Below are 57,671 nucleotides of genomic sequence, written 5' to 3'. Positions count from 1 at the left end.
TTATATTTGTTAAAATTGAAATCATAGCCGAAGATTAAAGTAAAAAAACTATAAGATGTTGGAGGAAGTTATGGAAAATTACAATGTATATGACGTTTTAAAGGAACGTGGATTTTTAAAGCAATTAACACATGAAGAAGAAATGAAAGAAATATTTGCAAAGGAAAAGGTAACTTTTTATATAGGATTTGATCCCACAGCAGATAGTCTTCATATAGGACATTTTATTGCTATGATGTTTATGTCTCATATGCAAAAGGCAGGGCATAGACCAATAGCTTTAGTTGGTGGTGGTACTGCAATGATAGGTGATCCATCAGGTAGAACAGATATGAGAAAAATGCTAACTAAAGAGGAAATTGATCACAATATATCTTGTATAAAGGGTCAACTTTCAAGGCTAATAGACTTTAGTGATGATAAAGCAATCCTAGAAAATAATGCAGACTGGCTTTTAGATTTAAATTATGTGGATTTTATAAGAGGTATAGGTTCACACTTCTCAGTTAATAGAATGCTTACTGCTGAATGTTTTAAACAAAGATTAGAAAAAGGATTATCCTTCTTAGAGTTTAACTACATGTTAATGCAAGGATATGATTTCTACGTATTGAATAAAAAATATGATTGCACAATGGAATTAGGTGGAGATGACCAGTGGTCAAATATCTTAGCAGGAATGGAACTTATCAGAAGAAAAGAAGGTAAATCAGCTTATGGTATGACATGTTCACTACTTACCAATAGTGAAGGAAATAAGATGGGTAAAACAGCCAATGGAGCAGTATGGCTTGATCCTAATAAAACATCACCATTTGAATTCTACCAATACTGGAGAAACATTGATGATGCAGATGTAGAGAAGTGTCTATGCCTACTAACATTTGTTCCAATGGATGAAGTAAGAAGACTTTCAGCTTTAGAAGGAGCAGAAATTAACGAAGCTAAAAAGGTTCTTGCTTATGAGGTTACAAAACTTATCCATGGAGAAGAAGAAGCAGAAGGAGCTAAAAAGGCTGCAGAAGCTCTATTTAGTGGTGGAGTAGACATGAGCAATGTACCTACAGTAGAAATTGCTGAAGATATGAAATCTGCTTTAATTCTTGATATAATAGCACAAACAGGTATTGTTCCATCTAAGAAAGAAGGAAGAAGACTTATAGAGCAAGGTGGACTTACTATAAATGATATAAAAATAGAAGATGTTAATGAAACATTTAATGAAAGCTACCTAGAAAAGGATGGATATGCCTTAATAAAAAGAGGAAAGAAGAAATTCTATAAATTAGTGATAGCTTAGTAAAAAAATTTATGAGTATGCCTAATGGTATACTCATTGTTTTTGCAATATACTTCACTAAACTGAAAATGATACGATTAGTTTAATAGGGGGTGAAGTCTATGTCAAATGTATGGAAAATTAATATGGTACAAAACTATACAACCAGAGATGATTTTAATAAGCTCACCTTTAAAAAAGGAGATTCATTTTCTGCTAGAATTTTAAGGTTAGAGGGAAATTCAACTGATGTTATAATAAAGTTACTTGATGGAAGAGTATTTCCGGCAAGGGTAGATGGAGAAATACTTCAAGAAAATTTAGATGATTATATGTTTAAATTTCAACTAGATGGATTTGAAGGAGGAAAATTCCTTCTTAGAATATTAGAATCAAATGTTATAGATAGCCTTGGGAACAATGGTGACTCAGCTATTAAAGATCCATTAATGGAAGAATTACTTAAGAATTTAGATTTTCCAGTAGGCAAAGAGGATGTGCCTATATTAAAATCTATGCTTAAGAACAATATTCCAATTACAGAAGAAAATCTTTTAGAAATTAAGGGACTTAAGGAATTTATAGATCAAAGCAATAATTCTCCTAAGGAGTTAAATAAATTCATTGATAAATTTATAGAAGCTAGAGGATTACAAAATAATAGTTTTGAAGCTAAACAAATAAAAGAAACTTTAGGTAAAGTTTTAAATGAAATTAAAAATTTAAAGATAGATGATGTATTTGTTATGAAAGCTCTAGATATAAAGCTAAATGAACATAATATCAAAGCTTTTTCAAAGGTTATCTCTAATGAATACAGTATTTTACCAGAGATAAAGGAAACTACCAATGTTATTAAAGAGCAGATTATTGGCAATATTAATAAAGGTACACAGGGAGAAGGTATTGTTAATAGGAATTCAACTATTAGTAAAGGCGATAAATTAATCTATTCTAAAAAAGATAGTTCTCAACCTATGGTATCAATAAAGGAAAGCTTAGAAAATAAAGAAGCTATATTATCTTCAGAAAAGATGGTAAACAAAGAAGGAAAGCATTCTAATGATATTATAAATGAAAGAACAATAGGAATAGTCAATGATGAAGATGAGCTACTGGGGAAAATGGCATCTCGCAGCAAGGACGAAGTAGATAGCACTAATAAACTCTTTAAGCAGCTTAAATCAGATATCATGGTAGATAGAAGTATAACTAGCAATATGGTAAAGAATGAATTAAGAGAAAAAATATCCTTTATAAAAAATGATTTAATGGAATTAATTAAGTTATCCCAGAAAGAAACTAGTACTTTTAATAATGTGATTCAAAACTTAGAAACCAAGTTTCAAGAGTTTAAAATGTTTAATACAATAAATAATAATTATTACTTTCTCAATGTTCCACTGGATATGAAAGATAAGGAATATGATTGTAAGCTGATTATTAAGGATGAAAGAAGTAAGGGAAAAAAGTTAGATACTGAAAATATTAAAATAGCGGCTAGTGTAGCCACTGTAAATATGGAGAAGGTAGATGCTTATTTAACCGTTAATAAAAATTCAGCTACTATTGAAATAGAAAGTGAAGCCACATATGTAAAGATATTAGAAAGATTTAAGGGAAAGTTAATTAATGACTTAATAGATAGTAAGTATTTGTTTAATATTTTTATAAAAGAGAAAAAACATGATTTTTCTTTTTCAAATTGCAGAAGTTTCTTTGAAGATGATGATTTTACTACAATTAATACTAGAGTTTAGCTAGGAGTGTGCTTATATGGAAGATAGAAAGAGAAAAAAAGCAGCAGCTTTAAAATATGAATATGGGCAGAATGCTCCAAAGGTTACAGCAGCAGGTATGGGTAATGTAGCTGATAAAATCCTTGAAGAAGCAGAAAAAAGTGATGTACCTATTATATATAATGATGAACTTGCAGATATGCTTACTAAAGTTGATATAGATAGTGAAATTCCTTATGAGCTTTATGATGTAGTGGCAAAGGTTATAGCCTATGTTATGGAGATAGATAATAAGTACAAATAAATTTAAATAAAAGATTATGAAATAGATAGTAGGTGGTTAAGTGGCATTATATGCAATTTCAGATCTTCATCTAGCCTCCACAGGAGAAAAGCCTATGGATATATTTGGGGAAAAATGGAGCAATCATGATGAAAAAATAAAAGAAAATTGGATTAGAATTGTGAAAGATGAAGATACAGTATTAGTAGCAGGGGATATTTCATGGTCTATGAATATGGAAAATGGCAAGGCTGATTTAGAATTTATAAATAATCTTCCGGGGAGAAAAATATTTGTTAGGGGAAACCATGACTATTGGTGGACTGGAATTACTAAGCTTAATTCTATGTTTCAGAGGATGGAGTTTATCCAAAATAATTTTTTCGTATATGAGGATTATGCTATATGTGGAAGTCGTGGATGGATTTTAAAGAATAATCCCAAATTTAATTCTCACGATAAAAAAATCTATGATAGAGAACTTATAAGATTAAGATTTTCCATAGATGCAGCAATAAAAAGTGGTTATAAAAAAATAATATGTATGATCCATTATCCACCTATATTTCCTAATATGCAGGAAAATGAATTTTTAGAAATGTTTAAGGAATATAAAGTGGATAAGGTAATCTATGGACATCTTCATGGTGGAGGACTTTTAAATGTTTTTGAAGGAGAAAAAGATGGGGTTGAGTATATTTTAACATCCTGTGATTATATAGATTTTACTCCTATTAAGATTTTAGATTAATAAAAAATTCAATAAAAGTCATATAAAATACCATAAAAAATACCATTATATGATATAATTAAATACGGATTAATAGAATTGGTTAGTAAAGGAATGACATATATGGCAGTTATTGAGTGGAAGAGTTTTTTAATTCCATACGACCAAGCAGTAGAGGAATTAAAAGTAAAGTTTAGAAGTATAAGAAGAGAATTAAGAAAGAAAAATGAATACTCACCTATTGAATTTGTAACGGGTAGGGTTAAAGAGGTATCCAGTATACTAGAGAAAGCTAATAAATTTGATATACCTTTAGATAGAATCCAGTATGAAATGGAAGATATTGCTGGACTGAGAATCATGTGCCAATTTGTAGATGATATAGATAAAGTAGTAAATATAATACGAGAAAGAAAAGACATGCATATAATTTATGAAAAAGATTATGTTACTAATGTAAAATCTAGTGGTTATAGAAGTTATCATATGATTATAAAGTATCCAGTAAATATGGCATCTGGAATGTGTGAAGTGCTTGCTGAATTTCAAATAAGAACTTTGGCAATGAACTTCTGGGCTACAGTGGAACATTCTTTAAACTATAAATATAAGCATGCTATACCAATAGACATTAAAGGAAAGCTTAAAAGTGCAGCAGATGCAGCCTTTAACTTAGATACAGAAATGTTAGCAATAAAAGATGAAATAAAGGATGCTCAAAAGCTATTTGAGGTAAAATCTTCTTTAGTAAGTAATATAGTGGAAAATATATTAACTATATCATCCCTAGGGAAAACTGGAGAAGCATCAAGGTTTACAGAAGAGCTTAATAAGTTATTAGAAGTAGGAGATGTATTTGAACTTACAAGCCTATTAGAAGAAACTAAAAAGGTTCTTGAAAGGTACAAATAATTCATTGGTACAAAAGTTTTATATTCCTCATATGATGATATAAGCAATATTTCATGAGGTATAAAATGAGTGAACAATTAATTAAATTTCAATCAACTACTTATGGAGATAAGTATGTAGATGCTAAAGTTGAAACTGGTGATGATAACAGAGGTGTTATCTATGGTAGAGTAATTGATAAAAATAATAAACCAATTAGTGATGCAGTAGTAAAGTTAATCATACTTGAAGATCCAAATGACCCATTAAGTATATTACCTATAACCCATACTTTTACAGATGAATATGGTCAATTTTTATTTGGTCCATTACCACCAAATAAGACTTATCTAATAAAAATATGGCATGATGATATTTATGTTAGACCCATTACCATAAAAGATAAAGAAGCAAGACATAGTTGCATAACCATAAGAGAAGGTAAAAATTCTGATAATAGTGAAAGAAAATTACCGATAAATCATAGTGAAAAATAAAACAGAGGAGATTTTCCTCTGTTTTTTAACTTTATGTCCTAACTTATTCACAAAATACTCTTTTTGCTAAAACTTTTTAATGTTCTTTGTAAGAATATTAAAAAACGAAATAGATTTTATAACATAAATGCATAAGTGAGAATTAATGCATTTATGTTATATAATTATATATAAATTAATTACATACATATATATAATATTTTACAATTAGTTTAAATATATGTAAAATATATTGTGAGAGATGAAATAAGGGAGGAAGCATATGAATAGAATATTACGAAACAGAAGTATTATGATTTTATGGATATCAAGAGCTTTATCTAGATTTGGTGATGCTATTGAAAGCTTAGCACTTATGTATTTAGTGTATGAATTAACAGGGTCTGGACTTGCTATGGGAACAGTTATGTTATTTAGTGGAATTCCTAATATAGTTATAGGACCAATTGCAGGAGTAATTGTAGATAGATACAATAAAAAAGCAATAATGTTTATATGTGAATTAGTGAGGGCAGTAGCCTTAATATTGATTCCAGTATTTATGTATTTTAATATAATAAGTTTATGGCATATTTATATTTTAGCAAGTGTAGCATCAATAGCTGAGAGTTTTTATGAGCCATGCTATGGAGTAGCAAGTATTCAAGTAACACCTAAAGAGGATTTACCACTTTTAAATAGTTTAACTACCACTACTAATTCTATAATGAGGTCTATAGGTTATGCAGTAGCAGGGGTTATTATGGTAGCCTTAAATAAAGAAATATTATTTGTTATAGATGCAATAACATTTTTCATATCAGCTATTGCAGCACTAATTATATCCCTACCTAAGGTTGAAAATAAAAATATTACCAATCCAAAGGAAATATTATTTGATTTAAGTGATGCTGGAAAGTATATAGCTTCAAATAAACACATAACTATAATGCTTATAGTTATATTTATAATAAATTGTGGAATAATCCCTTTAACATCATTTTTACCTATTTTTAGTGATGTTCATTTAAGTCTTGGAGAAGCTTGGTCTGGATATTTTATGACAACATTCTCCATTGGAACTGTATTGGGGGCAGTAATGTATCCTATGTTAGTGAAGAAAAATTTAAAATTGAGAAGTGCATACTTATATAGTTTTACTATAATGGGAACTTGGGTATTATTAGTATGTCTATTTAGTAATAGGTATATAGCATTAGCCATGTTTTTATTAGTGGGCATTATTGGTTCTATAATAATGATGTGGGCATCTACAGACATCCAAAAGACTTGTGATGTTAGCTACTATGGTAGGGTAGGAGCCCTTTTATCAACAGTTATATTAGCATCTTCACCTATAATGTCTTCAATTTGTGGATGGACTATAGATTCCATTTCAATAGTAAATGTATTTATAATAACAGGAGTAGTATTCCTTCTTTGTGGTTTAGTAATATACAAACTTTTTTCAAATAGTGATAAGAGTAATAGCTATGAACAAAATATTAATAACGTAGGTTAAGGTTAAAAACTTTATACTTAATTTTATTAAAAATAAGGAATAGATTAGCAGGAAGCAATCTATTCCTTATTTCTGTGATTAATTAGCTACTATATTTACAAGTCTACCTTTAATAACTATAACTTTTCTTACAGTTTTTCCTTCAAGGTTAGATTTTATCGTTTCATCATTTAAAGATGCTTCTTTTATTTCATCCTCAGAAGAAGAAGTTGCAACATTTATTTTTGCTTTAATTTTACCATTAATTTGAATAGCAATTTCTACTTCATCTTTAACTAAAGCAGCTGGATTAAATTCTGGCCATTTTTTATTAAATACTGAGTAGCCCATTCCAAGGTTTTCCCATTGTTCTTCACTGAAGTGAGGAGCAAAAGGAGCTAAAAGCTTGATATAATCAACTAATACTTCTTTTAAGAAATCAGTATTTTTAACAGCTTCATTTAGATACTTATTAAGAGCATTGGTAAACTCCATAAGTCTTGCAATGGCAGTGTTGAATTGAAGTTTTTCAGCATCCTCACTAACACCTCTAATTGCAAAGTGTCTCCAATAGTTAAGCTCTTTTTCAGGTGCTTCTATTACATTTTTAGAAGACTTGTTACAGTTAATTTCTGAAATTGATGTTTCAAGAATTCTTTCTATTCTATCTACAAATCTACCAATAGATTTTAATCCATCATCACTCCAAGCTCCGCCATCGGTGTATCCAAATCCAAACATTAGGTACATTCTAAATACGTCAGAGCCATATTCTTTAATGTAGTCATCAGGAGATATTGTATTACCTTTAGACTTACTCATTTTCTGTCCATCTGGTCCTAGAATTAAGCCTTGGTGAGTTAATGATAGGAATGGTTCATCAAAGTTTAGAAGTCCCATATCTCTAAGAGCCTTAGTGATAAATCTTGCATATAGAAGGTGCATACAAGCATGTTCAGGACCACCTACATATTTATCTACTGGAAGCATCTTATTTATTATTTCACTATCAAATGCTTTTTCACTATTTTTATTATCTGCATATCTCAAATAATAGAAAGATGAACATACAAAGGTATCTAAAGTATCTTCATCACGGTGTGCAGCACCTCCACACTTAGGACAAGTTACATTTATAAAGTCTTCAGATTTTGCAAGAGGAGATTTTCCATCTGGTGCAAATTCTACATTGTATGGAAGTTCTACAGGTAATTGAGCTTCTGGCACTGGAACAGTTCCACACTTATCACAATGAATCATTGGAATTGGAGCACCCCAATATCTCTGTCTAGATACTAGCCAGTCACGTAGTCTGTAGTTAACTTGTTTTTTACCTAGACCTAACTTTTCAAGCTCTGCAACCACTGCATCCTTAGCTTCTTCTCCCTTAAGACCATCAAATTTTCCACTATTTATCATTGGGCCATATTCAGTAAATGGAAGAGCATCTCCACCTTCTATAACTCTCTCTATTGGAAGATTATATTTTTGTGCAAAAGTATAGTCACGGTCATCATGAGCTGGAACTGCCATTACTGCACCTGTACCATAAGTATTAAGTACATAGTCTCCAACCCATATTGGAATCTCACGGCCATTTATAGGATTTATAGCATAGGAACCGGTGAATACTCCTGTTTTTTCTCTAGAGATAGACTGTCTTTCTATATCGCTTTGCTTTGCAGATGTTTCTTTATAAGCTTCAATAGCAGCCTTATTTTCTTCTGTAGTAAGCTTTTCAACTAATTCATTTTCAGGAGCAAGAACAACGTAGCTAACTCCAAATAAAGTATCAACTCTTGTGGTAAATGTGTTGAATTCAATGTTGGAATCCTTAACTTTAAAAGTTACTTCTGAACCAGTTGATCTTCCAATCCAGTGTTTTTGCATAGCTTTAGTTTTTTCTGGCCAATCAAGACCATCAAGTTTTTCTAAAAGTTCATCTGCATAGTCTGTGATTTTAAGGAACCATTGAGTTAAGTTTTTCTTTGTTACTTCACTTTCACATCTTTCACAATGACCTTCTACAACTTGCTCATTTGCAAGTACTGTGTTACAGCTAGGGCACCAGTTTACTGGAGCATTTTTTCTGTAAGCAAGACCTTTTTCATACAATTTTAGGAATAACCATTGGGTCCACTTATAATAATCTGGTCTACAAGTAACAACTTCATTTTCCCAGTTGAACATTGCACCCATTGCTTTAAGTTGTTTTTCCATAGTTTCAATATTTTTATCTGTGGAATCTTTAGGATGTATTCCAGTTTTAATTGCAAAGTTTTCTGCTGGAAGACCAAAAGCATCAAAGCCCATTGGTTGGAATACGTTATATCCTTGCATTCTCTTCATTCTAGCCCACGAATCTACTGGTCCGTAGTTAAACCAGTGTCCTGCATGTAATTGGCTTCCTGAAGGGTATGAGAACATTTCAAGTACGTATAATTTTTTATCCATATTGTTTTCATCGAATTTATATAGGTTTGTTTCTTCCCATTTATCCTGCCATTTTTTATCTGTAGCAGTTCCATATTTAGCCATAGTAATCCTCCTTGTTTGATAAATATCAAATATTATTTTAAATAAAAAAAAGCTTTCATCTCTTATGAAAGAGACGAAAACTATAATTCCGCGGTACCACTCTATTTAGACCATAAAGGTCTCCCTTGATAATATAACGGTTAAATCCGTACTTGCTTTTAACAAGTAAGCTCCCAGGCAAGTTCATATAAGCTTATTACTACATTACACCAAGCTGTAGCTCTCTTCAAATAAGTAATTATATTACTACTCCTTATCACTGCAATAAATAATTAAGTTTTTAAAAATTATACATTAAGAGTGAAGTGAATGTCAAGGGATTTGAATATAATATCCCTAAAACTTGAATTTTTTAGTTCTCACACTATTTATGAATACCGTAAGAACATAGTCAAATATAAAGAAGGCTACATTACCACCTATAAATATAATTATTAAAGGGTATTGCATTTGAATAGTAGCCATAAATAATTGTTTATATAAAAGAAATGCTATAAAGGTTATCACGTTAAAATAAACTAGTTTTAATATGATTTCTATAGGTGTATTTCTTTTTTGTTCTATAAAAAATTTTACTATGCCATAGGGACCAAAGATTAGCACATAAAAAAGACAAAGAGTTTTGTCTGGGATTATGAAATAAGCTAATACGGAGGAGCCTAAATATACTAATAAAGTAGTTTTCATATCAGCAATAAGTATTCCCAGGGGAATAAGTGCTGAAGTTAAGCCTAATAAGAATAAAGTGTTAAAGGTAATAAAATTAGCGGCATACAAGATAATAAGAGTCAAAGCAATAAGCATACCACCCTTTGCTACATTAGAAGCCTTATTTTCTTTCATAGTAACCTCCTTTTAGCAACAACTAATACAATCTCCACCCATACATTCACAACATGTATCTAACATCCAAATATTTAAGCAAGTACTACACATATCATTAGAGCTATTTCTTTGTCCATAATAGTTACTTCTATAGGTATTCTGTGTATGGTTTAATTGATTAAGCATTTGTCTATATTCAAAGTTATTAGGATCCATTCTGCAAGCTGTATTTATTAAATTATTTGCGCTGTCATACCAGCCTTTTCTAAGGTGAACAACCCCCATTAAAAAGTTCCATTCTGCAGTTCTATTAGTTATGGCATTAAGTTTTGCTTCTGCACCACCAATATTTCCTCTATTAATATCCAATCTAACAGATTGAAGATTGGGATCATTATAGCTATTAGAACTTCCACCGTAGTTTGAAGAAGTATTTCCATAGTTAGAGGAGCTATTGTTAAAATTACTTTTTTTGCTTAATGTATCATAAGCTTCGTTTATTTCTCTAAGTTTTTCCTCTGCTAAATCTTTTAGTGGATTATCAACATACTTGTCTGGATGATACTGTTTTACTAGCTCTCTATAGGCTCTTTTGATTTCATCTTGAGAGGCATTTTCTTTAACTCCAAGTACTTCATAAGGATTTTTCATGTTTCTTGTCACTCCTTGATTTTATAGTTTCGATTTTATTCATAAGTCCTAGTTGTAATATATTAAATAGTAATTCTTTATTTTTATTTATCGGAAGTTTATCTAAAGCTTCAGAAGTAGAATTTGCACTCATTATTAAGTTAAATGCTATTCTATTGCCCTCTTTAATAATTAAGTCTTCATAGGATAGGTTTTCAATATTGAAGGCTTTGTTAATGGCGTTAAATTTATGTTTTTCCATATCTTCCTTTAAGTCATCAAAGGCATCTATTATATAAATCCATCTCCCTAGATTATAACCTAAATTATATAGTTCATCATAAAAGTTCTCATCTTTATAATAGTAAGACACTATAAAAGCTGTTAAAGATGCAAAAGGGTCGCTGAGTTCATCAATAGATATGATTTCTTCGGACTTCTCAAGGAAGCTTAACTTCTTTATATTTTCTTCTATATTAACTAAAATTGGAGATAAGTCCTCTTTAGATTTATTTATGAATTTTTTTATGTACATAGAAATAAATTTTTTGTTTAGAGAATTATCATCATTATAATCATCTAATAATTTGTAGTATACTAGGGACACGTTACAAAAGGCAGCATAATCTAAAGCTCTATTATCTATAACTTTAGGCCTTTTTTTTATAGGATGAGCTATACATTTAGTAACTACATACTTATGTTTACTGTATTCTAAACTATCCAAAAGTATACCTAAAAAAGTCATATCATAATTTAAAGTCATTCTGCATAAATTAGAAAAATTATTTTTTATAGATATACATAACCCACAATAGTAAGCTTTGAACATTTCATAGTCTTTAATTTTTAATTCCATTTTATAGGGTGTTACATAACCAAACATTATACTCCTTTTACTGATCCTTCTCCATTTAATATTTCAAAGATTGTTTTAGAGGTGGTATCCTCCATAGTATATCCAAGTAAAGCTACAATTTCTTTTATTTCTTCCTCATCTGTTGATTCTATTTCTAAATAAGGAAAGGGACAAAAGCTCTTATCATTTATATCAATTTCAATAAGAGAATTCTTATATTTATAACTTTCTCTATGTTTTTTTATTGATGCTACTAGCTCAAGACCAAGGGAGGTGAAGATTTGACTTCCAATGGTGCTATTGTCTATAACAATTTCATTTTCTTCCATAACCTTATACTTTTCTTGGCTTAGAAGTTTTTTTGTAGTCATATAATTTATTATTACATTATTTAAATTATCTTCCACTATTCTAATTCTAGCATAACCTTTTTTACTTAGCAGTCTTCTATCTGAAAAATCATAGAGGTTATTAGCTTGATTTTCATCCTTAACTTTTTCACAGCCTAGACTGTTAAGTTTAGATTTTATTTCATCTACATCTATCTTTAAGATTCTTGTTTCCATTTCTTCCAAGGATAGCACCCCTTTTTCTTTAATGATGACATTATACCTTATGTTTAAGATTATAACAAATTTTATTGATATTGTTAAAAAAAAATATATAATTATTCTTATACTGTTAAAAATCTATAGTAAATATACTAGAATAGTAAATATACATAAAGATATGTATACTAAAATTTATGGAGGTAAGATATGGAGTATATAAATGAAATTAATATAAATGAAGCTATTATTCATATTTTAGATAACAATTCCGATGAGCCAGTTTTAAATGAGTATCCCTTAGAATTAACAGAAGAGGTGTATACTTTTATTTTTAAACACATTCAAAGATGTTTAAAGGATGAGGAACTTAAATATGCTATTTTTAATAAGGAGAGAAATATTGTAAAGGAAGTATGTCAAGAATATTTGAATGGAGAAAATAATCTAACAAATGTATCTAAGGAGTTAGCTAGTCAGATGTTTATCTTGATGAGATCAAAGGGGAGCATACCTTCCTGTGATTTGCTTACTGTATCCTTTACTACAGAGTATGGAGCATTTATAGGTATATTTAAGATGGATTATATTAAAAATTATATGCACAATGTAGAGTTTGTAGATGGAAAGATTGGAATAGATATAATACCTCAATTTACAGGACTGCCTTCAAGTAGTTCAAGGATACAAAAGTGTGCATTTATTAAGGTTATGGCTAGTGATAATCCTTATGATTTATTAGTAATTGATAAGCAAAGTAAAAGCAATAAAGAAAATAAAGAATATGGAGCTAATTATTTTATAGATAATTATTTAGGCTGTACTATAGTAGAAAATGAAAGAGATAAGACAAAGCAGTTTTTGAAAGTAGCAGAAAAATGGACTCAAAATGCCCTTAGTGAAAATGCAGAAGGACAAGAAATAGTACGTAGAGAAGTTAAGAAGAGGCTCAGAGAAGAAGATTCTATAGACTTGAATAATTTTGCAGAAGAAGTTTTTAAAGAAAATCAGTCTCTAAAAGAAAACTTTAGAACCTTTGCAATTGAAAGTGGAGTAAGTGAAACTGTAGATTTAGATAAGCAGTGGGTAGAAAAGAAATTGAAGAGAGTTAGGCTAAAAATAGATAAAGATATAGATTTATATATATCAGAAGAAGCGTATAATGATATTAATAGATTCGAAATTGAAAGAGTCGGGGATGGTAGTATTAATATGAAAATAAAACATATTATCAATTATACTGAAAAGTAGATAAAATAAAAAAACATGGAATAAAAGTTCCATGTTTTTTTAGCTTATTTCATTGAGTCTATTGAACCTAAAACCGTTGTAATTTTATCTTCTACTAATTGCTCCAGATTAGTTCTTGCTACTCCAAGATATTTTCTTGGGTCAAACTCACTTGGTTTATCTGCAAATACCTTTCTACAAGAACCTGTAACACAAAGTCTTAGGTCTGTATCCATGTTAATTTTGCAAACAGCCATAGATGAAGCTTTTCTTAGCATTTCTACAGGTACTCCCTTAGCACCTTTTATGTCTCCACCATTTTCATTACACATTTCAACATATTTTGGATCTACAGCAGAAGCACCGTGAAGAACTATTGGATATTTTTCAAAACCAACTTCTTCTAATTTTCTTGTTATTGTTTCAAGTCTTTCAAAGTCAAGTTTAGCTTCGCCTTTAAATTTGTATGCACCGTGGCTTGTTCCAATAGCTATTGCTAATGAATCAACACCAGTTCTCTTAACAAAGTCAACTGCTTGGTCTGGATCAGTGTAAGTAGCATCTTTAGCAGATACATTTACATCATCTTCAACTCCAGCAAGTTTACCTAGTTCAGCTTCTACCACAACTCCATGAGCATGAGCATATTCTACAACTTCTTTTGTAAGTCTTACGTTTTCTTCATAATCATAGTGAGAACCATCAAACATAACAGAGGTAAATCCATTGTCTATACAATCTTTACAAAGTTCAAAAGAATCGCCGTGGTCTAGGTGAAGAGCTACATCAACTCCACTTTCTTCAACAGCAGCAAGTACCATATGTCTTAAATAAGCTGGTCTCATATATTTTATAGCTCCACTAGAGCATTGAAGTATTACAGCAGAGTTTTGAGCTTTAGCTCCATCTACAATTCCCTGAATTATCTCCATATTGTTAATATTAAAAGCTCCTATAGCATATTTGCCTTCAAAAGCCTTTTTAAACATTTCTTTAGTAGTTACTAATGCCATAACATTATTCCACCCTTCTATTTATAAGATTAAGTCTATAATTTTATTATAGTTCAATCTTTAGTTAAATGCTATATAGAAAACCACATTTTGAAATCGTAACCAAAAACTTATCAAAAAATGTTTCCTATTGATATAGATTCTAATTCTTTTACTTGGTTAATTAAAGTTTTTACCACGTGAATAGATGAAAGAGCTTCATCTTTATTTTTGCATTTAGAATATTGACTAAGCTTTATAACTTCACTATAAATGTTATCAAAGTCTGTATGATTTAAAAATAAAGTTAAGTTTGCCACGTGTCCTTCATAGATGTTTAACAATTCAAAAGACAACATATAGCTTTCATCCCAATTATCATTTACTATGTTTTCTTCTATTTCTGATGAAACATCTAAAAGCTTATCACAAGTTAATACTATATATTTGCTGGCAAAAAAAAGAATGAATATCATTAGAAAGAAGATGATGCATGTTGCTATCATGTTTTTCATTGTATAAGAACTCCTCCTTAACTCTCTTTTTCATTAGCACTAGCATTAGTAGTTTGATTTTTAAGTTGAAAGTAGAACTTTTGGTTATTTGAATAAACTATTGCAATGAGTACATCTTTATAGCTTTTAATATTATTTTTAGCTAGTTTTTCTTCTAACCAATAATTATCTTTTTTAATAGACTTAAGATTGGACTTGTTTATAACACCATCTAATATTACGGGAATGGGAAGAGGCTCATCTTCTATTTTTATATTAAAATCTTCCCTTGTGGGTGGTTCATAGTCTTTGTAAGGAACAATAGATAGAGAACCATCAGTTTCTAAAATTGCATAATGTATTTCTTGTAAATTAAAATAACCATTTTGTCTGAGCTCACCTAAAAGGTCATCAAGATTATATCTAACTTGCTTTAATTCCTTCACATTTACTAGTCCGTCTTTTATAAGTATACTAGGTTGACCGTTTAGAATAGAGCGAATGTGTTCACTTTTAAGTTCTAAAAAGGAAGTCATTACTTGAAGAAAAACTAAAGTAGTTATAGGAACTATAGCATATATTAGCGGAATTCGGTTATCACCCATAGGGAGAGTTGCAAGTTCAGAAATCATTAGTGCAACTACAAAATCTACAGGTTCTAACTGTCCAAGCTGTCTTTTACCCATAACTCGCATAATGAAAATTAAATAAACATATAGTATAACTGTTCTAATTATAAGTATAAACATAAATATCACCTATATTTCTAATATAATGCTAAATATAGTATGCACAGAATATAATAAATTATTTGTGGTTTGTTGGTTTCATATTTACAATTATGTAATATAATAAGTAATACAAATATATAATATAATTTAAGTTTAAATTTTATTAGGATTATGATTTTATTAGTTAATTAAGGGATTAGGAAATAATATATGATAACTAAATAATTATAATAGAGGTGAGGGTATGGATAAAATTAAGATAAGAATAGAAGAAAGAATCATAGAAGTTCATAGAGGAATAACATGTTATAATTTGATAAAAAGATATGGCCATGACAATAAAGCACCTATAGTTTTGGTTAAAGTGAACGGTAAACTTAGGGAGTTATCAACTGTTCTTGAGAAGGATTGTGATATAGAGTTTGTTGATATTACAGATAAACAAGGAATGCTGTGCTATATAAGAAGTTTACAATTTGTTTTAATAAAAGCTACCAAAGATTTATTTCCAGATAGTAAAATAACCATAGAACATTCTTTAAGTAAAGGATTATTTGGTGAAATATATAAAGACATACATCTAAGCATAGATGATGTATATGCCATAAAAAAGAGAATGCTTGAGATAGTAGATGCTAATATGGAAATTGAAAAGAAAAATTATAGCAAGGAAGATGCTATAGATTTATTTAGAGAAGCTGGCATGAATGATAAGGTTAGTGTTTTTAAAAATGTAAATGAGAGCAGTATAATAATTTATAAGTTGGGTGAAGAAATTGGTTATTTTTATGGACCAATGATACCTAATACAGATATACTAAAATGTTTTGATTTAATTTACTATGATCCAGGGTTTATTCTAAGATTTCCAACTCAAGAAGAGCCAACCCAAATTCCACGATTTGAAAAACATAAGAAGTTAGCAAAGATATTCTATGAAGCTGAGAAATGGGGAGATATACTAAATATAGCCCATGTAGGTGCTTTAAATGATGAGATAGAACATGGTGATATTGTGACTTTAGTACGAGTTGCAGAAGCTTTGCACGAAAAGAAAATAGCTAATATTGCTGATAAAATAAAGAAAAATCGTGATATAAAGTTAATATTAATAGCTGGACCATCATCTTCAGGAAAAACCACATTTTGTAAGAGGTTGGGAATTCAAATGAGAGTTAATGGATTAATTCCAGTACCAATATCACTAGATGACTATTTTATAGATAGAGAGCTTACTCCAAAGGATGAATTTGGAGAATATGATTTTGAAAGTATAACTGCATTGGATTTAGAGTTATTTAATGAACAACTAAAAATCCTTTTAAATGGAGAAGAAGTTGAGCTTCCAACCTTTAATTTTATAACAGGTAAAAGAGAGTGGTTAGGAAACAAAGTGAAGCTTCCAGATAGGGGAGTAATAGTAATTGAGGGAATACATGGCTTAAATGAAGTCCTAACAGCTTCAATTCCTCATAATCATAAATTTAAAGTATATATTAGTCCATTAACTCAAATAAATATGGATGCTCACAATAGAATAGCAACAACGGATGTAAGGATGATTAGAAGAATAGTTAGAGATTATTTGTCAAGAGGATATGATGTAGAATATACACTGAAAATGTGGTCTTCTATAAGACGAGGAGAAGATAAGAATATATTTCCGTATCAAGAAGATGCAGATGTAATGTTTAATTCAGCACTTATATATGAGTTAGCAGTTTTAAAGAAATATGCATTAGAAGAGCTATATAAAGTGAAACCAGAAAGTTCAGTCTACAATGAAGCAAGAAGACTTATAGAATTTTTACATTTTTTTAAAGAAGTAGATAAGGATGTTGTTCCAACAAATTCTTTAATTACAGAATTTATAGGGGGAAGTTGTTTTTATCAATATTAAATTTAAAATGAATATTAATTAAATAGAGCTAGGTAATAATGGTATACAAAAAAACACTATTACCGAGCTCTATTTATATCGAAAAAATATATATATTGTCAATAAGTTTTATGGTATAAATATTATAGATATATTTTTACATAATTCTTATTTAAAAGTTACATATTTTTAATCTTTAACTAATGGTATTATATAAAATGGATATACTAAGTAATAACTATTAATTCAGGAGTCAATGAAATAATAAATTTTAGTATATTCTATAGTGGTATTTTATAGGAGGAAATTATGAAAAGTTATAGCGTGTTTGACATTCTTGGTCCTATAATGATTGGACCTTCAAGCTCACATACAGCAGGAGCTGCAAGACTTGCAAAATTAGCTGCAAAGATTGCAGAAGATGATGTTAGGGAAGTTAAATTTTTACTTCATGGCTCCTTTGGAAAAACTTATAAAGGACATGGTACAGATAGGGCACTAGTAGCTGGAATTTTAGGAATGGATCCCTGGGATTATAGATTAAAAGAGTCTTTTACTATAGCAGAAGAAAGAGGAGTAAAATTTACCTTTGAAGAAACGGATCTAGGTGATGTACATCCTAATACAGTTAAATTTGTAATGAAGGATTCCAAAGGAATAGAAACCACTGTTACAGGTTCATCCATAGGCGGAGGAAATATTGTTATATTCGAATTAGATGGACAAAGCATCCATTTTACAGGAGAATATCCAACTATTATAATTACTCATCTCGATGTGCCAGGAATGATATATAATGTTAGCAATCTTTTATTTAATGAAAATATAAATATAGCTTCAATGAATGTATATAGAAAAGCTAAGGGATTAGAAGCTTCAACGGTGGTTGAAACTGATGGGATAGTGAATCATCAAGTGGTAGATAAAATAAGAAAGATAGAAAATGTGAAAAATGTAGAGGAAATATTACCACCAATGAAAGGAGAGTAGCTTTAATGTTTTTATCAAAGGCAACAGAAATAATTGAATTATGTAATAAAGAGAACATAACCATTGCAGAATATACTATAAGAGAGGAACTGGAATCTTCAGAAACTTCTAGGGAAAAATTAATTGAAATGATGAGAGAAAATCTAAAAGTTATGAAGTCTGCAACTCAAGAAGCTATGGATAAAGAGATTATATCTATAAGCGGTCTTATAGGTGGTGATGCAACTAAGATTAGAAAGTACTTCCAAGAAAAAGAAACCTTATGTGGTGATTTTATAGTTAAAGCTATGGCAAGAGCATTATCTTGTTCTGAGGTTAATGCAGCCATGGGAAGAATAGTAGCAGCACCTACTGCAGGGAGCTGTGGTATTATACCTGCAGCTATTATTACAGCAGGGGAGAAATTAAATAAAACTGATGATGAAATGATAACTGCTTTATTTACAGCTTCGGGGGTTGGGATTTTAATTGCTAAAAATGCAACTCTAGCAGGTGCTGAAGGTGGATGTCAAGCAGAATGTGGTAGTGCAGCTGCTATGGCTGCAGCTGCCATTGTAGAAATGATGGGAGGAACTCCTAAAATGGCCTTTGATGCAGGGGCTATGGTAATAAAAAATGTGGAAGGCTTAGTTTGTGATCCAATAGCGGGATTAGTTGAGATACCATGCGCTAAAAGAAATGTAGCAGGAGCGGTAAGTGCCCTTACCATGGCAGATGTGGCAATGGCAGGTGTTGAGAGTAAGATTCCTTTTGATGATACAGTCATATCTATGTACAAAATAGGAAGAGCCTTGCCTAGTGAATTAAGAGAAACTGCCTTAGGTGGTCTTGCAGTAACTCCATGTGGTCAAAAGTTAAAAGAAAAAGTATTTTCTAATAAATAAAAAACTAAAATAAAGTATTTCATTACAGTTACACCTTTAGCAAAAAATATAGGTGTAACTGTTTCTTTATGAAATGAATAGAGTAAATATATATCTATGTTATATTGTGGAGGAAAATATGAAAGGCTTTAAGAAAAAAGATTTTATTGGAAAAGAAGAAGTAGTAACATTAACCATAGTATTAATCTCTATTGTACTGCTTTTTATAAATATAGATTCTAACATAATTAATGTTATAATGTATTCATTAGTAATGATCCCTTTAGCCATTTTATTAGGAAGAGGAACTGCAAAAATATCAGATTATATAGGTGAAAAAAGAGGCGGCTTGATTTCAGCTACAGCAGGTAATGTGCCAGAACTTATGATGGGACTTTGGTCTATAAAGTATGGTATGATTTCCATGGCAAAGGCAGGGCTATTAGGGGCTGTTATTACAAATATGCTACTTGGCTTAGGAATTGCAGTGTTTTGTGGTGGTATAAAATATAGGGAACAAAAATTTAATAAAATAATTGCACGTACAAATTTAAATATGTTATTTTTAGTTATGTTTACTATAATAATTGTATCCGCTTTAAATAGATACTCTATTGTTGATAATGGTAGTTTTCAAAAAATAAGTTTAATCATAGGTGTTGTATTGATATGCGTATATATATTAGGGCTAATATTTTCCTTATATACCCATAGTAATTTATTTATATTAGATGAAAAAAAAATGTTACCTAAGAATGGTGATAAGAATGACACTAGAAAAGTATTTGGGTTAATTATTATTGTAACTATACTTTTATATTTTATAAGTGAAAGATTAGTTGGTGGTGTAAATGCCATTGTTGAAGAATATAAAATTTCACAAGAATTTTTAGGAATAATATTGATTCCACTTTTAGGCTCCTTTGGTGAAAATGCATCAAGCATAGTATGTGCTTTAGAAAATAAAATAGATGCTAGTCTAGAAACTGCCATAGGTTCTAGTATACAAATTACTATGTTTGTGATTCCTATATTAGTTATTTGCTCTTCCTTTATGGGGTTCCAAGTAAACCTATTGTTTTCAACTTTTCAAATAGTAACCATGTCTATAGCTATGGGAATGTCTTATTTTGTGTTTCAAGATGGTAAGACTTATTGGTTTGAAGGGGCGTTACTTATAGCAGTATATTTAGTGGTTACTCTTTCATACTATTATGTGGTTTAGAATATATTCATGAGTAATATTAAAAGCGACTATTAAAAATAGTCGCTTTTAATATTACTATTTTATTTTTTCTTAATTTGAAAATGACTAACCATAAGGTATGAAAGCAATGTCATAAATACCATTGGAATTATTGATGGTATGGGTCTTACCGTAGAAAAAATCTCAAGTACAGCTAGTAAACTACCAGCTATAGTTATAGGTATGCCAGTAAAAACATTATTAAAATCTGTACAATTATATCTAGCTAAACGAAAAGCTCCTGCCACAGGGAATAATACTAATAAAATTTTACCTAAAAGTCCAAAATTACTAAATCCATATAGGGAAAAGGCTAAAATTGATGGAGCTACGCCAAAGGAAACTAAGTCCGCTAGAGAATCAAGTTCTTTTCCCAGTTCACTATGAGTGTTTAAAAAACGTGCTACAGTACCATCGTATCTATCAAGGATTCCTCCTAATAAGATTAAAATTCCAGCTGTAGTAAAATCATTATTTATAGTAAATTGTATTGATAAAACTCCACAAATTAAGTTACCCAAAGTCATAGAATTTGGGATAATAGATTTATTCATACTATCACCTCTATTTTATTATATACATTTTGGTTACCATTGTAAAATATATATGCAGTGAAAGTAAAAATTAATTGTTAAATATAAAAAAGTATGAATAAATTTTAAAATTTGAAAAAAGGTTTTTAAAATGGTAATATGATATAGATTAAGGTAAATAAAGTATTATATATAATTATAAATAATATTCATGGGCATAATTAAGTTATATTGTTTATAAATGATATAGGAGGAAATTATGAAAAGAGTTAAATTTATTTATAATCCTTACTCGGGAGAAAATTCAATAATAAACAACATAGATAAGGTAATCAAAATTCATCAACAGTATGGATATACTATAGAACCTTTTAGAATTAGTAATGATTCTGATATTAGAGATGCGCTCATTGAAATAGATGAAAGCTATAAGTATATACTAATAGCAGGCGGAGATGGGACTATTGATTCAGTAATAAATAAGATGAAGCAAAATAATGTGGATATTCCTGTAGGTTTTTTACCAGTAGGTACAGCTAATGATTTTGCTAAATACTTAGGAGTTCCTAATGATATATCTGCTGCTTGCAAGCAAATTTTGGATGGGAAAGTCAAGCGTTTTGATCTTGGTAGAATAAATGATAAATACTTTGTAAATGTGGCTAGTGCAGGACTGTTTACAGATATATCTCAAAAAACTGATAATAGTCTTAAAAACACAATGGGAAAGCTAGCTTATTATGTAAAAGCTGCAGAAGAGGTTAAAAATCTAAAAAAAATAGATGTTAAGATTACTTCTCCAGTAGTAAATTTTGAAGGTAAAATATACACTATACTAGTATTTAATGGTCAAACAGCAGGAAATATTAAATTTGCAGATTACTCAGAAGCAGATGATGGATTATTAGATGTGGTTGTTATAAAAAAGGAAATTTTGAAAAATGCTTTTAATAATTTAATTATTATGATGAAAAAGGGTCAAGTTGCTGATATGGATGGAATACTTTATTTCAAATGTAAAGAGCTAACCATAGATTGTGATGAGAATATAGCTACAGATATTGATGGAGAAAAAGGCCCTGATTTTCCACTTGAAATCACCTGCGAACGTAGGTCTATTAAAATAATAGGATACAAAGAGGAGTAATGTTTTCATAAAACATATAAAAAAGTAATATATATAAATATAATTATTATTTTGGAGTGTGGATATTGAATATTTATATATATTTGTTTTTAATTTTAGCCATGATATTTTTGAGTTATGAGTCTATAACCTCAAGCATAAGGTATTGCCCTGTTAAAATAAAAGAAGTACTTACCATATCTTTTATCCTAATTATATTAAGAATAGTTAGCCTACTAGTGCTTCTTCTAGCAGATAACATGAAAAGTGTATACTTAATGAAGAATTTAGTGTTTTTAAACATTATATATATTCCTATAATTATATATACTTGTTTATATGTTTTTTATAGAAATACAAGGATGGATATAAAATGGTTTTATGGAATTTTTATTATGAACATAGTTATTTATTTGATATGTATGTTTAAAGTGCCTATGGAGTATTATATATCATTATCCTATGGATATAATGTTATTCTAAGTAATCTATTACCATATAAAATATTATTGTGTATTAATGGATTATCATTTTTTATGGGGATAAAAAGCTTTAGGTATAAGCATAGTGTAAAGTGGGGGGCAGCATTAATTGGTATAGCTTCTCTAGTATTTGTAGGAACCACTGCAGTAACATTGCAAAGCAGTGAGAATATAGGTTATTTGTTGTTAGGTGATTTATCATGGATGATAGTACTTTATGGAAGTATTAGAACTTTTAAACATAGAATAGTAAAAGGCATAAGATAGATATAAAATAAAAGGCTATTTGAGATTTATGTTTAATTAAAATCTTAAATAGCCTTTATGAGTTAGATGAATGATAATAAGTTATTTTCTATAAGAAGTTTTCTTAGCTCTTTTATTTGGGGTAGTATTTTTAGATGATTTTTTTAAATTAGTGTTATTTACATTATTTTTTTCCTTATTATTAGGAGTTTGAGAAGACTTTCTTTTTATAATAGGATTAGTTGGAATTAGACAATTCTTACCGTTGCCTATTAAATCTTCTCTATGACAACTAGTTAAAGCTGATTTAACTAGATTGTGATTTTCAGGGTTCCCAAATTGTAAAAGAGCTCTTTGCATATTTTTTTCCTTTTGACTTTTGGTTACATAAACTTTTTTATTAGTAAAAGGATTTATACCAGTATAGTATATGGTAGTTGATAAACTACCTGGTGTAGGATAAAAGTCTTGAACTTGTTCTGGCATATGTCCCATAGATTTTATATATTGTCCTAGCTCTATGGCAGCATTTAAATCACTACCAGGATGACTAGACATAAGATAGGGTACCACAAACTGTTTCTTTCCTAACTTTTTATTAATGGCATGATATTTTGTTATAAACCTTTCGTAAACATTTTTAGAAGGTTTACCCATTTCACAAAGTACCTTATCGCTTATATGTTCAGGAGCTACTTTTAGTTGACCACTTATATGGTGTTCACATAGTTCATTAAAAAAATTTGGATTTTTATCGTATATTAGGTAATCATATCTGATACCAGAACGAATAAAAACTTTTTTTACCTTAGGTAAGGTTCTAACTTTTTTTAGAAGACTTAAATATTCAGTATGATCTACTATTAAGTTTTTACAAGGTGTAGGAAACATACACTGCCTATCCTTACAAACTCCATGTTCTATTTGTTTTTTACAAGCCCTCTGTCTAAAATTAGCTGTTGGACCACCAATATCATGTATATATCCTTTAAAATCTTTATCTTCAGTTAAAAGTTTAGCTTCCGATACTATAGAATCTTGACTCCTATTTTGAATAACTCTACCTTGATGGTAAGTTAGAGCACAAAAGGAACAACTTCCATAACAACCTCTATGACTAGTTATAGAAAACTTAACTTCTTTAAGAGCAGGTATACCACCAGCTTCTTCATAAATAGGATGATAAGTTCTAGTATAAGGTAAATTATAAACCCTATCCATTTCCCTAGTACTTAAAGGTTTCTGAGGTGGATTCTGAACTACAAATCTATCACCATAAGGCTCTACTAAGGGCTTACCCCATACGGAGTCTTGTTCTCTAGAAGAAAGAAAATAGCTGTTAGCATAATCTTTTTTATCAGAAGTAATTTCGTCAAATGAAGGCAACAATATATAGTCTTTAATGTTATCTAATTTATTGGTCACGTAGGAAGTTCCTCTAACTGAAGTAATATGATTAATTGGTTTTCCATATCTTAATAAATTGGCAATTTCAACTATAGGTTTTTCACCCATACCATATATTAAAAGATCGGCCTTGGAATCAAGAATTATACTTTTTCTAATTTTATCATCCCAATAGTCATAGTGAGCAAATCTTCTAAGACTAGCTTCTATACCACCAATAATTATAGGTGTATTTTTATATGCTTCTCTAGCTCTGTTTGAATACACTATAACAGCTCTATTTGGTCTATAACCACCCTTACCACCAGGAGAATAAAGATCATCATGTCTTTTCTTTTTAGCAACAGTATAGTGGTTTACCATAGAATCTATATTTCCGGAGTTTATAAGAAATCCATATTTAGGTTCACCAAGTTTTTTAAAGTCTTCACAAGAGTCCCAACTAGGTTGAGCTATAATTCCCACAGAAAAACCTTCGCTTTCCAAAAGTCTTCCAATTATTGCAGTTCCAAAGGAGGGATGATCTATATATGCATCTCCAGTTATTATTATAAAATCAAGTTGAGAAATATGATTTTTTTTCATATCTTCTCTAGAAATAGGTAAAAATTGTGTATTACTTTTCATCGGTTTTCTTATATAAACTTACTTCGAGTAATTAAATTCTTAAAGAGAATACTAATGACAATATTAATTTCAATAATATCAGCAAGTTTATAATAAGATACCTCCTTTCTCGCACTAATTTGTACATTAAACTATATTATCATAATAAGAGACAAATATGAATAGGACTATCATAGGAAAATTTTATATAAAAGTTAGAGTGACTTAGAATAAGATAGTAAATTGAATAAAAATAGAGAAAAGTCATGATATTAAATAAATATGAAGAAATTTAACCAAATTTGAATAATATAGTTACAAAATTAAAGATGTAGACTATAATAAGTAATATAAATATATTTAATTAGGTGGTGAGAAATTAATGGACGGTGGGCCTTTGTTATGTAAGGACTGTGATGACATTTATAAATCGAATAGAAATAGAGGAGTACTGTTTATTAAGTTATAGACACTTATATACATATTCCTCTATTGAAGGAGGAATAACATGGATAGACTATCAGAATTTTATCTAAGTAGTATTTTAAACAGATGGGTTTATGATGAATTAAATTATTGTATAGGAAAGTTAGAAGATATTTATGTAACTACAGATTATGGATATCCAAGGGCTATTGGATACAAGATTAAAAATGGAAGAGAAATTGAAAACTTTGAATTTAGAAATATTGATGTGTATAAAGAAAATGATAAATTCATTATAAAGGTTGTACAAGTTAAAGATATAATTCCAAGGAAATATTCATATCTTTTATCTCAACATTTATTAGATAAAGATATAGTAGATGTAAATGGTAAAAAAATAGTTAGAGTTGTTGATTTGAAAATGGTTAAAAGAAATGGCTATTTAACTGTGATTGGAGTAGAGTCGGGTACTTTAGCAATTGCTAGAAAAATGAAAATTGAGAATCCAATAAAACATATATATGCTCTATTTAATAAAGAGCCAAAAGAAAATCTAATAAGTTGGGAGAGTGTTCAATCTTTAGAGATGGTAGATTCTTCTTTAAAGCTAACAACTCCATACAATAAGTTAAGTAAGTTACATCCAGCAGATATTGCTAAAATTCTTGAAGATTTATCATTAGAAGACAGAGTTAAAGTAATAGATGGACTAGATATAGATTTAGCTTCAGATACCTTAGAAGAAGTTGACCATGATATGGTAAAGGATATTTTAAAAAATTTGAGTGAAGATAAGGCAAGGGAAATATTGGATATTATGCCCAATGATGAAATTGCTAATATGCTAGATGATATGGACGAAGAAACTACCAATCGTGTATTAGTGAATTTAGATGATGATGATGAAATTGAAATTAGAGATCTTATGAAATATGAGGATGAAGTAGTTGGCAATATAATGAATACTGATTTTATATCCTTTAATATAGATATAACTGTAAAAGAAACTATTAATATACTAAAAGAGCTTAGGCCAGATGAAGAAATAGCTCATTATATATATATTGTTGACAAAGAAGAAAGGCTACAAGGAGCTGTTCCTCTAATTGATTTAGTGATATATGATTCAGATGCTAAACTAAAGTCAATAATGAATACACAACCATTTAAAGTGGTAGACACAGACGAAATCGATGTTGCTATAGCTATAGCTGTAAAGTATGATTTATACTCTGTACCTGTTGTGGATGAAGAAGATAGGTTATGTGGGATTGCGGTGATGGGAGATATTATAGATGAAATTTTATCTCCAAGCTGGAAGCGAAGAATAAAAAGAATGTCATAGTACAATATAATATATCTTAAATAATTTTAATAGGCACTTGGATTAAGGATTTAATCTAAGTGCCTATTTTTGAAAATTTATAACTACATATTATAATGACTTACTTAGACTCATATATTTTATATATGGAGGTGAATGGTTTGAAAAAAAAGTTTATGAAAATAACTTTCCTATTACTAACAATATTGTTTATTGTTAGTTCTTTCATATTAATAAAGGTACAAATTATTATTAGAAATCATGAAAATCTAATATATAAAGGAATTAGTATTAATAAAATAGATGTTTCACTTTTAAGTAAAGAAGAAGCTATTTTTAAAATAGATAAAGATATAACAGATATAAATGTAAATAGAAATATAAAAGTTCAAATTGATGAAAAGAGTTATGAAATATCATTTAGTGAACTAGGTGTTAGTGAGAATGTAAAAGATGTTGTTGATAAGGCATTGCTTTGGGGAAAGGAAAGTGGTTTTATAGGTAAATATAAAAATATTAAGAACGGTATAGACGGTGAGTTTTATACGGAAACAAGTCTAAAGGATGATAGTTTTAACAAGTTTTTAAAGGTTATAGAAAAAGAACAAAATAAGTCACCAGTAAATGCAACAGTAGATCATGATTGGAGTGGATTTCTTATAACGCCTCATGAAATAGGTAGAAAAATAAATGGAGATGCATTAAATAAAAGTATTATAGAAGCTATAGATAATAGTGTGGATGATGGTGATATTATTATAAATGCGGATTTTGATAAGGTTTTTCCTAAGATTATGGAAGATGACTTAAAAAGTATAAATACTAAGATAGCATCCTATACAACTAGTTTTATAAATTCTAGTTTTGGAAGGTGTAGGAATATTGAAATGGCAGCTAAGTATATAGATAATACAATAATTATGCCAGGAGATGAATTTAGTTTCAATAAAGTTGTAGGAGCAACTACCCCAGGAAAAGGTTTTGAATATGCAAAGGTAATTAAAAACGGAGCTTTTATAGATGAAATTGGAGGAGGGGTATGTCAAGTTTCTTCAACTTTATATAATGCCGTACTAAAAAGCAATTTATATATAACGGAAAGAAAAAATCATAGTAAGATAATATCATATGTGCCCATGGGACAGGATGCCATGATAGCTTATGGAGCTTCAGATTTTAAGTTTAAAAATAATTATAGCTATCCTATTTTACTTGAAGTTATTGTCAAAAATAAAGAAATAACTTTTAATATATTTTCTAATGAAGAAGAACAGGATCCCCACTATGAAATAAGAAGTGAAATTGTAAAGAATATCAAGCCTAAAAAAGAAATTATTTATGATTATGGCTTAGAAGAGGGCAAAATAGTGATAGAAAAAAGTGGTGTAAATGGATATATAGTAAATACCTATAGAATTAGATATGAAAATGGTGAAATAGTAGAAAAGATTTTAGTTGGTGAGAGTATATATGCTAGTAAAAATACTGTTGTTAGAATAGGAAAAGATTAAAATTATTACCCAGATATAGGCATAGAATGTCTATATCTGGGTAAAATTTTTAAAAAATTCAAAAAATTAAAAGGTTTTTTTGGTGATATTACCGAAATAGTAAGAATAAAATAATGGACAAAATTGGGAGGATTAAAATGAGAAACAATGTAGAACTTATTGAAAATATTGTTACTAATATAGAAAAAGTTATAGTTGGAAAACAGAAGGAGATTTATGATATCATGAAAGGTATGATTTCAGGAGGTCATATTTTAATAGAAGATGTACCAGGAGTTGGAAAGACAACTTTGATAAAAGCCATAAAAGAAAGTTTGAACTTAACATATAGTAGAATTCAATTTACACCTGACTTACTTCCGTCAGATATTACTGGTATCTCAATTTACAATGCTGGTACAGGGAAGTTTACTTTTAATAAGGGGCCTATATTTTCCAATATAGTGTTAGCAGATGAGATTAATAGAACATCACCAAAAACACAGTCTGCACTATTAGAAGTCATGGAAGAAATGCAAGTTTCAGAAGGAGGAACAACCTATGAGGTAGAGAAGCCATTTTTTATAATGGCTACAGAAAATCCTATCGAATATGAGGGAACTTTTTCTTTACCTGAGGCTCAATTGGATAGATTTATGATAAAAGTACATCTTGGTTATCCAAGCAAAATGGATGAAGCTTATATTTTAAATTTGTATAGACAAGAAAATCCATTAGATGAATTAATGCCAGTAGCTTCAAAAGAAGATATAATAAATATTCAAAAACAGGTTAAGGAGATAAAGGTTAATGATGAGATTAACAAGTATATAGTAAATATTATTGATGCCACAAGAAACCATAAAGAGATAGTATTAGGTGGAAGTACAAGAGCTTCATTAGCATTACTTAGGGTTGCACAGGCTACAGCCTTAATAAAGAATAGAAATTATGTAATACCAGAAGATGTTAAAGAAAATGTTAAGTTAGTTCTTTCTCATAGGATAATATTAACCAATGGCTCTATTGCAAGGGGAATAAAGGCTGAAAATGTTTTAGAAGAAATTTTAAATGTGGTAATAGCTCCAAAGGTGAGAGTATATGTTGAAGATTAAAAAGTCCTATTTTATTTTAACTATTCTGTCTTATATATTTGCTCTGTTTTCAGGAGGAAATTTACCATATTCTATTTTTTATTGCCTTCTCTTAGTGTTAATCATTACAAGGATATATATTTATTTTGTAAGTAAAAATTTAAATATTGACGTAGTTAGTGATAAAAAGGAAATAATTGCTGGTGAAAATAATAATATAATTATAAAAGTATACAATGATTCAATATTTCCAATATCATATATGGAAATTGAAAATTCTCTTTTAAAAAGAATTATGAATAAATATAGAGGAGATATTATTTCTATAAAAATAAATGGTAATAAATTTATAAAGAAAGATATAAAAATACCAATTAGAGGTGACTATAGGTTAGGTAGCACAACGAGTATAGTTAGTGATATATTTGGAGTTTTTACTTGGAAATGTTCCTATAGCCATAAAGAAACTATAAAAGTATATCCTAGCATATACCCTTTGAAGAGCATTAAAATTAAAGGAGCTAATTTAAGAGAGTTTAATACTAAAACAATAATGCAGGAGCTAAACAAAGGACCAGAAAGTTTAGAAACTATAAAAAATATTAGAGAATATAGAATTGGAGATAGTTATAGAAGGGTAAACTGGAAGGTTACTGCAAAACATGGAAAATTATTTGTAAAGGAATATGAAAGTAGTGAAAGTCCTCGTATACATGTGTTTTTAGACTTAAGAAAAGATTCTTTTAGTATGGATAAAGATGGAGTAAGAGAGGAAGAACTTGTAGAGTTTTTCTTATCTCTAATAAAATATATGCAGGAGAAAAGCGCTAATTCACAAGCTATAATTATAGGAGAAAATACTGAAGTTTTTAATATCAGCAATAAAGAGCATTTAGAAGGGTTAAAAACTCATATGGTAAGTAAGTACAGTGAGGGAAGAGGTAAGTTGCCTCTTTTTATGAAGAAGTTTATGTATAATGTGAATAAGAAAAGTGCTGTTGTCATAGTAACCTATGATATGAGTAAAGAAAATATAGATTACTTTATAAATTTATCTACAGAGGGATATGAGGTTACATTATTTTATTTAGATAAAATACCGAAGGTTAGTGATGATGCTATTTCACATATGTTAAATAAAGGTATAAATTGTTATAGCATAGAAGAAATAAGGTGATGCCATGAGAGTGATTGAAGAAAAAATATTAAAATCTTTTTTAGTTATTATAAATTTTACATTAGTAATAAAGCTTATAGTAGATTGTTTTAAAATAGAGGAAGTAAATTTTGTATTTTTACTTCTACTATTTGCCATGGGTATACTAATTTACCTGTTTTTTTCTAAAGTACTTAATAGTATAAGAAAAAAAATAATCTTTTTTATTATTGTTTTTATTTTAATAGGGATAATTAGCTATAAAACTTCTGGAATATTTGTATTGAAGGAAATTGAAGTAATATCACTTAATTTAAAAAATATAAATAATGCAGCCCTCAAAGCTAAAAATATTAACTTTGAGGAGTTTATTCATATATTTTCAATAGGAATTCCTTTACTTATAGCTGTGCTTATATCTATAACTCAGAAATTCGTATATACTCCTTTGTTTTTTTCAATAGGTGTTTTTGTGATTTTCTGGTATCAAATATTCTATAAAAATGTTATTCCTAACATTCCTTATTTTTTAGCAGCTGTTATTATAACATTAGGAACAGGAGAATATATTAAAAAATGCAGAGAATATAGAGGAAGAGAAGTTAAAATAGATATTAATATAACATATATGATTACGTTAATACTAATACTTGCCTTACTAATTCCTGGATTAGTATTTATGCTACCACAGGAATACAAAGGGAAAACTGTAGACAGTGTTACTACTTTTTTTAGAAATGAATTTGCAAGAAAAAAAGAAAAGGAAAAAAATCCTTCTTTAGAAGCTTTGAAGGGAAGCTTTTCAATGAAGCAAAGTGGATATAGTGATTCATCTACAATTTTAGGAGGATCAATAGCATTAAATCGTAGAGAGGTGTTTAAAGTAATATCAGATAACCCTTTTTATTTAAGAGGAAAGGCTATGGATTATTATACAGGAAGATCATGGATAAAATCTGAAGATAAAGTAATGAGAAAGGTTGAGATTAGTGAAGCTTCCAATATGCCCATGCATAAACTTATGCAACCAACAAAAGATGAAAGTTTTCAGACTCAAGAAAAAACATTAACTATAATTCCAGGAAAAAACTTTAAAACTACTTCTTATTTTACTCCTAATAATAGTAATAATATTATTAATGATAGTAAGGATCTGTTTGTAGATTTAATTCCGATATTTATGAGTGATGTAGAGATAAAAGAACCTTACAAGGTTAGTTATATATCTTATGGTGATTTTGATAATTATCTTGAAGGAATTCAAAATTCTATGTATAAAAAAACTCCATTGAATGAAAATTATATAATGCCTCAAAGGGAGTTTGGTGTTGATGATTATTCTTATAGAGAAAATTTAATGTCATCAATAGATACATCTAAAGGTATGGAGTATGTAAACAAAGAAAGTTCCTTTTTAAATAACTTTATGCTACATTACATGAATTATCTTCAGCTTGATGCTCCGATTAATGATGAAGTATATAAAATAGTTGATGGTATATTAATTGTTGAAGCACAAGCAAAAAAAAAGACTGTGGAGGAACTAACCACTCACGAAAAAGCTTTAGCTATAAGAAGTTATTTGATGAAAAATTATAAGTATGTTACTAATGTTGGGGATAATGATGAATATAACGATTTTGTAAGTAATTTTATACTGTTAGATAAGAAAGGATATTGTACTTATTTTGCGTCTGCAACAGTAATGATGTGTAGAATTGCAGGGGTTCCAGCTAGATATGTAGAAGGATTTAAGATGTCAGATGATAAAGGAGAAGATGGTAGCTATAAGGTAACTAATGCTGACGCTCATGCATGGGCAGAAATACTTATAAACCCTTATAGGAATCAATGGGGCATAGTAGATTCGGCACCAACTCCCACAGAATACGAAGAATCTCAAGAAGAAATCCAATTAGAAAATACAGAAGCAGAAAGTAATTCCAATAATGAAACCAATAATAATAAAATTAGTAAAAATAAGCCAGGGTTTAATGAAGAGGAAAGTGAAATAGGAGAAGATGATAAATTAAATAGATATATAGGAATATATGTAACTACAGGAGCATTAGCTGTAATGATAGCTATATTTGCTGGACTGTATGAGATTAATAAGATGAGAATAGTTAATAATAAAAGCATGATACCTTTATATAATTATTATTTAAAAAGACTAAGAACTCAAGGTATAGTAAAAAGTAAAAGTAGTGGAGATTTAGAATTTGTAGATTCTATAAGGGATAGAGAACTACAAAATAGATTAAGAGATATTGTAAATTTGGTCTATGATGAGTTTTATGGAGAAATATTATCAAGTACCTTTGAAAAAAAAGAATATTTCATGTATATTGAGAATTATATTAAGGAAAGAGAAAAATGGTATAAATACATTATTAATAAGTATTTTGTATTTAATCGATGGAGGGACTAATGAAGTATAAATTAATTTGTGTTGATATGGATGGCACATTATTAAATAGTAAAAAGAAAATATCTGAAAGAAATTTAAATGCAATCAATGAAGCTCATAATAAAGGGGTTAAATTTGTAGTTGCCACAGGAAGAATATTTGTGTCAGCCAATTATTATGGGGATATAATAGGGGTAAAAACCCCTATTATAGCTTCAAATGGAGCTTATATTAGAGAAAAAGATTTAGATAAAGCTATATATGAAGAGTATCTAAATAAGGAAGAGTGTAGGGTCATTTTAAAATTATTAAAAAAGTATGATATTATGCCTCAATTTTATAGCCCTGACACAATATATACAGAAGAGATAAAGCATTCAGCATTAATATATAATAAAGCAAATGCAACCTTACCTAAAAATAGACAGGTAGCCATAAGAATTATAAATGAATGGGAAAACCTATTGGAAGAAAACGTAAATTTGATTAAGGTTATGGTAGTACATGAGGACAAAGAGAGAGTTATAGCTGCAAAGGAAGAATTTTTAAATCTAAAAACCTTTGAAGTAGTAAGTTCTATGGAGAGTAGCTTTGAGATTATGAAAAAGGGGACATCCAAGGGAGAAGCGGTAAAGAAAATATGCCAGTATTATGGAATTCATAGCGAGGAAGTAATTTGTATGGGAGACAACGAAAATGACATTTCTATGATTAAATTTGCTGGGGTAGGTGTAGCTATGGGAAATGCTGAAGAATTTGTAAAAAAACAAGCAGATTATGTAACTCTTAGTAATGAAGATGATGGAGTTGCCCATGTCATTGAAGAGTTTATATTAAAATAGAATGTTAAACATAGTTTTTAAAGTTATAAACTTTACATAGAAATAGAAATGAAGTATTATATCTTTATCAAGCCTGAACAGGCTTATTTTTAGGAGGACGTAATAGTGAACTTAAACATAGTATTATTTCAACCAGAAATTCCTCAAAATACTGGGAATATAGGGAGAACTTGTGTACTTACTAACTGTAAGCTGCATTTAATAAAACCTTTAGGATTTAGCTTGGATGAAAAAGCAGTAAGAAGGGCTGGACTTGATTATTGGCCACAGTTAGAGTTAGAAATTCATGAAAGTTATGAAGCTTTAAGGGAAAAATATAAGAATGGAACATTTTATTTTTGTACTACTAAAGGAACTAAATATTATAATGAACCCAATTTTAAAGAAGGTGATTTTTTAGTATTTGGTAGAGAATCTAAAGGATTACCTGATTATATAAGAGAAAAAAATAAAGATAATCTTATAAAGGTGCCTATGGTAGATACTACAACTAGATCTCTTAACCTTTCCAACACAGTTGCTATAATTGCTTATGAGGGATTGAGACAAATAGGATTTAAAAATATGAAGTAGTGTATTAAAAGGATATGATTTAAGGTCATATCCTTTCACATTATTACAAATAGAATAAAAGTTTATATTTTAAATTAAAATATATAAATAAATTTATTGTATATTGGGTGGTTCAAATATTTTATAATAACAATAAAGTACAAAAATTAATTTGTAGAAAAAATAATAACCAAATTTAAAAAGTTAAAAAAATATCAATATGTATTTGCGTTTATACTCAGAGCAATTTGAATATATCATAAGTAAATTCATTTAAAAATTTTTTCTAAAAATAAAAGAATAGGTATATGAGTATGCTTTAAGTGTTGGTATGCAACGGATTTCTCCATATTAATAAAGGATATATATGTAGGATGTAATGATATATATAATTGACAGAATATTTTAATTAAAAAAAACTTTATAGAAACTATAGAAAAATCAAATAACAAAACAATAAAAATATGTAGAATATTAGACAAATATATTATATACTAATATTAAAGATAAAAAGCAAAGAAAATAATAATTTTGGATGATATTTTCGGGAGAGAATCTATTAAATTAGGTAGCCGAAGAAGCAAGTATTTATTTTGCCAAATAAATATGAAACTCTCAGGCAAAAGGACCGAAAACGGACAAAACTCTGGAAAGCGTATATGCACCGAAGGAGCAAAACTCTCAGGTTAAAATACAGAGGCATAGGGCAAAATATATTAATATTTTGCGCTATGCTTTTTTATATGCACCTAATAGGAGGAATTTAAATGATAGAACCATTATTTATTGTAACTAACAATCCTATGTCAAAAGAAAAATTTGAAGAAAAGTTTAAAGTTGAGTTTATAGATGTGCCGCAGTTGGATATACTAAAAAAAGTAAGAAATTATATTCATAAAGGTAATAGGATACTTACTCATCCATTGATGGGAAGCGTAAAGCCCAATGAAACTCCTTACAGAACTGTTTGTGTTTCAACAGAAGTTGTCAATGGAGTTGATTTACAGTCTTTAGAAATTATAGAAAATGCTATAGTTACAACAGAAAAGTTTTTAAGAGATTTTAACACTCCAAAATGGAGTGAAAAAATATTAACAGATTTTCAAGTAATAGATTCAGACTTAATAGATCATGCTATTAACTAAGGGAGGTATATTGATATGTCACAAATTTATGACACTATAATAATTGGAGGAGGACCTGCAGGATTATCAGCAGGACTATATGCTTCAAGATCACGAATGAAAACGTTAATCATTGAGAGAGCGAAATATGGTGGTCAGGCAACAACGACTGACGAATTAGAGAATTATCCAGGTTCAATTGAAGAATGTACTGGAACAACATTAAGTCAAAGAATGAGACAACAAGCAGAAGAGTTTGGTACTGAGTTTGTTAAAGACGAAGTAGTTGAAACTGTTTTAGAAGGTGATATTAAAGTTATTAAATGTAGAAAAAGTGAATATCAAGCTAAAACAATAATAATTGCAACTGGAGCAACTCCAAGACTTGGTGGATTTAAAAATGAGATAGAGTTAAGAGGTAGAGGAGTTTCTTATTGTGCTACATGTGATGCAGATTTCTTTACTGAACTTGATATTGCTGTAATTGGCGGTGGTGACTCAGCTATTACTGAAGCTATATATCTTGCTAAATTTGGTGAAACTGTTACCGTAATTCATAGAAGAGATTCATTAAGAGCAGCTAAATCACTACAAGAAAAAGCTTTTGCAAATCCTAAAATCAAATTTATTTGGGACTCTGTTGTAGAAGAAGCTAACGGAGATGAAATTCTAGAAAGTTTGACTATAAAAAATAGAAAAACTGGTGAAGTTAGCACTTTAGAAGTTAATGGTTGCTTTGTATTTGTTGGATATTTACCAATATCAGAACTGTTTAAAGGTAAAGTAAACATGACTGAAAGAGGAGATATAATAACTGATGAAGAAATGAGAACTAACATACCAGGAGTATTTGCAGCTGGAGATGTTAGAGAAAAATCATTAAGACAAGTTATTACAGCGGCAGCTGATGGGGCTATTGCTGCTACTAATGCAGAGCATTATATAGAAAATTCACATTAGAATATAATTTATTTACTTTAGGTAAATTATATATTAATAAATATTTATAATCTGAAAGGTAGGTAAAATACAATGATAGAATTAAACAAAGATAATTTTGAGTCAGAAGTTTTAAACAGTGATAAACCAGTTTTCGTAGATTTTTGGGGAGATAAATGTGAAATATGTATAGCTTTAATGCCAGGTGTTCACGATTTAGAACCTAAGTATGAAGATAAAATAAAATTTGCTAGCTTAAACATAGGTGGAGCAAGAAGAGTTGCTATAGGACAAAAAGTTCTAGGACTTCCAACTATGAAAATTTACAATGGTGGAGCTTGTGTAGCTACAATAACTCCAGATAAAATTGCTACACTAGATGATATCGAAGGATTCATTAAAGAATACTACGAAACATTATAATTTCAATTTTCAAGGTTTAAAAGGTTATTAGATGAGGAGGATTACCTCCCATCTTCTAATAAATAAAAAGTGACCTATATATTTTTAGGAGGTGAAGGTTTTGCGTCTAGAGATTGGAAAGATATTTATTAAGGATCTTCAATTTGGACCAGAAACAAAAGTTGAGAACGGAGTTCTTTATGTAAACAAAGAGGAGTTATTAAACGAGGTATCTGGTGACGAAAGAATTGCAAGTATCGATTTTGATATTGCAAGACCAGGTGAGGAAGTTAGAATAATACCTGTAAAAGACGTAGTTGAACCAAGAGTTAAAGTAGAAGGAAATGGTGGAATATTTCCAGGTTTCATTAGTAAGGTAGATACAGTAGGTTCTGGAAGAACACATGTTTTAAAAGGAGCCGCAGTTGTAACTACTGGTAAAATAGTTGGGTTCCAAGAAGGTATAGTTGATATGAGTGGAGAAGGTGCTAAATATACACCGTTCTCAAAAACAAATAACCTTGTGATTATATGTGAACCAAAAGAAGGAATTTTACAACACGATCATGAAGAAGCAGTAAGAACTATAGGATTTAAAGCAGCTACATACCTTGGAAAAGCAGGTAAGAATGTGGAACCTGATGAAGTGAAATCTTATGAGACATTACCACTTTTACAACAAGTTCAACAATATCCAGAGTTACCTAAGGTAGTATATGTATATATGCTTCAAACACAAGGATTATTACATGATACTTATGTATACGGTGTAGATGCTAAGAAAATAATTCCTACATTTATTTATCCGACAGAAGTGTTTGACGGAGCTATCGTAAGTGGAAACTGTGTATCTGCTTGTGATAAGAACCCTTCTTATGTTCATATGAATCATCCAATAATAGAAGATTTATATGAGAGACATGGTAAGGACTTTAACTTCTTAGGTTGCGTTATAACAAATGAAAACGTATATCTAGCTGATAAAGAGAGATCATCAAATATGGTTGCTAAGTTAGTAGAATTTTTAGGAGCAGATGCTGCTATAATTTCTGAAGAAGGATTTGGAAACCCAGATGCAGATTTAGTTATGAACTGTAATAAGGTTACAGCTAAAGGCGTTAAAACTGTTCTAGTTACAGATGAGTATGCTGGTCAAGATGGCATGTCTCAATCGTTAGCAGACTCAACTCCAAAGGGTGATGCTGTAGTAACTGGAGGTAATGCTAACGAAGTTGTTATTTTACCACCTATGAAAAGAGTAATTGGTCATGTAGATGCTGCAAATACTATTGCTGGTGGACACATGGGAAGCTTAAGAGAAGATGGATCAATTGAAGCTGAAATCCAAGTTATTACTGGAGCAACTAGCGAAGTAGGATTTAACTACTTAACAGCAAAAGGATATTAATTTTAAAATATAACTAAAAAGTTTAGTTTAATGATTATGAGTACATTGAAAAGGAGATAGATACTATGTTACAAGGAAAAAAAGCTATCTGTATAGGAGATAGAGACGGAATACCAGGACCAGCCATAGAGGCTTGTGTTAAATCAGCAGGAGCAGAAGTTGTTTTTGCATCAACAGAATGCTTTGTCTGAACAGCTGCAGGTGCAATGGATCTGGAGATCCAACAAAGAGTTAAAGATTTAACTGAAAAATATGGTGCAGAGAACATGGTGGTAGTAATCGGGGGAGCAGAAGCAGAAGCATCTGGATTATCTGCTGAAACAGTTGCTGCTGGAGACCCAACATTTGCAGGTCCTTTAGCAGGAGTTGATCTTGGATTATCTGTTTTCCACGTTGTAGAGCCAGAAATGAAAGCAGAATGTGATGAAGCTATTTATGACGAACAATGCGGAATGATGGAAATGGTTCTTGATGTTGATGCTATTATAGAAGAAGTTAAAAATGTAAGAGACCAATTCTGTAAATATCTTTAATAAATAATTTTAATAGAAAATGTTAAATTAATTGACCTAAGAAATGGAATTTCTAGAGGGCAAGTCCCATGAAAGGGGGAAAACCTATGTTAAAAGTTGTTCATTATATAAACCAATTCTACGCAGGAATAGGCGGAGAAGAAAAAGCTGATATTAAACCTGAGGTTCGTGAAGGGTTTGTAGGACCTGGACTTGGATTAAATGGGTTATTAAAGAAAGAAGACGTTGAGATAGTTGCTACAGTTATTTGTGGAGATTCTTATTATGCTGAGAATACAAAAGAAGCACAAGCTGAAATTATCGAAATGGTTAAAAAATATAATCCAGATTTATTTATAGCTGGACCTGCATTTAACGCTGGAAGATATGGTGTTGCATGTGGAGATGTATGTAAGGCGGTTAAAGAAGAGTTAAATATACCTGTATTATCTGGAATGTACATTGAAAATCCAGGTGCAGACATGTATAAAAAAGATTTATATCTTATCTCTACAAGAAATAGTGCTGTAGGTATGAGAGATGCATTACCTAAAATGGCTAAATTAGCTATTAAATTAGCTAAGGGAGAAGAAATAGGTTCTCCAGTAGAAGAGAATTACATTGAAAGAGGCATAAGAAAGAACTATTTTGCAACTGAAAGAGGATCTAAGAGAGCAGTTGATATGCTTGTTAAAAAATTGAAAGGTGAAGAATTCGTTACAGAATTTAAAATGCCTGACTTTGATAGAGTTGATCCAATGCCGGCAATAAAAGATATAACTAAAGCTAAAATTGCTATAGTTACATCTGGTGGTATAGTTCCAAAAGGAAACCCAGATCACATAGAGTCATCTTCAGCTTCTAAAATTGGTAAATATGATATAGAAGGAATTAATGATTTAACTGGAGAAACTTTTGAAACAGCACACGGTGGTCATGATCCAGTGTATGCTAATGAAGATCCAGATAGAGTTATCCCAGTAGATGTTCTAAGAGATCTTGAAAAAGAAGGGAAAATAGGAGCATTACACAGATACTTCTATTCTACAGTTGGAAATGGTACAGCTGTTGCATCTTCTAAAAAATATGGTGAGTTTGCAGCTAAAGAATTAATAGCTGACGGCGTAGATGCAGTTGTATTAACTTCTACGTGAGGAACTTGTACACGTTGCGGTGCAACGCTTGTTAAAGAAATAGAAAGAGCTGGACTTCCGGTAGTTCACATGTGTACTATTACTCCAGTTTCTTTAACTGTTGGAGCTAACAGAATAATTCCTACAGTAGCTATTCCTCATCCACTTGGAAATCCAAACTTAACAAAAGAGGATGAATATACATTAAGAAGAAAACTTGTTGAAAAGGCTTTAAAAGCTCTTGAAACAGAAGTTGATGGACAAAAAATATTTGAATAATTAAAATTAATGATTTAGTAATTAGGGGTAATCCCCTAATTACTAAATATATTAATAAGAAATTGCCTAGTTTGCACAATGTACAATGAATAGTTTGCACCTATTTATTATAGATTGTGCAAATTACAAAATAAATTATTATAAACGCACATTATTAAGGGAGGTTGAATTAAAAATGAATTTTCCAGTTATAAAGAAAGCATCTTATATTTTAGTGAATACTCCAGATATGGTAATACATAATGGAACTACACAAACATTAGAAAAACAAACAAATCCAGATTCAGAATATTTAAAGGCTATAAAAAATAATTTAAGAAGTTTTGAGGATGTTGTAGCTTATGCACCAAATCAAACTTATATAGGAAACATTACACCAGAAGAGTTAGGCGAAATGCCAAGACCATGGGTTGGAAAGAATGTAGAAAATGCTAATAGATTTGGTAAATACGGCGAAATAATGCCACAAGATGAATTCTATGGATTAATGAAGATATCTGATGTATTTGACTTAGTTTTATTAGAAGAGTCTTTTGTTGACACTATAAAAGAAAAATTAGCTAAGCATCCATTACTAAAAGAAAAAGCAGAAAAAATTACTGGGGATGAAATGGCTAAAATTGAAGAGTTAGTTAATAATGCTGGAGCAGAAGGATTATATATAGATGGGAAACTTGTTGGTTGTGTAAGAAGAGCACATGAGTTTGATCCAAACCTTTCAGCACACTATATGCTTGAAAATTTAGCAGTTAAATCATCAGGAGTACTTGCTGGAATGCATCTAGTTGACAATTTAGATATTCCTGTAGAAGAAATAGGTTATATAATAGAGTGTTCAGAAGAAGCGATAGGAGATATGAACCAAAGAGGTGGCGGAAACGTTGCTAAATCAATAGGTGAGGTTGTAGGTCTTTCTGGAGCTACTGGTTCAGATATGAGAGGATTCTGTGCAGGACCTACTCATGCATTAATAAATGCAGCATCACTTGTTAAGAGTGGAATATTCAAAAATGTATTAGTTATTGCAGGTGGAGCTACGGCAAAGCTTGGAATGAATGGTAAGGATCACATAAAAAAAGAATTACCAGTACTTGAAGATTGTTTAGGAGGATTTGCTATTCTTGTTTCAGAAAATGATGGGGTAAGTCCGATTTTAAGAACTGACATAATAGGAAGACATACAATTGGTCATGGTGCTTCTCCACAAGCTGTGCTTGAAGCATTAGTACTTGATCCATTAACAGCTGCTGGATTAAAAGTAACAGATGTAGATAAGTATGCACCAGAAATGCAAACTCCAGATATAACTGAACCTGCAGGAGCTGGAGATGTACCAACTCAAAACTATAAAATGATTGGAGCTTTAGCTGTTAAGAAGGGGCAATTAGATAGAAAAGAATTACCAGGATTTATAAAAGAACATGGATATCAAGGTTATGCTCCAACTCAAGGACATATCCCATCTGGAGTGCCAATAGTCGGACATGGAATAGATCACATAAAAGATGGCATTTTAAATAACTTTATGATCGTAGGAAAAGGAAGTTTATTCTTAGGAAGAATGACTAACTTATTTGATGGAGTTTCTATACTAGTTGAAAAGAATACTGGAAAACTAGACAATGAGTCAGGCGTTAGTAAAGAAGAAGTTAAATCAATGGTAGCAGATGCCATGAAGGATTTTGCAAGCTTTTTAATGAACTCTGATAAATAGAGCCTTAAAACTCAGAAGGATAATTGCTCCTACTGAAGCTTAACAATTACTAATTTATCTCTTTAAATATAAGAGGTTATTAAAGAAACGGGGTGTAGAAATGAGTCAAAATGCTACTAAAGCAATGATTGCTGAAGTATTTAATGATATAGCAACAGGAATAAAAAGCGGACAATTCAAGAAAAAAGTTAGAATAGGTTTAACTATACTAGGTTCTGAACATGGAGTCGAAGAGATGGTTAAAGCTGCTGAACTTGCAAAAGTAAAATATGGCGATTTTGATATAGTTTTAATTGGACCTAAAGTAGATGCTGATTTTGAAATAATAGAAGTAGAATCAGCTGAGGAAGGTCATAAAAAAATGACATCTATGTTGGAATGTGGAGAATTAGATGGTTGTGTTACACAACACTTTGATTTTCCAATAGGAGTTTCTACAGTAGGTAAAGTAATGACTCCTGGAAAAGGAAAAGAAATGATAATTGCTACAACTACAGGAACTACTTCTACAAATAGAGTTGAGGGTATGGTTAAAAATGCTATATCTGGGATATCTGTAGCTAAAGCTAGTGGTATTAAAAATCCAAAAGTTGGAATACTAAATCTTGATGGTGCTAGACAAGTAGAAAGAATTCTAAGAGAAACTCAAGAAGGGGGATATGACATATCCTTTACTGAATCATTAAGAGCTGATGGTGGAGCTGTAATGAGAGGAAATGACCTTTTAGCAGGAACACCGGACGTTATGGTTTGTGATTCATTAACAGGAAATCTTTTAATTAAGATATTCTCTTCATTTACTACAGGTGGAAATTATGAAACTGTAGGAGCTGGATATGGTCCTGGAATTGGAGAAAACTATGATAAGTTAGTTAATATAGTTTCTAGAGCTTCAGGAGCACCGCTTATTGCAGAAGCATTAAGATTCTGTGCAACTTGTGCAGAAAACAAGGTTTTGGATATAGCTAGGGATGAGTTTAAGTCAGCTAATGTAGCTGGATTAAAAGAATTTATAGATAAGACTATAAAAAAAGCTAACAAACCTCAAGAAGAGGAAGAGGTAAAAATGCCACCTAAAAAGGTAGTAACTTTCTCTATAGCAGGCATAGATATACTAGAGCTTGAAAATGCATGTAAAGCGCTTTGGAAAGAGGGTATATACTCAGAGAGTGGAATGGGTTGTACTGGGCCAATAGTACTTGTAGCTGATGAAGACGGTGAAAAAGCTCAACAGGTATTAAAGAATGCAGAGTTTGTATCTTAAAATATAAATAATAAAAATAAAATTGACTGTAGTCTTACAGTCAATTTTATTTGATTTTTACGGATAATTATGGTATATTCAGCATATAAATATATGAAATTAAATAATACTGAATATATTTATTTACATGATAAAAATTTTTTATTAGGTTATAATACATACTATAATAAAAAATTTTATATATTTATATTACTTATTTATTTCAGGAGGGTTTAAGATGAAAATGAAAAAAATAGTTGCTCTTATGGCAACGGTTGCTATGACTGCATCCCTACTTGTAGGTTGCGCTGGTAACGGAAACGATGACAAAGGCACAGCAAGTGAAGGCAAAGATACTCCTAAATCAGAAGTATCAGTAGGTCTTTCAACAGATGAAGGTGGATTAAATGACAAATCATTTAACCAATCAGCTGATGAAGGAGTTAAAAAAGCAGTAGAAGAGTTTGGAGTTAAATACACTTCAGTTGAAGCTCAAAAGAAAGAAGATTATGAACCAAACCTACAAGCTTTAATAGATGGTGGTTCTGATTTAACCCTAGCTATTGGTTTCCAATTAGCAGATGCAGTTACTAATGTAGCTAAAAACAACCAAGATTCAAAACTTTGTATTATAGACTCTGTAGTTGAAGCTAATAACGTAATGTCAGTAACTTTTAAAGAAGAAGAGGGTTCTTTTTTAATGGGAGTTATAGCTGGGTTAACTACTAAAACTAACAAAGTTGGATTTATAGGTGGAAAAGACTTCGATACAATTAACAAATTTGAAGCTGGTTTTGCTGCTGGTGTTAAAGCTGTTAACCCAAAAGCTGCTGAAGGTCTTTTAAGTGCAGATGGTAAAAATCCAGGAACAACTGTTAAATATGCAGATTCTTTTGCTGATACAAATAAAGGTAAGGAACTTGCTACATCATTATATGGAGCTGGATGTGACGTAATTTATCATGCAGCTGGTGGATGTGGTATTGGTTTATTCCAAAGAGCACAAGAATTAAAGAAAGAAGGAAAAGAAGTTTGGGCTATTGGTGTTGATATGGACCAAGCGGTTTCTCTTCCAGACTTTAAAGATGTTATCCTTTCTTCTATGATGAAGAGAGTTGATAATGCTACTTACGATGCAACAAAAGCAGTTATAGATGGAACCTTCAAAGCAGGTCATGTTGAGTTAGGTATTGCTGAAGGCGGAGTAGGTATGGCTGCAACAACTAAAGACAATACTGCTGCTGATGTAATTAAGAAAGCAGAAGAGTTTGAAGCTAAAATTAAAGAAGGTAAAATTAAAGTACCTGCTACAAGACAAGAAGCTATTGATTATAAATAAGCAAGAAGAGAGTAAGAAAAAAGCTAGATTTTACATCTAGCTTTTTTTTATTAGTTTTGTTAATATATTTTTATTAGAATGAAGTTGTATGAAAAAAAAATATTCAATAAAATATTTTTGTGGTATAATGGGAGATGGATTCTATAAAGTACATATAGATATTTTAACTAATATTAAGCATTTTAATGTAGTATGTAAACGTAGGTAATATTATAAGGAGGAAGGGAAATGGAAAAAGTAATTGAAATGAAAGGTATAACTAAAGTTTTCCCTGGTACCATTGCAAACGACAGTGTGGACTTTGATTTATTACAAGGAGAAACACACGTATTGTTGGGTGAAAATGGTGCAGGGAAAACTACCTTAATGAATATACTTTATGGCTTGTATCAGCAAGAAAAAGGTGATATTTATGTTAATGGAAATTTAGTTAAAATTAACAACCCTAGTGAAGCGATAAAGCTTGGAATAGGAATGGTTCACCAACACTTTATGTTAGTTCACAACCTTACAGTAGCTGAAAATATTGTACTTGGATGTGAACCCAATAAAGGGTTATGCCTAGACAGAAAAAAAGCCTATAATGATGTGAAAGAATTGTCAGATAAGTATGGATTTTCCATAGATCCAAATGCTGTGATTGAAGATATATCTGTAGGGCAACAGCAAAAGGTGGAAATTCTTAAGGCTCTTTATAGAGGGGCAAAGATATTAATTCTTGATGAACCAACAGCGGTTTTAACTCCACAAGAAATTGAGGAATTAGGCAAAATATTAGATAATTTGAAAAAAGAAGGAAAATCTGTTATTCTTATAACTCATAAATTAAAAGAAGTTATGAGTATGAGTGATAGGGTTACTATAATTAGAAGAGGTAAGGTTACTGGTATCGTTAATACTGCTGATACTAGTATTGATGAATTAGCTGAGTTGATGGTTGGAAGAAAGGTAAATTTAGTAGTAGAAAAAAGAGAATCTGAATTAACAGGAGAAGTTCTTAAGGTTGAAAATGTATCTGCAAATGATCAAAGAGGAATTCCTGCTGTGAAAAATGTTTCATTTACTGTTAATGGAGGCGAAATTTTAGGAGTTGCAGGAGTAGATGGGAATGGACAAACAGAACTACTAGAAGTACTTACAGGTCTTAGAAAAGGTCATAATGGAAAAATATTATTAAATGGAAAAGATTTATATGGAAAATCTCCTAGAGAAATTATTGACGCAGGTATTGGACATATTCCTGAAGATAGACATAAAAGAGGACTTATACTAAAATATTCATTATTTGAAAACTCTATTCTTGGGATTCATAAAAACAAAGAATTTAATAAAGGTATTATGATGGATTATAAGGCTATCAAAAAACATTGTGACATACTTATAGAAGAGTTTGATGTAAGAACACCGAGTAATGAAGTAAATGCATCTGCTTTATCTGGAGGTAACCAACAAAAGTTAATTGCAGCTAGAGAAATTTCTAAAGACCCAACATTATTAATTGCAGCTCAACCTACAAGAGGTATAGATGTAGGTGCTATTGAATATATTCATAGTAGACTTGTGGATGAGAGAGATAAAGGAAAAGCAGTACTTTTAGTATCTTTAGAATTAGATGAAATTTTAGCTCTTTCAGATAGAATTGCTGTTATGTATGATGGTGAAATAGTAGATATTTTAGACAGAAAAGATGCAGATGAGCAAAAACTGGGTATATTAATGGCTGGTGGAAGCTTAGATAAGAAAGGGGAAGAGAAATAAAATGAGTAGTAAAGTTAAGGATACAATAAAGACTATACTCTTTCCTGTAGCAGCAGTTATACTTTCTTTATTTATATCAGTATTTTTTGTTATGTGGGCAAAAGGGTATTCAATAACTCAATATTTTACAGCTTTCACTGATTTAGTTTCAACTATATGGACTGGTAGTTTTGGAACACAAAGAAATACCATGGCTACACTAGCGGAAGTGACACCTTTAATTTTTACTGGTGTAGCTAATGCTATAGCTTTTAGATGTGGACTATTTAATATTGGTGTAGGTGGTCAATTTGTACTAGGTATGGTTGCAGCTGCTATAGTAGGAACCATACCAGGATTAAGTCCTATAGTACACATTCCATTAATAATTGTAAGTGGTATAGTTGCTGGAGGAATTTGGGGAGGAATACCAGGATTTCTTAAAGCGAAATTTGGAACAAGTGAAGTTATAAATACAATTATGATGAACTATATTTCTATTGCTTTAGCCAACTATATTATACTTAGAACGGCCTTCGGAGTTCCAGGAAAAGCTGCAACTCCAATGATACAAGAAAGTGCAAAACTTGCAAGGTTTGTTCAAGGAAGCTCAGCTAATATAAGTTTATTTATAGGTATTATAACAGCTATTATTATGGCATTTATATTATGGAAAACTACCATTGGATATGAGATAAGAGCTGTTGGTATAAATCCTCATGGTGCAGAATATGGTGGAGTAAATGTTGCTAAGAATGCAGTTTTAGCTATGGTTTTATCAGGAGCTATAGCTGGACTTGGTGGAGCTACACATGTAGCTGGTGTGAAACATTTAATTCAAGATTTTATGGTAGTTCCTAGCTATGGGTTTGATGGTATAGCAGTAGCATTGTTAGCTAAGAAAAATCCAGTAGCATGTATTTTATCAGCCATATTGTTCGGAGCTTTAAATAGTAGTTCAAGAGCTCTTCAAATTAGTGGAATACCAAAAGAAATAGTATTTTTAATTCAATCAGTAATTATTATATTCGTAGCAACAGATTACATTGTGACTTACTTTGGAAATAAGAAAAAGAAAGGGGAGATAATGAATGGATAATATAATTGTTGTTAGTATCATTTCATTAATAACAGCTACTTTAAGAATAGCTACACCTCTTATCTTCACATCCTTAGGCGGGGTGTTTTCTGAGCGTTCAGGAGTAGTAAATATAGGTCTTGAAGGTATGATGACCATAGGAGCATTTTTTGCTGTATATGGAACATATATAACAGGCAGTCCTGTAGTAGGAATAGTGTTTGCTTTAGTAGCGGGTGGATTACTTGCATTAATTCATGCAGTTCTTAGTATCCACTTAAAATCAGACCAGGTTATTTCTGGTACAGCTATTAACTTGTTTGCTACAGCTCTAGCTAGTTTCTTGATATATATATTATTCAATGGAAAGGGAGGTCAAACAGACTTGGTAACCCTTCTTCCTTACAACTTACCAAAATTCATTGTTAATATTCCTATTATTGGTGATATTTTATCTGGATTAAACTGGTTTGTAATAATAGCAATAGTATTGGTATTTGTAGCCCATTTTGTACTTTACAAAACTTCTATTGGACTTAGAATTAGATCTGTAGGAGAACATCCAAAAGCTGCAGATACACTAGGAATAAATGTATACCTAGTAAGATACATTTGTGTAATATTATCAGGAATGTTAGCTGGTCTTGGTGGAGCTGCTTTATCAATTGGTATTACACCAATATATAGAGAGGGGATGATAGCAGGTAGAGGATTCATTGCTTTAGCAGCCGTAATCTTTGGTAACTGGACACCTATCGGTTCCTTTGGAGCATGTTTGTTATTTGCTTTTGGTGAATCATTCCAAATATTTGCCCAAGGGCTTGGATGGTCATTACCATCTGAAGTGTTTACAATTATACCATATCTATTAACTATGTTAGCACTTGCTGGCTTTGTAGGGAAAACAAATGCACCAGCTGCTTCAGGAGAAGCATATGAAAAGAATGGTAGATAATATTTAAATTAATTTAAATTGTAATATAGTTTAGAGAGTTAGTTTGTTATAGGCTAACTCTCTTTTTATAAATTATTGTCAGGGAAATATGGATTGTCTCTATTTAGTTAGAAATATCATATAATTTATGATATGATTAGTTAAGATGAGTAGGAGGGATATTTATGAATTTAAGCTTTGATTTAAGGATATCACAGGAACAAAAATTGATTATGACAATGCAGATGCAACAATCAATAAAGTTATTACAAATGTCATCCTATGAACTTTTACAACATATTGATAAGGAATTACAAGAAAATGTAGTTTTGGAAGTAGAAAATAATTTAGAAATAGCTAAAGAAGAAATAGTTGATAATGAGTTGAGAGAGTATAGAGAATTAATTAGAGACATGGCCATGGATAATTATAATGATAGATCATACTACAAACATGAAGAAGATGATTTGGTATCACCTTTCAATTTTATAAGTAGCAAATCTACTATTAAGGATTATTTAAGAGAACAAGTTATGCATAGTAATTTAGATAGACAAGATGAGTGTATTTGTAGATATATTGTAGATAATATTGATCATAGAGGATATTTAGATGAAAAGATTATAGATAATTTAATGGAAGAACTCAGTATTTCAAAGGATTCTGCTATGAGATGTGTAGATATAGTTCAGGGACTTGAACCGCCTGGAATATGTGCTAGGTCACTGAGTGAATGTTTAATACTTCAACTACATAGGAAAAATATAATTAATAATTATGTTGAGGAAATAATAAATAATTATTTAGATGAGTTATCAAAAGGAAAATATCAATTAATAGGTAAAAAACTTGGAGTTTCGGCTAAAATAGTTCAAGAATGTGAAGATATAATAAAAAAAATGGAACCTAAACCTACCAGGGGATTTTTTACTGGTGAAGAGATTGGATATTTGATTCCAGATGTTTATATAAAAAAAATAAGTGGTGATTATGTAGTTTTAATGAATGATAATTTATTACCTAAATTAATAATTAATAATACATATAAAGATGTAATTAATAGCAGTAATGATTCAGAAGCTATAGATTATGTAAAAGACAAAATAAGTAGTGCGATGTTTTTGATTAAAAGTATACAAAATAGAAAAAATACTTTGTGTAAAGTCATGGAGGAAATAGTTAAAAATCAAGAGGAGTATCTAGATAAGGGTAATAATTATATAAAACCTATGACTATTAAATATATAGCTAATAGTTTAAACATGCATGAATCTACGGTTGGTAGAGCTATTAGAGATAAATATGTAGCTCTTCATACAGGGGAAATTAAGAGAATAAAGGATTTGTTTACTAATAGTGTAAACATTTTAAGTCAAGATATATCATCTGTTAGTGTAAAAGATATGATAAAGAATATAATAGAATCTGAAGACAAGTCAAAACCACTATCTGACTCAGTTATATGTAAAATTGTTAATGAAAAAGGCATAGATATATCTAGACGTACTATAGCCAAATATCGAGAGGAGTTAGGAATAAAATCCTCATCTCAGCGAAAAAGATTAATATAGATTTTGATATTCCATATGAAACATTAATTTATTATTATGATTTATATGGAATTAATTTTTTGTATAAATTGTAGATGAATGTAGAAATATAACTTATATAAAACTAAAATTAACATAAGTGCTTCACAAACAATGAATATTGTCATATAATATAAACAGGGATTTGAAATGTTTATGGGACGAATTATGTCCATAGGGACATGTTTTGTCAATGAGGTGAAAGATGGAGAAGTTATTAAAATTACAGCAGAAGGTAGTGCCTGAATTGCTAGAAGTTTTAGATGTGCGATATACCGTATTAAAAAATATAAAGTATAGAGAACCTATAGGCAGAAGGTTGCTGTCAACCATAGTAAATTTAAGTGAAAGAGTTGTAAGAAGTGAAACAAATCTATTGAAAACTCAAGGATTAATTGATATTAAGTCTTCTGGTATGTATATTACTGAAGAAGGTGATGAAGTTTTTATTGGACTTAAGGCTTTTATGAAGGAATTAAGTGGTTTAAATCACTTAGAAGAGGACTTGAAGAAAATTCTTAAAGTTAGAGAAGTGATAGTTATTAACGGAAATGTAACAGAAGATAATTCATTATATACTGAACTTGGTAGGGTAGCGGGTAATTATTTAAAAAGTATTATTAAAGATGATATTATAATATCCCTTACAGGAGGACGAACAATTAAGGAGGTAGTTTACAATTTCCTTCCAATGACTAAATATAAAAATATAAAGGTTTTACCTGGAAGAGGTGGTATGGGAAAAGAAACAGAAATACAATCTAATACCCTAGTAGAGATTTTAGCAAATAAGTTAGATGCTACTTATGAATTGTTACACATTCCAGATAACATAAGTAGGGATTCTTTTAAAGCATTGATTAAGGAATCAGATATTAAGGAAACTTTTGAACATATAGAGAAATCAAATATTCTTATCCATGGTATAGGACTGGCTAAAGATATGTGTGATAAGAGAAGTTTAGGTAAGGACGTAAAGGAAAGAATATTAGAATTAGGAGCTATAGGAGAAGCTTATGGACATTATTTTAATAGCAAAGGTGAGGTTGTATATTCTATGCCTTCAATTGGAATAACTAAAGATAGAATTGAAAATATCCCTAATGTAATAGCTGTAGCGGCAGGTGTTGAAAAGGCAGAAGCTATCATGGCTATACAAATGGATAAATTAAATTCAACATTAGTTACTGATGAAGCTACGGCAAAAGAAATTTTAAAATTATTTTTAAATAAAGTTGGTTGTTAATACTTAATGATTTTATCCTAGAGTTACTTATTAAAGTACTTATATGTTTTTAAAATTAATATATTATGATTTTTCAGATTATATGCTTTAGAATCAATATGTATATATAAGAAAATGTATTTCTAGATAAGGATTTTTAGGATGATATTTCCTAAAATTCTATTTATATCAATTAAGTTTTAATATAAAAATTATTAAATTAAATGTTGGAGGTATTTTATAATGGTTAAAGTTGGAATTAATGGATTCGGTAGAATTGGAAGAAATGTATTTAAGGTTTTGGTAGATAAATATGGAAATGACATAGAAGTTGTAGCAATTAATGATTTAACAGATCCTGAGACGCTAGCACATCTTTTGAAGTATGATACCCTTTATGGAAAATTCAATGGAACAGTTGAATCTACTAAGAATTCAATTATAGTTAATGAAAAGGAAATAAGAATATTTGCAGAGAGAGATCCTAAAAATATACCTTGGGGACTTCAAGGTGCAGATATTGTAATAGAATCTACAGGATTATTTACAGATGCTACAAAAGCAAAGACTCATATAGAAGCTGGAGCTAAAAAGGTGTTAATTTCCGCACCAGCAAAAAATGAAGATATAACAATTGTACTGGGAGTAAATGAAGATAAATATGATGCTAAAAATCACAATATTATTTCAAATGCTTCATGTACAACTAACTGTTTAGCTCCTTTTGCAAAAGTTTTAGATGAGAAGTTTGGTATAGTACAAGGACTTATGACTACAATACACTCATATACTAATGATCAAAAAATATTGGATGCTCCACATAAAGATTTAAGAAGAGCTAGAGCTGCAGGAGAATCAATGATTCCCACAACTACAGGAGCGGCAAAAGCGGTTGCATTAGTTTTACCACAGCTTAAAGGGAAATTAAATGGTATGGCAGTAAGGGTTCCAACACCAACAGTTTCAATGACTGATTTAGTATGTGAACTTGGTAAGTCAGTGAGCGTAGAGGAGGTTAATGGGGCTTTAAGAGAAGCGGCAGAAGGAAAACTTAATGGGATTTTAGGATTCTCTGAGGAACCATTAATTTCAATGGACTTTAGAGGTGATGAGAGATCTTCAATTGTAGATGCATTATCAACTATGGTTATGGGAGATAATCTAGTTAAAGTGGTAGCTTGGTATGATAATGAGTGGGGTTACTCAAATAGGCTAGCAGATTTAACAAAATATGTTGCAGATAGATTATAATCTTCAAAATGTGTTAAAATAGGTATGTAATAAAAATCTAGTTCTATGATTTATGATTGAACTAGATTTTTATTACAATAAGTTTAAAAAAAGGAGATTTTAATATGTCATTTAGCAAGAAATCATTAGAAGACATCAATGTGAAAGGTAAAAAGGTTTTAGTAAGGTGTGATTTTAATGTACCTATAGTAGAGGGTAAAATTACTGATGAAAATAGACTTCTAGGAGCAATACCTACTATAGAGTACTTAGTTAACAATAATGCAAAGGTTATATTATGTTCACATTTAGGAAAACCAAAGGGGGAGCCGAAACCAGAGCTTTCGCTATCACCAGTAGCAGCAAGATTAAGTGAACTATTAAATAAGAAGATAATTTTTGCAGCGGATGATAATGTAGTGGGAGATAAAGCAAAGTCAGCTATTTCAGATATGAATGATGGAGATATAGTACTATTACAAAATACTAGATTTAGAAAAGAAGAAACTAAAAATGAAGAAAGTTATTCTAAGGAATTAGCTTCTCTTTGTGATCTATTCGTAAATGATGCTTTTGGAACAGCACATAGAGCTCATTGTTCTACAGTAGGAGTAACTGAGTTTGTAGAAGAGTCAGTTTGCGGATATTTAATTCAGAAAGAGCTTAAGTTTTTAGGAGAAGCTATAGAAAATGCTGAGAAACCATTTACTGCTATTTTAGGAGGTTCTAAAGTATCAGATAAAATTAATGTAATAAATAATCTTTTAGAGAAAGTAGACAATCTTCTTATAGGAGGAGCTATGGCATATACTTTCCTAAAAGCTAAAGAATATAAAATGGGTATATCAAGGGTAGAAGAAGATAAAATTGATTATGCACTAGAGATGATGGATAAGGCTAAAGAAAAAGGAGTAAAATTATATCTACCGATAGACCACGTAGTAGCTACGGAATTCAATAAAAATGCAAATCCAGTAATAACAGAATATGAAAATATTCAAGATGGATATATGGCTTTAGATATAGGGCCAAAAACAAGAGAATTATATGCGGAAGTGATAGCTAAATCTAAAACTATTATTTGGAATGGTCCAATGGGAGTTTTTGAATTTGAAAACTTTAATAAGGGAACAATAGCAGTAGGAGAAGCTATGGCTAATTGTGATGGAATTACAATAATTGGTGGAGGAGATAGTGCTGCGGCTGTTAATATATTTGGTCTAGGAGATAAAATGACACATATTTCAACAGGTGGCGGGGCTTCCTTAGAATTTTTAGAAGGAAAAGAACTTCCAGGAATTGTTGCTTTAAATGATAAATAAATGTAAAATCTATAAAGAAAGTAATAAACGAGATAAAATCTTGTTTATTTACTTTCCTTTTAGAGAGTAATATATTATATTTGATTTAGAGAAAAAAATGTAATATGTCTCTTAAGGAAAAAATTTGAATATCTTAGCATTATGAAAGATGTGTTGCAAAGTTATTAATAGGAGGATTAATCATGAGAAAAGCAATAATAGCAGGAAACTGGAAGATGAATAATACAATAGAAGAAGCAGTAAATTTAGTTAGGGAATTAAAGCCTTTAGTAAATGATGCTAGCTGTGATGTAGTAGTTTGTCCCACTTTTTTAAGTTTACCAGCAATAGTTGAAGAATGTAAGGGAAGCAATATTATGGTTGGGGCTCAAAACATGCATTTTGAAGAGTCAGGTGCTTTTACAGGAGAAGTTTCTCCATTAATGCTTAAAGAACTAGGAGTAAAATTTGTTATAATTGGACATAGTGAAAGAAGACAGTATTTTAATGAAACTGATGAAGCTATTAATAAAAAATTAAAGACTGCTTTTCATCACAAGATTACACCTATATTATGTATAGGTGAAAGTTTACAGCAAAGAGAATTAGGAATAACTGAAGAAGTATTAGGTGCTCAAATAAAGCAAGATTTAATAGGAATAAAAAAAGAGCAAGTTGAAAATATGGTTATAGCCTATGAACCTATTTGGGCAATAGGGACAGGAAAAACTGCAACTGCAGATGATGCTAATAATACAATAGGATTTATTAGAGGAGTTATATGCAAGTTATACGGAGAAGAAGTTGCAGATAAAGTTAGAATTCAATATGGCGGATCAGTTAAGCCATCAACTATAAAAGAGCAAATGTCAAAGGAACATATAGATGGAGGATTAATAGGTGGAGCTAGTCTTAAAGCTTCAGATTTTGCAGCTATTGTAAATTACTAATAAAAGGATGGTCAAATATTATGAATAAAAAACCAGTAATGCTAATGATATTAGATGGTTTTGGAATAAGCGACAATGTGGATGGAAATGCAGTTAGAGAGGCCAATAAGCCTAACTACGATGGATTAAAGGCTAAATATCCTCACACCACATTATCGGCTTCTGGTCTAGATGTAGGGCTTCCTGAGGGGCAGATGGGTAACTCAGAAGTAGGACACTTAAATATAGGTGCGGGAAGAATAATATATCAAGAATTGACTAGAATAACAAAATCAATTAAAGATGGCGATTTCTTTGAAAATAAAGCTTTTAATATTGCTATTGATGAGGCGTTAAAAAATAACTCAGCTATTCACTTAATAGGATTATTATCAGATGGAGGAGTTCATTCTCATATAAATCATGTAAAAGCTCTTATAACTCTTTGTAAGAGAAGGGCTGTAAAAAAAGTTTTTGTCCATTGCTTTTTAGATGGAAGAGATGTATCACCAACATCTTCAAAAATATTTATAGAAGAGTTACAAAACCATATGGATAGTGAGGGAATAGGAGAAATTGCAACTATTTCTGGTAGATATTATGCTATGGATAGAGATAATAGATGGGAAAGAGTACAATTGGCCTATAATGCAATGGTAAAAGGTGAAGGAAATATTAGTACCTCCCCATTTGCAGTTGTAGACGATGCTTATCATGATAATAAAACAGATGAGTTTGTAATTCCTAGTGTAATTGTGAAGGATGGGAAACCGGTAGCTACTATAAAAAATAAAGATTCCATAATATTTTTTAACTTTAGACCAGATAGGGCAAGAGAGATAACTAGAGCTTTAAAAGATAAGAATTTTAAAGGTTTTGAAAGAGAAAGTTTAGATGTAACCTATGTATGTATGACTCAATATGATAAAACTATTGAGGATGTACAAATAGCTTATAAACCGGAGAGTTATGAGAATACATTAGGTGAATATGTTAGTAGTAAAGGATTAAAACAGCTTAGAATTGCAGAAACAGAAAAATATGCTCATGTAACTTTCTTCTTTAATGGTGGAGTAGAGGAACCTAATAAGGGTGAAGATAGGGTATTGATTCCATCACCTAAAGTAGCAACCTATGACTTAAAACCAGAAATGAGCGCCTATGAAGTTACTGATGCAGTATTAAAAAGTATTGAAAAAGACGAATATGATTTAATTATATTAAATTATGCTAATCCAGACATGGTTGGACACACTGGAGTTATTGAAGCAGCAGTAAAGGCTATTGAAGTTGTAGATTATTGCTTAGGCAAGGTTGTAAATAAAGTACTAGACCATAATGGTACAGTGTTTATCACAGCAGACCATGGTAATGCTGAGTCTATGATTGATTACTCTACAGGCAAACCAATGACTGCACATACTACTAATCTGGTTCCATTTACATACGTAAGTAAAGAAGTAGGAACACTTAGAAGTGGAGGAATACTTGCAGATATTGCTCCAACTATCTTAACGAAGATGGAATTAGATATTCCAAGTGAAATGAGTGGAAAATCATTAATTTAAGTTGTTAAGTTAAAATATTTAGCCATGCTAAATTTATTATAAACATAATATGAAGGAGGAAAAAAAATGAAACAATATGTTGAAATTATTGATGTCTATGCGAGACAAATATTAGATTCAAGAGCGTTCCCAACAGTAGAGGTTGAAGTTGTTCTAGAAGATGGTACAGTAGGGGTAGCGGCAGTACCTTCAGGAGCATCAACAGGTCAATTTGAAGCTGTTGAATTAAGAGATGGAGATAAATCTCTATACAATGGAAAAGGTGTATTAAAAGCTGTTGATAATGTAAACAACATAATAGCAGAAGAATTAATAGGAATGAATATATTCGATCAAGTTGCTATAGATAAGACTATGATAGAATTAGATGGAACTCATAATAAAGAAAAATTAGGTGCTAATGCTACTTTAGGAGTGTCCCTTGCTTGTGCAAAAGCTGCAGCAAATTACTTAGGACTTGGTTTATACCAATATATTGGTGGAGTTAATGCTAAAGTTTTACCAGTACCTATGATGAATATCTTAAATGGTGGAAAACATGCTGATAATAATGTGGACTTACAAGAGTTTATGGTTATGCCAGCAGGAGCTACATCTTTTAGCGAAGCTTTAAGAATGGGAGCAGAAGTTTATCATGCATTAAAAGGAATCTTAAAAGCTAAAGGACTTGGAACAGGTGTAGGTGATGAAGGTGGATTTGCTCCAGATTTATCATCAAATGAAGAAGCAATAAAAGTTATAATCGAAGCAATAGAAAAAGCTGGATATGTTCCAGGAAAAGATGCTTTCATAGCACTTGACCCAGCATCTTCTGAATTCTTTGAAGATGGAAAATATAATCTTGCTGGGGAAGGAAGAATGTTAACTCCTCATGAGATGGCAGATTACTATGTAGAATTATGTGAAAAATATCCAATAATATCTATTGAAGATGGTATGGCTGAAGAAGATTGGGAAGGATGGAAGTACTTAACTGATAAAATAGGTAAAAAAATTCAATTAGTTGGAGATGACTTATTTGTAACTAATACTTCTAGACTTGGAATGGGAATTGAAAGAGAAACTGCAAACTCAATTCTTATAAAATTAAACCAAATAGGAACTTTAACTGAAACTTTAAATGCTATAGAAATGGCTGCAAGAGCTGGTTATACTGCAGTAGTTTCTCACAGATCTGGAGAAACGGAAGATACTACAATAGCTGATTTAGTAGTAGCTACAAATGCAGGTCAAATTAAAACTGGAGCGCCTGCAAGAAGCGAGAGAGTTGCTAAATACAACCAGTTATTAAGAATCGAAGAAGAACTTGGTGACATGGCTGAATTTAGAGGATTAAAATCTTTCTTTAACATAAAAAGATAACTAATTTCTATAATAAAACATCGAACAAATACAAAATTTGTTCGATGTTTTATTTATATATTAGAAGTATATATTAATTTAATATATATATTTACATTTATTACCAGAAGTTTAGCGCGTGAAGTTTTTTTAAGCGGAAGCCTGTTTGTTTTGAACGGAGTTATTATTTTTTATACAAAAATTATATATTCCGATTTTTTCTTGGAA

50 protein-coding genes, 1 riboswitch and 1 other annotated feature are annotated in these 57,671 nt (G+C 30.3%); of the genes, 40 read left to right on the top strand and 10 right to left on the bottom strand.

Annotated elements, in window-relative coordinates:
* The first annotated feature begins 70 nt into the window (after positions 1–70).
* The 7 genes from tyrS (at position 71) to B2694_RS02905 (ending at position 6,920) form a co-directional block, all read left to right on the top strand.
* Positions 71–1,300, top strand: a complete 1,230-nt coding sequence (gene tyrS / locus B2694_RS02935) for a tyrosine--tRNA ligase (protein ID WP_346884503.1) — start codon at positions 71–73, stop codon at positions 1,298–1,300.
* A 101-nt stretch (positions 1,301–1,401) separates the two neighbouring features.
* Positions 1,402–3,039 carry a hypothetical protein gene (locus B2694_RS02930; RefSeq protein ID WP_346884502.1) on the top strand — a complete coding sequence of 546 codons (1,638 nt, stop codon included), beginning with the start codon at positions 1,402–1,404 and terminating at the stop codon, positions 3,037–3,039.
* Between the two features lie 16 nt (positions 3,040–3,055).
* Positions 3,056–3,322, top strand: coding sequence for an EscU/YscU/HrcU family type III secretion system export apparatus switch protein (locus tag B2694_RS02925; RefSeq protein ID WP_346884501.1), 267 nt, complete (start codon positions 3,056–3,058; stop codon positions 3,320–3,322).
* A gap of 40 nt (positions 3,323–3,362) precedes the next feature.
* Entirely contained in the window at positions 3,363–4,052 is a 690-nt protein-coding gene (locus tag B2694_RS02920; protein WP_346884500.1) for a metallophosphoesterase, read from the top strand.
* Between the two features lie 102 nt (positions 4,053–4,154).
* Positions 4,155–4,943 (top strand): GTP pyrophosphokinase, encoded by a 789-nt coding sequence (locus B2694_RS02915; RefSeq protein ID WP_035132458.1) that lies wholly within the window; start codon positions 4,155–4,157, stop codon positions 4,941–4,943.
* A 65-nt stretch (positions 4,944–5,008) separates the two neighbouring features.
* A complete protein-coding gene (locus B2694_RS02910) occupies positions 5,009–5,419 on the top strand; it encodes a carboxypeptidase-like regulatory domain-containing protein (protein WP_346884499.1) in 411 nt (136 codons plus the stop codon).
* Between the two features lie 262 nt (positions 5,420–5,681).
* Entirely contained in the window at positions 5,682–6,920 is a 1,239-nt protein-coding gene (locus B2694_RS02905) for an MFS transporter (RefSeq protein WP_346884498.1), read from the top strand.
* Between the two features lie 78 nt (positions 6,921–6,998).
* Here B2694_RS02905 and leuS read toward each other — a convergent pair whose 3' ends face one another.
* The 5 genes from leuS to B2694_RS02880 form a co-directional block, all read right to left on the bottom strand.
* Complete coding sequence (gene leuS, locus B2694_RS02900; RefSeq protein WP_346884497.1) at positions 6,999–9,437, bottom strand: leucine--tRNA ligase; 2,439 nt, start codon at positions 9,435–9,437, stop codon at positions 6,999–7,001.
* Positions 9,438–9,503: 66 nt separating this feature from the next.
* Positions 9,504–9,706: a binding site (T-box leader), on the bottom strand.
* Positions 9,707–9,773: 67 nt separating this feature from the next.
* Positions 9,774–10,280, bottom strand: coding sequence for a hypothetical protein (locus B2694_RS02895; protein ID WP_346884496.1), 507 nt, complete (start codon positions 10,278–10,280; stop codon positions 9,774–9,776).
* A 12-nt stretch (positions 10,281–10,292) separates the two neighbouring features.
* Positions 10,293–10,913, bottom strand: a complete 621-nt coding sequence (locus B2694_RS02890; protein WP_346884495.1) for a J domain-containing protein — start codon at positions 10,911–10,913, stop codon at positions 10,293–10,295.
* The gene (locus tag B2694_RS02885; protein WP_346884494.1) at positions 10,897–11,778 is read right to left on the bottom strand and encodes a DUF5685 family protein; all 882 of its coding nucleotides are present in this window, start codon (positions 11,776–11,778) and stop codon (positions 10,897–10,899) included. Before B2694_RS02885 ends, B2694_RS02890 begins: the two co-directional genes overlap by 17 nt.
* The gene (locus B2694_RS02880) at positions 11,778–12,326 is read right to left on the bottom strand and encodes a class IV adenylate cyclase (RefSeq protein ID WP_346884493.1); all 549 of its coding nucleotides are present in this window, start codon (positions 12,324–12,326) and stop codon (positions 11,778–11,780) included. The genes B2694_RS02885 and B2694_RS02880 overlap by 1 nt, the downstream gene beginning before the upstream one ends.
* A 183-nt stretch (positions 12,327–12,509) precedes the next feature.
* Here B2694_RS02880 and B2694_RS02875 point away from each other — a divergent pair, with 183 nt between their 5' ends.
* Positions 12,510–13,550, top strand: a complete 1,041-nt coding sequence (locus B2694_RS02875) for a nucleoid-associated protein (RefSeq protein WP_346884492.1) — start codon at positions 12,510–12,512, stop codon at positions 13,548–13,550.
* A gap of 44 nt (positions 13,551–13,594) precedes the next feature.
* Here B2694_RS02875 and fba read toward each other — a convergent pair whose 3' ends face one another.
* The 3 genes from fba to B2694_RS02860 form a co-directional block, all read right to left on the bottom strand.
* Complete coding sequence (fba, locus tag B2694_RS02870) at positions 13,595–14,542, bottom strand: class II fructose-1,6-bisphosphate aldolase (RefSeq protein WP_346884491.1); 948 nt, start codon at positions 14,540–14,542, stop codon at positions 13,595–13,597.
* A 113-nt stretch (positions 14,543–14,655) separates the two neighbouring features.
* Positions 14,656–15,036, bottom strand: coding sequence for a DUF4363 family protein (locus B2694_RS02865; RefSeq protein WP_150844052.1), 381 nt, complete (start codon positions 15,034–15,036; stop codon positions 14,656–14,658).
* Positions 15,037–15,053: 17 nt separating this feature from the next.
* The gene (locus B2694_RS02860) at positions 15,054–15,764 is read right to left on the bottom strand and encodes a DUF421 domain-containing protein (RefSeq protein ID WP_346884490.1); all 711 of its coding nucleotides are present in this window, start codon (positions 15,762–15,764) and stop codon (positions 15,054–15,056) included.
* 226 nt (positions 15,765–15,990) lie between these two features.
* On the opposite strand from B2694_RS02860, the gene B2694_RS02855 reads away from it, so the two are divergent.
* From B2694_RS02855 to cax, 4 genes are all read left to right on the top strand, one after another.
* Positions 15,991–17,646, top strand: a complete 1,656-nt coding sequence (locus tag B2694_RS02855) for a nucleoside kinase (RefSeq protein WP_346884489.1) — start codon at positions 15,991–15,993, stop codon at positions 17,644–17,646.
* A gap of 288 nt (positions 17,647–17,934) precedes the next feature.
* Positions 17,935–18,615 (top strand): L-serine ammonia-lyase, iron-sulfur-dependent subunit beta, encoded by a 681-nt coding sequence (gene sdaAB / locus B2694_RS02850; protein ID WP_346848962.1) that lies wholly within the window; start codon positions 17,935–17,937, stop codon positions 18,613–18,615.
* A gap of 5 nt (positions 18,616–18,620) precedes the next feature.
* Positions 18,621–19,499, top strand: coding sequence for an L-serine ammonia-lyase, iron-sulfur-dependent, subunit alpha (gene sdaAA / locus B2694_RS02845; protein WP_346848963.1), 879 nt, complete (start codon positions 18,621–18,623; stop codon positions 19,497–19,499).
* A 118-nt stretch (positions 19,500–19,617) separates the two neighbouring features.
* On the top strand, positions 19,618–20,703 hold the full coding sequence (cax, locus tag B2694_RS02840; protein WP_346884488.1) for a calcium/proton exchanger: 1,086 nt from the start codon (positions 19,618–19,620) through the stop codon (positions 20,701–20,703).
* Positions 20,704–20,765: 62 nt separating this feature from the next.
* Here cax and pssA read toward each other — a convergent pair whose 3' ends face one another.
* Entirely contained in the window at positions 20,766–21,278 is a 513-nt protein-coding gene (gene pssA / locus B2694_RS02835; protein WP_035132430.1) for a CDP-diacylglycerol--serine O-phosphatidyltransferase, read from the bottom strand.
* A gap of 238 nt (positions 21,279–21,516) precedes the next feature.
* Between pssA and B2694_RS02830 the strand changes: the two genes are divergently transcribed.
* Positions 21,517–22,404 carry a YegS/Rv2252/BmrU family lipid kinase gene (locus tag B2694_RS02830; RefSeq protein WP_346884487.1) on the top strand — a complete coding sequence of 296 codons (888 nt, stop codon included), beginning with the start codon at positions 21,517–21,519 and terminating at the stop codon, positions 22,402–22,404.
* A 374-nt stretch (positions 22,405–22,778) separates the two neighbouring features.
* Positions 22,779–23,132: a hypothetical protein gene (locus B2694_RS02825; protein WP_346884486.1), complete on the top strand. Its 354-nt coding sequence runs from the start codon at positions 22,779–22,781 to the stop codon at positions 23,130–23,132.
* A gap of 81 nt (positions 23,133–23,213) precedes the next feature.
* On the opposite strand, the gene B2694_RS02820 is transcribed toward B2694_RS02825, so the two are convergent.
* Positions 23,214–25,145, bottom strand: a complete 1,932-nt coding sequence (locus B2694_RS02820) for a YgiQ family radical SAM protein (protein WP_346884485.1) — start codon at positions 25,143–25,145, stop codon at positions 23,214–23,216.
* 487 nt (positions 25,146–25,632) lie between these two features.
* Here B2694_RS02820 and B2694_RS02815 point away from each other — a divergent pair, with 487 nt between their 5' ends.
* The 26 genes from B2694_RS02815 to eno all read left to right on the top strand — a co-directional run bounded on the left by B2694_RS02815 (position 25,633) and on the right by eno (position 57,464).
* On the top strand, positions 25,633–26,895 hold the full coding sequence (locus B2694_RS02815) for a magnesium transporter MgtE N-terminal domain-containing protein (protein ID WP_346884484.1): 1,263 nt from the start codon (positions 25,633–25,635) through the stop codon (positions 26,893–26,895).
* 140 nt (positions 26,896–27,035) lie between these two features.
* Positions 27,036–28,385: a VanW family protein gene (locus B2694_RS02810; RefSeq protein ID WP_346884483.1), complete on the top strand. Its 1,350-nt coding sequence runs from the start codon at positions 27,036–27,038 to the stop codon at positions 28,383–28,385.
* A 137-nt stretch (positions 28,386–28,522) separates the two neighbouring features.
* A complete protein-coding gene (locus B2694_RS02805; protein WP_346884482.1) occupies positions 28,523–29,479 on the top strand; it encodes a MoxR family ATPase in 957 nt (318 codons plus the stop codon).
* A gap of 94 nt (positions 29,480–29,573) precedes the next feature.
* A complete protein-coding gene (locus B2694_RS02800) occupies positions 29,574–30,635 on the top strand; it encodes a DUF58 domain-containing protein (protein WP_346884481.1) in 1,062 nt (353 codons plus the stop codon).
* A 4-nt stretch (positions 30,636–30,639) separates the two neighbouring features.
* Positions 30,640–33,045, top strand: a complete 2,406-nt coding sequence (locus B2694_RS02795; RefSeq protein WP_346884480.1) for a transglutaminase-like domain-containing protein — start codon at positions 30,640–30,642, stop codon at positions 33,043–33,045.
* On the top strand, positions 33,045–33,866 hold the full coding sequence (locus B2694_RS02790) for a Cof-type HAD-IIB family hydrolase (protein ID WP_346884479.1): 822 nt from the start codon (positions 33,045–33,047) through the stop codon (positions 33,864–33,866). Before B2694_RS02795 ends, B2694_RS02790 begins: the two co-directional genes overlap by 1 nt.
* A gap of 105 nt (positions 33,867–33,971) precedes the next feature.
* Entirely contained in the window at positions 33,972–34,439 is a 468-nt protein-coding gene (locus B2694_RS02785) for a tRNA (cytidine(34)-2'-O)-methyltransferase (protein WP_346884478.1), read from the top strand.
* Positions 34,440–34,953: 514 nt separating this feature from the next.
* Positions 34,954–35,059, top strand: a riboswitch (glycine riboswitch).
* Positions 35,060–35,185: 126 nt separating this feature from the next.
* On the top strand, positions 35,186–35,563 hold the full coding sequence (locus tag B2694_RS02780; protein WP_150844068.1) for a GrdX family protein: 378 nt from the start codon (positions 35,186–35,188) through the stop codon (positions 35,561–35,563).
* Positions 35,564–35,578: 15 nt separating this feature from the next.
* Positions 35,579–36,502 (top strand): thioredoxin-disulfide reductase, encoded by a 924-nt coding sequence (gene trxB, locus B2694_RS02775; protein WP_346884477.1) that lies wholly within the window; start codon positions 35,579–35,581, stop codon positions 36,500–36,502.
* 72 nt (positions 36,503–36,574) lie between these two features.
* Positions 36,575–36,904, top strand: a complete 330-nt coding sequence (locus B2694_RS02770) for a thioredoxin family protein (RefSeq protein WP_035132410.1) — start codon at positions 36,575–36,577, stop codon at positions 36,902–36,904.
* A gap of 100 nt (positions 36,905–37,004) precedes the next feature.
* On the top strand, positions 37,005–38,291 hold the full coding sequence (locus B2694_RS02765) for a glycine/sarcosine/betaine reductase component B subunit (RefSeq protein WP_035132408.1): 1,287 nt from the start codon (positions 37,005–37,007) through the stop codon (positions 38,289–38,291).
* A 65-nt stretch (positions 38,292–38,356) separates the two neighbouring features.
* Positions 38,357–38,824 (top strand): glycine/sarcosine/betaine reductase complex selenoprotein A, encoded by a 468-nt coding sequence (grdA, locus tag B2694_RS02760; RefSeq protein ID WP_343826952.1) that lies wholly within the window; start codon positions 38,357–38,359, stop codon positions 38,822–38,824.
* A gap of 86 nt (positions 38,825–38,910) precedes the next feature.
* A complete protein-coding gene (gene grdB / locus B2694_RS02755) occupies positions 38,911–40,215 on the top strand; it encodes a glycine reductase complex selenoprotein B (RefSeq protein WP_084178129.1) in 1,305 nt (434 codons plus the stop codon).
* 175 nt (positions 40,216–40,390) lie between these two features.
* Positions 40,391–41,929: a glycine/sarcosine/betaine reductase complex component C subunit beta gene (grdC, locus tag B2694_RS02750; RefSeq protein ID WP_346884476.1), complete on the top strand. Its 1,539-nt coding sequence runs from the start codon at positions 40,391–40,393 to the stop codon at positions 41,927–41,929.
* A 100-nt stretch (positions 41,930–42,029) separates the two neighbouring features.
* Positions 42,030–43,193, top strand: a complete 1,164-nt coding sequence (gene grdD, locus B2694_RS02745; protein WP_346884475.1) for a glycine/sarcosine/betaine reductase complex component C subunit alpha — start codon at positions 42,030–42,032, stop codon at positions 43,191–43,193.
* A 217-nt stretch (positions 43,194–43,410) separates the two neighbouring features.
* Positions 43,411–44,511, top strand: coding sequence for a BMP family ABC transporter substrate-binding protein (locus B2694_RS02740; RefSeq protein WP_346884474.1), 1,101 nt, complete (start codon positions 43,411–43,413; stop codon positions 44,509–44,511).
* Positions 44,512–44,739: 228 nt separating this feature from the next.
* Positions 44,740–46,269 (top strand): ABC transporter ATP-binding protein, encoded by a 1,530-nt coding sequence (locus B2694_RS02735; RefSeq protein ID WP_346884473.1) that lies wholly within the window; start codon positions 44,740–44,742, stop codon positions 46,267–46,269.
* 1 nt (position 46,270) lies between these two features.
* Complete coding sequence (locus B2694_RS02730) at positions 46,271–47,347, top strand: ABC transporter permease (RefSeq protein WP_346884472.1); 1,077 nt, start codon at positions 46,271–46,273, stop codon at positions 47,345–47,347.
* Positions 47,340–48,281 (top strand): ABC transporter permease, encoded by a 942-nt coding sequence (locus B2694_RS02725; RefSeq protein ID WP_346884471.1) that lies wholly within the window; start codon positions 47,340–47,342, stop codon positions 48,279–48,281. Before B2694_RS02730 ends, B2694_RS02725 begins: the two co-directional genes overlap by 8 nt.
* A 164-nt stretch (positions 48,282–48,445) precedes the next feature.
* The gene (gene rpoN, locus B2694_RS02720; RefSeq protein ID WP_346884470.1) at positions 48,446–49,831 is read left to right on the top strand and encodes an RNA polymerase factor sigma-54; all 1,386 of its coding nucleotides are present in this window, start codon (positions 48,446–48,448) and stop codon (positions 49,829–49,831) included.
* A gap of 223 nt (positions 49,832–50,054) precedes the next feature.
* Positions 50,055–51,095 carry a sugar-binding transcriptional regulator gene (locus B2694_RS02715; RefSeq protein WP_346884469.1) on the top strand — a complete coding sequence of 347 codons (1,041 nt, stop codon included), beginning with the start codon at positions 50,055–50,057 and terminating at the stop codon, positions 51,093–51,095.
* Between the two features lie 222 nt (positions 51,096–51,317).
* Positions 51,318–52,325, top strand: coding sequence for a type I glyceraldehyde-3-phosphate dehydrogenase (gene gap, locus B2694_RS02710; RefSeq protein ID WP_346884468.1), 1,008 nt, complete (start codon positions 51,318–51,320; stop codon positions 52,323–52,325).
* A 104-nt stretch (positions 52,326–52,429) separates the two neighbouring features.
* Positions 52,430–53,626, top strand: a complete 1,197-nt coding sequence (locus B2694_RS02705) for a phosphoglycerate kinase (protein ID WP_346884467.1) — start codon at positions 52,430–52,432, stop codon at positions 53,624–53,626.
* A gap of 182 nt (positions 53,627–53,808) precedes the next feature.
* Positions 53,809–54,555, top strand: a complete 747-nt coding sequence (gene tpiA, locus B2694_RS02700) for a triose-phosphate isomerase (protein ID WP_346884466.1) — start codon at positions 53,809–53,811, stop codon at positions 54,553–54,555.
* Between the two features lie 20 nt (positions 54,556–54,575).
* On the top strand, positions 54,576–56,102 hold the full coding sequence (gene gpmI, locus B2694_RS02695; RefSeq protein ID WP_346884465.1) for a 2,3-bisphosphoglycerate-independent phosphoglycerate mutase: 1,527 nt from the start codon (positions 54,576–54,578) through the stop codon (positions 56,100–56,102).
* A 66-nt stretch (positions 56,103–56,168) separates the two neighbouring features.
* A complete protein-coding gene (gene eno / locus B2694_RS02690) occupies positions 56,169–57,464 on the top strand; it encodes a phosphopyruvate hydratase (RefSeq protein ID WP_035132373.1) in 1,296 nt (431 codons plus the stop codon).
* Positions 57,465–57,671: the final 207 nt, after the last annotated feature.

The sequence above is a fragment of the Clostridium sp. UBA4395 genome (genome assembly GCF_002390995.1).
Classification (GTDB): Bacteria; Bacillota; Clostridia; order Clostridiales; family Clostridiaceae; genus Clostridium_J; species Clostridium_J sulfidigenes.
This window is presented reverse-complemented; position numbering and strand designations above follow the sequence as displayed.

Bases quoted from the DNA above. Each gene is read 5' to 3' on its own strand.
- B2694_RS02910 (WP_346884499.1), top strand. From the start codon at position 5,009: ATGAGTGAACAATTAATTAAATTTCAATCAACTACTTATGGAGATAAG.
- B2694_RS02895 (WP_346884496.1), bottom strand. From the start codon at position 10,280: ATGAAAGAAAATAAGGCTTCTAATGTAGCAAAGGGTGGTATGCTTATT.
- rpoN (WP_346884470.1), top strand. From the start codon at position 48,446: ATGAATTTAAGCTTTGATTTAAGGATATCACAGGAACAAAAATTGATT.
- B2694_RS02825 (WP_346884486.1), top strand. From the start codon at position 22,779: ATGAACATAGTTATTTATTTGATATGTATGTTTAAAGTGCCTATGGAG.
- B2694_RS02730 (WP_346884472.1), top strand. From the start codon at position 46,271: ATGAGTAGTAAAGTTAAGGATACAATAAAGACTATACTCTTTCCTGTA.
- sdaAB (WP_346848962.1), top strand. From the start codon at position 17,935: ATGAAAAGTTATAGCGTGTTTGACATTCTTGGTCCTATAATGATTGGA.
- sdaAA (WP_346848963.1), top strand. From the start codon at position 18,621: ATGTTTTTATCAAAGGCAACAGAAATAATTGAATTATGTAATAAAGAG.
- leuS (WP_346884497.1), bottom strand. From the start codon at position 9,437: ATGGCTAAATATGGAACTGCTACAGATAAAAAATGGCAGGATAAATGG.
- gpmI (WP_346884465.1), top strand. From the start codon at position 54,576: ATGAATAAAAAACCAGTAATGCTAATGATATTAGATGGTTTTGGAATA.
- B2694_RS02855 (WP_346884489.1), top strand. From the start codon at position 15,991: ATGGATAAAATTAAGATAAGAATAGAAGAAAGAATCATAGAAGTTCAT.
- eno (WP_035132373.1), top strand. From the start codon at position 56,169: ATGAAACAATATGTTGAAATTATTGATGTCTATGCGAGACAAATATTA.
- tyrS (WP_346884503.1), top strand. From the start codon at position 71: ATGGAAAATTACAATGTATATGACGTTTTAAAGGAACGTGGATTTTTA.
- B2694_RS02890 (WP_346884495.1), bottom strand. From the start codon at position 10,913: ATGAAAAATCCTTATGAAGTACTTGGAGTTAAAGAAAATGCCTCTCAA.
- tpiA (WP_346884466.1), top strand. From the start codon at position 53,809: ATGAGAAAAGCAATAATAGCAGGAAACTGGAAGATGAATAATACAATA.
- B2694_RS02795 (WP_346884480.1), top strand. From the start codon at position 30,640: ATGAGAGTGATTGAAGAAAAAATATTAAAATCTTTTTTAGTTATTATA.
- B2694_RS02885 (WP_346884494.1), bottom strand. From the start codon at position 11,778: ATGTTTGGTTATGTAACACCCTATAAAATGGAATTAAAAATTAAAGAC.
- grdD (WP_346884475.1), top strand. From the start codon at position 42,030: ATGAGTCAAAATGCTACTAAAGCAATGATTGCTGAAGTATTTAATGAT.
- B2694_RS02875 (WP_346884492.1), top strand. From the start codon at position 12,510: ATGGAGTATATAAATGAAATTAATATAAATGAAGCTATTATTCATATT.
- B2694_RS02915 (WP_035132458.1), top strand. From the start codon at position 4,155: ATGGCAGTTATTGAGTGGAAGAGTTTTTTAATTCCATACGACCAAGCA.
- B2694_RS02805 (WP_346884482.1), top strand. From the start codon at position 28,523: ATGAGAAACAATGTAGAACTTATTGAAAATATTGTTACTAATATAGAA.
- B2694_RS02735 (WP_346884473.1), top strand. From the start codon at position 44,740: ATGGAAAAAGTAATTGAAATGAAAGGTATAACTAAAGTTTTCCCTGGT.
- B2694_RS02905 (WP_346884498.1), top strand. From the start codon at position 5,682: ATGAATAGAATATTACGAAACAGAAGTATTATGATTTTATGGATATCA.
- B2694_RS02830 (WP_346884487.1), top strand. From the start codon at position 21,517: ATGAAAAGAGTTAAATTTATTTATAATCCTTACTCGGGAGAAAATTCA.
- grdC (WP_346884476.1), top strand. From the start codon at position 40,391: ATGAATTTTCCAGTTATAAAGAAAGCATCTTATATTTTAGTGAATACT.
- fba (WP_346884491.1), bottom strand. From the start codon at position 14,542: ATGGCATTAGTAACTACTAAAGAAATGTTTAAAAAGGCTTTTGAAGGC.
- trxB (WP_346884477.1), top strand. From the start codon at position 35,579: ATGTCACAAATTTATGACACTATAATAATTGGAGGAGGACCTGCAGGA.
- gap (WP_346884468.1), top strand. From the start codon at position 51,318: ATGGTTAAAGTTGGAATTAATGGATTCGGTAGAATTGGAAGAAATGTA.
- B2694_RS02815 (WP_346884484.1), top strand. From the start codon at position 25,633: ATGGATAGACTATCAGAATTTTATCTAAGTAGTATTTTAAACAGATGG.
- B2694_RS02705 (WP_346884467.1), top strand. From the start codon at position 52,430: ATGTCATTTAGCAAGAAATCATTAGAAGACATCAATGTGAAAGGTAAA.
- cax (WP_346884488.1), top strand. From the start codon at position 19,618: ATGAAAGGCTTTAAGAAAAAAGATTTTATTGGAAAAGAAGAAGTAGTA.
- B2694_RS02770 (WP_035132410.1), top strand. From the start codon at position 36,575: ATGATAGAATTAAACAAAGATAATTTTGAGTCAGAAGTTTTAAACAGT.
- B2694_RS02820 (WP_346884485.1), bottom strand. From the start codon at position 25,145: ATGAAAAGTAATACACAATTTTTACCTATTTCTAGAGAAGATATGAAA.
- B2694_RS02865 (WP_150844052.1), bottom strand. From the start codon at position 15,036: ATGAAAAACATGATAGCAACATGCATCATCTTCTTTCTAATGATATTC.
- B2694_RS02925 (WP_346884501.1), top strand. From the start codon at position 3,056: ATGGAAGATAGAAAGAGAAAAAAAGCAGCAGCTTTAAAATATGAATAT.
- B2694_RS02740 (WP_346884474.1), top strand. From the start codon at position 43,411: ATGAAAATGAAAAAAATAGTTGCTCTTATGGCAACGGTTGCTATGACT.
- B2694_RS02860 (WP_346884490.1), bottom strand. From the start codon at position 15,764: ATGTTTATACTTATAATTAGAACAGTTATACTATATGTTTATTTAATT.
- B2694_RS02715 (WP_346884469.1), top strand. From the start codon at position 50,055: ATGGAGAAGTTATTAAAATTACAGCAGAAGGTAGTGCCTGAATTGCTA.
- pssA (WP_035132430.1), bottom strand. From the start codon at position 21,278: ATGAATAAATCTATTATCCCAAATTCTATGACTTTGGGTAACTTAATT.
- B2694_RS02780 (WP_150844068.1), top strand. From the start codon at position 35,186: ATGATAGAACCATTATTTATTGTAACTAACAATCCTATGTCAAAAGAA.
- B2694_RS02790 (WP_346884479.1), top strand. From the start codon at position 33,045: ATGAAGTATAAATTAATTTGTGTTGATATGGATGGCACATTATTAAAT.
- B2694_RS02725 (WP_346884471.1), top strand. From the start codon at position 47,340: ATGGATAATATAATTGTTGTTAGTATCATTTCATTAATAACAGCTACT.
- B2694_RS02930 (WP_346884502.1), top strand. From the start codon at position 1,402: ATGTCAAATGTATGGAAAATTAATATGGTACAAAACTATACAACCAGA.